Source organism: Gaetbulibacter jejuensis (assembly GCF_039524015.1).
GTDB classification, from domain to species: Bacteria; Bacteroidota; Bacteroidia; order Flavobacteriales; family Flavobacteriaceae; genus Gaetbulibacter_B; species Gaetbulibacter_B jejuensis.
This window is the reverse complement of sequence record NZ_BAAAGF010000001.1, coordinates 230,686-288,356: the sequence shown is the minus strand read 5'-3', so window position 1 is coordinate 288,356 and position 57,671 is coordinate 230,686. Positions and strand designations below refer to the sequence as shown.

Here is a 57,671-nt window from a genome sequence, read left to right as displayed (position 1 = left end):
AAAAGTTTAACAGAATATCATAACATGCTTGGGCTTGCGTTTTTGTTTGCTTATTTTTGAAAAAATGAAACGTTATTGTCTAGTTGAGCTTGTCGAATCTAAAGCTTTAATCTAATAGAAAAACAGTTAGATAAATTCAGCGTGACAGATAACTAAATATTAATAAGATTCCCATTTTCAAGGGAATAAAAAAATAAATTTTTCTTATGAAATATCACCCAATAGATAGCAAACTTTTTATAAAAAACCGTAAAAATTTTATGTCGCAAATGAAACCAAGTAGTTTGGCGGTTTTTAATAGCAACGACATCTATCCTATAAGTGCAGATAGCACGATGCCTTTTGAGCAACATAGAGATATTTTTTATTTAAGCGGAGTAGACCAGGAAGAAAGCATTTTAGTGCTTTTCCCTGATTGTCCAAATCCTAAGCATCGTGAAATGTTATTCTTAAAAGAAACCAACGCGCATATTGCAGTTTGGGAAGGTGAAAAACTAACTAAAGAAGCCGCTTTTACTACTAGCGGAATCAAAACCGTGTATTGGTTACAAGACTTAGAAAAAATTATGTTCGAAGTCATGACGCAATGCGATACGGTTTATATAAATACTAATGAACATTACAGAGCCAATGTAGAAACTGAAACACGCGAAGACCGTTTTACTAAATGGCTTAAAGACAAATATCCTGCACATTCAGTAGCTAAGAGTAATCCTATTTTACAGCGTTTACGCTCGGTAAAAGACCCAATAGAAATTGAACTCATGCAACAGGCTTGTAATATTACCGAAAAAGCGTTCAGAAGAGTATTAGGTTTCGTAAAACCTGGTGTTTGGGAGTTTGAGATTGAAGCTGAAATGATGCACGAATTTTTAAGAAATCGATCTAAAGGTTTTGCATACACGCCTATTATCGCTTCAGGGAATAATGCTAATGTGTTACATTATATTGAAAACAACCAACAATGTAAAGATGGTGATTTAATTTTGTTTGATACAGCTGCTGAGTATGCTAACTATTCAAGCGATTTAAGCCGAACCATTCCTGTAAATGGTAAGTATACCGAACGTCAAAAAGCAGTTTACAATGCTGTGTTGCGTGTAAAAAATGAAGCGACTAAACTATTGGTTCCTGGTACTATTTGGGCAGACTACCATGTGGAAGTTGGTAAACTTATGACCTCTGAATTATTAGGTCTTGGATTATTGAATAAAGCTGATGTGCAAAACGAAAATCCTGATTGGCCAGCGTACAAAAAATACTTTATGCATGGTACCAGTCACCATATTGGTTTAGATACGCACGATTATGGTTTACTACACGAACCAATGCAAGCCAACATGGTATTTACTGTTGAGCCTGGTATTTATATTCCAGATGAAGGGTTTGGTATTCGTTTGGAAGATGATGTAGTAATCCAAGAAAGAGGAGAACCTTTTAATTTAATGGGTAATATCCCAATTGAAGCAGAAGAGATTGAGGAGTTGATGAATTCATAAACAAAAAAACGGCAATTTGCCGTTTTTTTAATTTAATATCACTTCTGTTTCGAAAACATATCGATTTAACTTCCGTAAGGTTTCTTGTTTATCACTTGTATTAATCAACAGCGATATATTATTATTACTTCCACCATAGGCAATCATACGCACATTAACGTCTTGTAATATCTGGAACAGTTTAGGGGTATCAGGATGAAATACAATGTTATTACCTACTAAACAAACAATAGTTCTGTAGTCGTCTATTTCAACTGATGCAAATTTTTGTAATTCTTCTGAGATGTGTTGTAGGTGAGAGGTGTCGTCAATAGTTAAGGACACTGCAATTTCAGACGTGGTAATCATATCAATTGAAGTTTCATATTTTTCAAAAACCTCAAAGACTTTCTTCAAAAATCCGTGAGCTAACAACATACGAGCCGATTTAATCTTTATAGCAGTAATACCATCTTTAGCTGCTATGGCTTTTATACCTTCACCATGAATGGTATTTGTAATTAAAGTTCCATGAGCTTGTGGAGCCATAGTGTTTTTTAAACGCAACGGAATGTTTTGCTCTCTAATTGGCATAACCGTTTGCGGATGTAAGATTTTAGCACCAAAATAAGCCAACTCAGCAGCTTCGTCAAAAGACAAGTTTGAGATGGCTTGCGTGTCTTCAACATAACGTGGGTCGTTATTATGAAAACCGTCAATGTCTGTCCAAATTTGTACTTCTGTAGCATTAATTGCAGCTCCAATAATTGTTGCAGTATAATCACTTCCACCACGTTGTAGGTTGGCAACTCCACCTTCAGAATCCAAACAAATAAAACCTTGTGTAATGTAAATGTCTGCTTGTGGTAATTGCTCAATACAACGAGTTAAGTTTTGTTTGATGTAAAAATTATCTGGTTCATGGCTTTTATCGATACGCATAAAATCGAGTGCTGAAATCAACTGTGCATTAATACCTTCCTGTTGTAAAAATCTACTGAATAAAAAGGTAGATAAAAGTTCGCCTTGAGATACAATTCTGTTATACAATAACTCAGTATGAGTTTCTTTAGCCCAAAGACTCAAAGATTTAAAAACCGATTGAGTATAAGCTTGAGCTTCTTTATGCAATTGCGAATCTTGTAGTAAACCATTAACGACATCAACATATTTTAAACGTAAATTCTCAATAAGTTGAGGTGTTAGGTTGACGTTATTGTGTTTTATAGCTTCAGAAATCGCCACTAGCGCATTAGTTGTTCCAGACATTGCTGAAAGCACTACAATCTTTCTGTTGCCATTATTAATGATGTTTTTTACGTTGGTCATATTTTCAATAGACCCTACTGATGTTCCGCCAAATTTTAAAACTTGCATAGTCTTGTTCAATTAATTTTGAAGCAAAGCTATATTCAAAAGAGTTTAAACACATGAAATTTAAAAAATTAAACTAAATTTGCACACACTGTTAAATAATTAACAAAATGAAAACTATTGCAGCTTGTGTTGAAGAGCTTTTGGTAGCACAACCTTTTTTAGAAGAAGCCTTGTCTAGAAATATAATTAACTATTCCGCTTTGGCAGAAGAATTGGCAGATCCTGTTAGTGAAATGCTTAGAAAGCCTGTAAAAACTGGAGCGATAATGATGGCGTTAAGGCGTTATAGTCCGCCAAAAGATCTAGGAAATTCACCACGATTAAAACGCGTTATTGAAAGTTTGGGAGATATTACTGTAAGGTCTAATTTAAGTGATTTTACATTTCAAAATTCTAAAACACTTATACTAAGTCATTCTAAGGTTTTGCAACATATTGATGCGCAAAGTAATGTGTTTTATGCGTTTACTAGAGGAATTCTAGAGAGTAATATTATCATTTCGAGTTCACAAAATGCTTATATAAAAGAAAATTTTAAAGATGAAACCTTATTGGGACTCAAAGAGCATCTTTCAGCAATAAGCATTAGTCTTCCTGAGAACAATTCAAAAGTTACAGGATTGTATTACCAGATTTTTAAGCGATTAGCTTGGGAAGGTATCGCATTGTACGAAGTTGTATCTACCACTAATGAGTTTACTGTTTTGGTTGAAGACGAAGTGGTTGATAAAGCCTTTTCGGTAATCAAACGTCTAAAAAGTTAGTCGTACATCTTTTTAAGATCGTTTTCAAACAGTGTAAATTCATCGTTATAAAAGGCTTTAAAATTTTCTTCGCTTACTTGTCCAGGAAATGGTGCATAGTAATGTGTAGGACTGTTTTCGTCGTTTCTCCACACAAGTACATAAGACAGCTCCAAGTCGTTTTCTTTTAAAAGCTTTAGTAAGGTATCAGTCCACCAAGTCGTGTTAGGGATGGACTCTAATCCTGTTTCGGTAAAAGCAGCAAGTTTGTGTTTCTCTTTAGCGTAATCCGAAACAATTTTCAGTTTTTTGGCAGCAGTTTCCAAATCATATCTATCGCGACCTAAATCGGCATAGTTATCCATTCCAACCATATCTACCCATTCATCACCAGGATAACGTTCTAAAAATTCTTCTTCGGTAGTAAATCTGTTATCAGGAGAAAAGGCATAAATAAAATTATGAACACCCAACTCATCTCTCAAGTAACTAACGGTAAATTGCCATAAACTAATAAATTCTTCTTTTGAGCAGTAAGGTTTTCCCCACCAAAACCAATCGCCATCAAACTCATGGAAAGGTCTAAAAATAACAGGAACCGATTTTCCATCAGCTCCTTTCAGGTTGTTTGCCCAATACCCAATTCTTTTAAGGATATTTTTATACTCATGATGAGCTTCACCACCAGGAATTATATATTTTACAGCAGGTTTTGAGATAGAATCCTTCCAATAAAAACCACCTCCAGAAACAGGATTGTTAAAATGCCATGCAATTGTGGTAATGCCTCCTCTATTGTAAGTGTCTTCTACATTTTTTTTTAATTCATGCATTACTTGTTGTGTTCTACGTTCGCTAATCCCTGAAAAATTTATAAAATCAACACCTATAACTGCTGGATGAGAACCCACAACAGATTTTACATCACTTCGGTTCTTGTCATCTTTCCAGCCATGACCATATTCAGTGGCATGTTGGTGTCCAAAGAGAATGTGTTTTTTAGAAGTTTCTTTTAAATTATTAAAAAGATTTATGGTTTCGGCAGTAGCGTTTTTGTCTATTAAATGATTGGTTGAGGTTTTTGAACAACTAAACATTAATAAGGATAAAAGAACAAATAGCGAAAGTAATTTCATAATAAAATAAGGTATAGGTTCAAAATTAAAGGTTTTAAGTATTCTCCTATAACACTATCTTTGCATTTCTTTATAGAATAATGACAATAAAATATAAGAACATAAATTTATACTTTACTGATGAAGGTAAAGGCGAAGCAGTAGTCTTGTTACATGGTTTTTTAGAAAACTCTACTATGTGGACTAATTTAGGTCCTGAGATTTCCAAAAACCACAGAGTTGTAACCATAGATTTACTGGGTCATGGACAAACAGATAGTATTGGTTATATCCATACTATGGAAATGATGGCTGAAGCAGTAAAAGCTGTATTAGAACATTTACAGATTGAACAAGCAAATTTTATTGGCCATTCAATGGGTGGATATGTTGCTTTAGCTTATGCAGAAAACTACACTAGTGATGTTACAGGTTTGTGTTTAATGAATTCTACCGCTCAAGAAGATAGTGGCGAACGTAAGTTAAACAGAGACAGAGCTATAAAGGCTGTTAAACAAAATCATAGAGCCTTTGTGAGTATGTCTGTTGCCAATTTGTTTGCTCCCGAAAATCGAGAAACGTTAAAAGAAGCAATTGATTTTGTTAAAGAACAAGCTTTGGAGACTTCGCTTCAAGGTATTGTTGCAGCATTAGAAGGCATGAAAACGCGTAAAGACAGAACACGGTTTTTTAAAGCACTTCCTATAAAGAAAATGCTTATAGTTGGACGTAAAGATCCTGTTTTAGAGTTTAATACAACGGTATCTCATGTTGAACATTCTGATGTAAAAATTGTTGAATTTCCTGATGGACATATGAGTCATATTGAAAATACGAAAGAATTAACTTACAATATTTTACGTTTTATCGAAAAATAGAGCTTTTAAACAGTTTTTATTTTGTTTTTTTCTAAGTTAACAGTCCCAAATCTCGATAACATGAAAAAAACTACAACTAACCCAGCCTCTAAACTAATTTGTGATTTTTTTGGTCACAAATATGAAGTATCAAAAAAAGTAACTTCACACGTAAAAGAATACACTTGCAAATGTTGCAAAAAGCAACTTACTACAAATAGCAACGGAAATTTAACTGAGCTTACGCCTAAGTACAAAGAAATCAATATTATCCTTGAAGAGATTTACACAAGAAGGATGATACGTTTAAAGTCAAAAACACTCAGTTCATCGATATATTAACAATTGCTTGTAAGTTTTTACTTGATTTTCATATATTTAGAAATCCTCTAAAGTAATAACTAAAATAGCAAGTCAAGTGAAAAATCTCTACTGTTCTTTATTTGGTCATGAGTACAAAGTAGCTAAAAAAGTTACGTATCATGTCAAAGAGTACAAGTGCAAAAACTGTAATGCACAAACGACCATTAATGGTAAAGGAGAAATGATTCCTTTAACACCAAAATACAAAGAAATAAATTCGGTTTTAGAGCGTATACACAACCGAAGAGTTCACAACAAAAAACAAAAAGCGCTTATTCCTGATTATTAAGAGCGTTCCAACCCTTAGCAACTATTGGAATTTTAGCTTCTGCTCTAGTTACCAAATGCATTCCGCTGCTTTTTTCTGTAATAAATCCTATAACACTCAAATTTGGGTTTGCTTTAATTTTAGGGTAATCGTCTTGAGAAATCGTCATTAAAAGTTCATAATCTTCTCCACCATTTAAAGCTACAGTTGTACTGTCTATATCAAACTCTTCGCAAGTTGAAATTACTTGAGGGTCTAAAGGTATTTTGTTTTCATACAATTCAACACCAACATCGCTGTGTTTGCACAAATGAATAATTTCAGAAGACAAACCATCGCTTATATCAATCATAGATGTAGGTTTTACCTCCAAGTCTTTTAGAAGTTTTACTATGTCTTTTCTAGCTTCAGGTTTTAATTGACGTTCAATAATGTACGTGTACATGTCCAAGTCTGGTTGGTTTTGAGGGTTCACTTTAAACACTTCTTTTTCGCGTTCTAAAACTTGTAAACCCATGTATGCTCCACCTAAATCACCAGTAACAACAAGTAAGTCGTTAGGTTTTGCTCCTGATCTATAAACCACATCATCAGTTGCAACTTCACCAACAGCAGTAACCGAAATAATTAAACCAGTAGTTGAAGAGGTGGTGTCACCACCAATAACGTCAACACCATAAACAGCAGCAGCAGTTTGAATACCACTATACAACTCTTCGAGTGCTTCAACAGGGAAGCGGTTAGAAACAGCAATAGAAACCGTAATTTGTGTTGCATTGGCATTCATAGCATACACATCAGAAAGGTTGACCATTACACTTTTGTAACCTAAATGTTTTAAAGGCATGTAGCTAAGATCAAAATGCACATTTTCAACTAGCATATCGGTTGTAAGCACAATTTGTTTAGACTTAAAGTCTAGCACAGCAGCATCATCACCAATACCTTTAATGGTTGATTTGTGTTTAACCTCAAAGTGTTTTGTTAAATGATCTATAAGTCCAAATTCTCCTAATTCTGAAAGTGGAGTACGTTGTTGATTTTTATCTTCTATCATGCTGCAAATTTAAAGATTATGAAGTAAAAACTTATGCCATTTTATAAATTAATGAGCAAGCAGCTGTGTTATCTGTTTAGCTTATGCAACTATTTGCTAATATAATGTTAGGTTGTATGGTAAAACCCTTCTTATATTGTATATTTGCAGTCAATTTAGACGTAATTAAAACAATTATGATTAAAGTATCAGATACAGCTAAAAAGAAAGTTGTAGAGTTAATGACCGAAGATGGTTTCAACTCAGCAACAGACTTTGTTCGTGTAGGTGTTAAAAGTGGAGGTTGTTCTGGTTTATCGTACGATTTAAAGTTTGATAAAGCACAGAATGAAGAAGATAAGGTTTTCGAAGATAATGGTGTAAGAATAATTGTTGATAAAAAAAGCTTTTTATACCTTATAGGAACAACTCTTGAGTATTCAGGAGGTTTAAACGGAAGCGGATTTGTATTTAACAACCCTAATGCTAATAGAACATGTGGTTGTGGTGAATCATTTTCACTGTAATTTTTTGAAGCGAGATAACTAATGAGTAAGTATACCGAAGACGATTTAAGAGAAGAGTTAAAAACCAAGGAATATGAGTACGGATTTTATACAGATATAGAATCTGATACTTTTCCTGTAGGTTTAAACGAAGATGTTGTTCGTGCTATTTCTAAAAAGAAAGAAGAACCAGAGTGGATGACTGAATGGCGTTTAGAAGCCTTTAGAGTTTGGGAACAAATGGTTGAACCAGAATGGGCAAATGTAAACTACGAAAAACCAGATTTTCAAGCCATATCTTATTATTCAGCACCTAACAAAAAGCCTAAATATGAAAGCTTAGATGAGGTTGATCCTGAATTATTAGAAACGTTCAATAAGCTAGGGATTTCTTTGGATGAGCAAAAGAAACTTGCAGGAGTAGCAATGGATGTTGTTGTTGACTCAGTTTCTGTTGCAACAACCTTCAAAAAAACATTAGCAGAAAAAGGTATTATTTTCTGCTCAATTTCAGAAGCAATTAAAGAACATCCAGAACTTGTAAAAAAATACATAGGAACGGTTGTTCCAAAAACCGATAATTTTTACGCAGCATTAAACAGTGCAGTATTTAGTGATGGGTCGTTTTGTTACATTCCTAAAGGTGTACGTTGCCCAATGGAATTATCAACCTATTTCAGAATTAACCAAGCAGGAACAGGACAATTTGAAAGAACACTTGTGGTTGCAGACGAAGGCAGCTATGTAAGTTACCTAGAAGGCTGTACAGCTCCAAGTAGAGATGAAAACCAATTGCATGCAGCAGTTGTTGAGCTTATTGCTATGGAAGATGCTGAGATAAAGTATTCAACAGTTCAAAACTGGTTCCCAGGAAATGCCGAAGGTAAAGGAGGCGTTTACAATTTTGTAACCAAACGTGGATTGTGTGAGAAAAACTCAAAAATTTCTTGGACGCAAGTTGAAACAGGAAGTGCTGTTACTTGGAAATACCCAAGCTGTGTGTTAAAAGGAGATAACTCAGTAGGTGAGTTTTACTCTATTGCTGTAACTAATAATTTCCAGCAAGCAGATACAGGAACTAAAATGATTCATTTAGGAAAAAATACTAAGTCAACCATTATTTCAAAAGGTATTTCAGCAGGAAAATCTCAAAACTCTTACAGAGGTTTAGTTCAAATCAGTTCTCGTGCAGACAATGCTCGTAATTTTTCACAGTGTGATAGTTTGCTAATGGGTAATGAGTGTGGAGCGCACACATTCCCATATATTGAAGCTAAAAATAAATCGGCTCAAATAGAGCACGAAGCAACAACCAGTAAAATTGGTGAAGACCAGATATTTTACTGTAACCAACGTGGTATCGATACTGAAAAAGCAATCGCCTTAATCGTAAACGGTTTTAGCAAAGAAGTATTAAACAAGTTACCAATGGAGTTTGCTGTTGAAGCACAAAAGTTATTAGAAATAAGTTTAGAAGGCTCAGTTGGATAAACACTAAAAACAAACAGATGAAAAAAATCTTTTTAGCACTTTTAGTATCTGCAGTATTGTTTTCATGTAAAAACGATTCTAAGAGCGACACAAGTTCTACCGAAACAACTATCGAAAATGTTGATGGTAAAACAGCAAAGCAAAATGATGGATTGACACTTGTGGTTGGGGAGTTTGTATACTATGCTGATGCTGCTGTTATTCAAACCAATACTACAGTGTATGGAGTTGTTATCGATAAAAAAATGCATGAGCTAAACGATATGGCTCAACAATACAAAAAAGAAGCTACAGATTATGTGACTGTTGAGGTTAGAGGGGAAATAATTCCGAAACCGAAAAACGAAGAAGGTTGGGATTACAGAGTAGAAATTAAAGAAATACTAAAAGTTTCTGCTTCTAAAGCAGATGAGAATAACGTTATAAAATTAGGAACAAAATAAGATATGTTAAAGATAGATAACTTACACGCAAGTGTTGAGGACAAAGCAATACTAAAAGGAATTAACCTAGAGGTTAAAGCAGGAGAGGTACATGCTATTATGGGGCCAAATGGTTCAGGTAAAAGTACTTTGGCATCAGTAATTGCAGGAAGAGAAGACTATGAAGTTGAAGAAGGTGAAATCATTCTTGAAGGTGAAAATATCGATGAGTTAGCTGCTGAAGAGCGTGCACATAAAGGTATTTTCCTATCCTTTCAATATCCTGTTGAAATACCAGGTGTTTCGGTTACCAATTTTATGAAAACAGCCATCAACGAAACACGTAAAGCAAAAGGACTTGAAGAAATGCCAGCTAATGAAATGCTGAAATTAATTCGTGAAAAATCTGAGCTTTTAGAAATTGATCGCAAGTTCTTATCACGTTCATTAAATGAAGGTTTTTCAGGTGGAGAGAAAAAGCGTAATGAAATCTTCCAAATGGCAATGTTAGAACCAAAATTGGCTATTTTGGATGAAACCGATTCAGGTTTAGATATTGATGCTCTTCGTATTGTTGCAAATGGAGTAAACAAGTTAAAGAGTAAAGACAATGCTGTAATTGTTATTACGCATTACCAACGTTTATTGGACTATATCGTTCCAGATTATGTACATGTTTTACATAACGGGCGAATAGTAAAATCAGGACCAAAAGAATTAGCTCACGAGCTAGAAGAAAAAGGTTACGATTGGATTAAAGAAGAAGTTGGCGCATAAATGCCAGTAATCAGTTAACAGTAAGTGGTAGTTGATATCACAAACTGAAACTGCAAACTGTAAAAAATGGAATTAAAAGATAAATTAGTCTCATCGTTTTTTGCTTTTGAAGATCATTTAGAAGATGCTTCTCCAATTCATGATATAAGAAACGAAGCTATAAAAACATTTGAGCAAAAAGGATTTCCTACTAAAAAAGAAGAAGCTTGGAAATATACTTCTCTTAATAGTGTTTTAAAACACGATTACAGCCTTTTCCCAAAGACTGAAAATGCTATTGAGTATAAAGATATCAAGCCTTACCTAATTCATGATATTGATAGTTATAAAATTATTTTTATAGATGGTAAGTATTCTTCACACTTGTCTCAAACCACACACGATGGTATTGACGTTTGTTTAATGTCTGCTGCTTTGGCTAAGCCTAAATACAGATTAGTTATTGAAAACTATTTTAATAAAGCTGCAACAAAAGACAGTTTGCCATCATTAAATACAGCATTTTCTAGTGAAGGTGCATACATTCATATTCCTAAGAATAAGTTGGTTGAAAAACCAATTCAAATCGTGCATTTTTCAACAGGAAATGAAGCCGCTTTAATGTTGCAACCACGTAATTTAATTGTTGTTGACGAAAATTCTCATGTGCAAATCATAGAACGTCATCAAAGTCTTACAGATAACCCTGTATTGACCAATTCAGTAACTGAAATTTTTGCAAACAAGCGTGCTATTGCTGACTATTATAAAATACAAAACGATAATCAAAACGCTTCATTAATTGATAATACGTTTATCAAGCAAAAGCAAGAAAGTCATGTGTCTGTACATACGTTTTCATTTGGAGGAAAATTAACAAGAAACAATCTTAATTTTTACCAAAATGGTGAGCGTATAGATTCTACTTTAAAAGGCATCACAATTATTGGAGATAAGCAGCATGTAGACCATAATACTTTAGTACATCATATAGAACCAAATTGCGAAAGTCATCAAGATTACAAAGGTATTTTTGGAGATAGTGCTACAGGTGTGTTTAACGGTCAAGTTGTTGTTGAAAAAGAAGCACAAAAAACCAATGCTTACCAGTCTAACAACAATATTTTAGTTAGTGACAAAGCAACTATCAACTCTAAACCTCAATTGGAGATTTTTGCTGATGATGTAAAATGTTCACATGGTTGTACTATTGGTCAATTAGATGAAAGTGCTATGTTTTATATGCGTTCAAGAGGAATACCAGAAAAAGAAGCAAGAGCGCTTTTAATGTATGCATTTAGTAACAATGTATTGAATTCGGTAAAAATCCCAGAAATAAAACAACGCATTACTAAGCTTATCGCTAAAAAATTAGGCGTTAATATTGGGTTTGATTTATAACGGTTTATGTCTTTAAATGTAGCTGACATACGAAAAGACTTTCCAATACTTTCAAGAAAAGTCAATGGCAAACCATTAGTGTATTTTGATAATGCTGCAACTTCGCAAACACCACAACAGGTAATTGATTGTATTGTTGATTATTACAGTGGTTATAATGCTAATATACACAGAGGTGTTCATACACTAAGTCAGGAAGCAACTGACAAATACGAAGAAGCTAGACTGAAAATACAAGCGCATTTTAATGCCAAAAAATCTCACGAGATTATTTTTACTTCTGGTACTACGCATGGTATTAATTTAGTAGCTAATGGGTTTTCATCACTATTAAAAAAAGGTGACGAAATTATTGTTTCTGCCTTGGAGCACCACAGTAATATTGTGCCTTGGCAAATGTTGTGTGAACGCACAGGAGCAACGCTAAAAGTCATTCCAATGAACCAAGATGGTGAGTTGGTTATGTTAGAATTTGACAAGCTATTGTCTCAAAACACCAAATTGGTGTTCGTTAATCATATTTCAAATGCACTAGGGACCATTAACCCAATTGAGGCTATCATTGAAAAAGCGCATCAAGTAGATGCTGCGGTTTTAGTTGATGGAGCTCAAGCGTGTCCACATATTAAACCAGATGTTCAGGCTTTAGACGTTGATTTTTATGTCGCTTCTGCGCATAAAATGTGTGGTCCAACAGGAGTTGGTATACTTTACGGAAAAGAAAAATGGTTAAACCTGTTGCCTCCATATCAAGGTGGTGGCGAAATGATTGCTGAAGTTACTTTTGAAAAAACAACTTATGCCGATTTACCTCACAAATTCGAAGCAGGAACACCAAACATTTGTGGAGGCATTGCTTTTGGAGCTGCAATTGATTATATGAATGCAATAGGTTTTGATGCTATTGCAAACTATGAGCATGAGCTACTTGAGTATGCTACTGAAAAGTTGCTCGCTATCGATGGACTTAAAATTTACGGAACTTCTAAGCATAAAACATCAGTTGTTTCTTTTAATTTAGAAGGAATTCACCCTTATGATGTAGGAACTATTCTAGATAAACTAGGTATAGCTGTTCGTACAGGTCATCATTGTGCACAACCTATTATGGATTTCTACAAAATTCCTGGTACTGTTAGAGCTTCATTTGCATTTTATAATACTAAAGAAGAGATTGATGCTTTAGTAGAAGGTGTCAAAAAAGCACAAATGATGTTATCTTAATAACAATTCATTAATTATCAATTAATTAACATTGTTTTAACTCTTTTTTAACTAAAAGAGGGTGATGTGTTTTGTCGAAAAATTAAATATTTTTTATTAATTATGTTAAAAAATTGCTAAATAATTATATATTCGGCAATATTTTAAATTAAATACTACATAATTATGAAAAAAACACTTTTAGGTATGGCTGCTTTGGCTTTACTTTTTACGTCATGTAATGACGATCAAAATGAGGTTTCTAATACCGATCAATCCAAAGTTGATATGAGTGATTTTTATCTCTATACCGATGCTGATACTGATGAGGCTTCAAGAATAGCTGAAGGTAATTCAAAAGCATGTTATTCAATGGTGAATTTAAACAGGCTTTTAAATGAAAATCCTAATTTAGAGCAAAATATGTTCGATATCGAATTCAATTCCCGTAAGTTCATTGCTGGTAAAAAAGGTGGAAATGGAAACGGAAATGGAAACGGAGGAGGCTCTGGTGGAGATGGTGGAGATGGAGGCTCTGGTGATGATAACCTTGGAATAATTAACATTCCTGTTTATGTACATGTAGTTTATAGTAACTCAAACGAAAACATTAGTGATAATCAAATTAATTCTCAAATTGATGTTTTAAATGAAGATTTTAGAGCAACAAATAGCGATGCTAGTCAAGCACCAACAGAGTTTGCAGGTCTTGTTGCAGATTCTGAAATCACATTTTCATTAGCAGGCGTGTTTAGACATTCTAACTCAAGAACATCTTGGGGAACTAATGATTTAGTTAAAAGTACTTATCCTCCTATAACTCCTGAAACACATTTGAATATTTGGGTTTGTAACATAGGTGGAGGCATTTTAGGATACGCTCAATTTCCTGGTGGACCAACTGCTACCGATGGTGTTGTTGTAGGGCCTAATTTCTTCGGAACAACAGGATATCTTTCTGCTCCTTTTGATGAAGGAAGAACTACTACACATGAAGTAGGACATTACTTAAATTTACGTCATATTTGGGGAGATGGAAGATGTCGTCAAGACGATTTTGTATCTGATACTCCTTCTTCTGATGGTCCAAATTATGGATGTCCATCTTATCCAACGGTTAACTGTCGTTCAAATGACATGACAATGAATTATATGGATTATGTAGACGATGCATGTATGTATATGTTTACTGAAGGGCAAAAATCAAGAATGCGTTCAATTTTTGCATCTGGAGGACCAAGAAGTGCTATGGTAAACTAAACCTTTAAATTATATAATTTTTTAAAAGACGTCAATTTTGGCGTCTTTTTTGTATTATTAATTATCTAAACCAAAAATACGTAGAAGATGAAATTAATTTTACTCATATTAAACCTAGTACTATTGAACTCTTGTGGAGCATCAAAACAAGATTCGCTTACAAATAGTAATGAGAACGCTATGAATAGAGAAAAAGTGACGTTATCAGGAACTTATAAAATAGTAGTCATTGATGATAATGAGACATTACCTGACGATTTGACCATTTCCTTTGATAATAAGACAAATAAAGTATCAGGTTATTCTGGTTGTAATCAATTTATGGGAGATTATACGTTTGAAAATGATTCAATTACTTTTGGACCTCTAATGTCTACAAAACGATTTTGTATGGACAGTATTAATACAATTGAACGAAAAATGCTAAGTGCATTATCTAAAACCCAAACATTAGTTTTCGTAAATGAAGAGTTGAGTTTTATGAGTGGAGACACAGTGGTATTAAAAGCTTCTAAAACCGAAACAAAGTCTAATAAAGTTGCACAAGAAAGCGATTATATAATTGAGTACTCTGCAACTACAAGAGGATTTCATAATTCGTTAAAATTGCAAAATGGTATTATGACTACTCTAAAAGGAAGAGATTTAAAAGAAGCTAAAAAAACGTGTTCTGAAGAAGATTTAGCTACTTTAAATAAATTGATTCAAGAATTAGATTTAGAAAAATTAAATACACTAGAATCACCTTCAAAAGCTCATCAATATGATGGTGCTCCAATAGGTCGATTAATAATTGAATATAAAGGAAAAACCTATCAAACACCTGCGTTTGATGCTGGAAACCCTAATAAATATGTTGCGCCTTTAATTGAAAAATTATTGGCAACTGCCGAAATGGGTAAATAATTGAAAAGCTGTATAACTATTCGTATTTTTGCATAAAAGAAAGACTGTGACAATACAAGAGATACAAAACGAGATTATAGACGAATTTTCAATGTTTGATGATTGGGAAGAACGTTACCAATACATGATAGATTTAGGTAAAACACTTCCACTGATTGATGCACAATACAAAACCGACGATTTTATTATAAAAGGTTGCCAAAGTAAAGTTTGGGTACATGCCAATTTAGATACAGATAAAGTTGTTTTTACAGCAGATAGTGATGCTATTATTACCAAAGGCATTATCGCTATTTTAATTCGTGTATTCTCAAACCAACACCCGAAAGACATCATAGAAGCTAATACAAATTTTATTGATGAAATTGGACTAAAAGAACATTTATCACCTACTAGAGCTAATGGTTTAGTAAGTATGATAAAACAATTAAAAATGTATGCAGTTGCATACCAAACACAATTAAATTAATATGGAAACCACAATAGATACAAACGCTTTAGGTGAAAAAATAGTAAAGGTTTTAAAAACTATTTTTGATCCTGAAATTCCTGTAGACATCTACGAATTAGGTTTAATTTATGACGTTTTTGTTAACGAAGATTATGATGTGAAAATCTTAATGACTTTAACAACGCCTAATTGTCCTGTTGCTGAAACATTGCCTTTAGAGGTTGAAGAAAAGGTGAAATCAATAGACGAAGTAAAATCTGCTGAAGTAGAAATTACTTTTGATCCGCCTTGGAGTCAAGATTTAATGAGCGAAGAAGCCAAGTTAGAACTTGGTATGCTTTAATAAGGTTTTATAAATGCCAAGACGTACGCCTACTTCATTAAAAGACGATAAAAAACCTAATCTTAAGTCGTCTTTTAATGCGCTTGTTTACATTCCTAGGTTTTTTAGAGAAATCTGGAACGTAAACAAAAAACTTTTTTTACTTGCTGCCTTTTGCAGATTAATTGGTGCATTGCTTCCTGTTATTATTTTATGGGTTGGAAAACTCATTATAGATGAAATTATTCTTCAAACCTCATTAGAGGTTACAGATTACACCCAACTTTGGACCTATGTTGCTGTAGAATTTACCCTAGTTATTTTATCAGATTTGGTAAGTCGTGCTATTTCACTAACTGATGGTTTACTTGGCGATGAATATAATATTGCAACTTCGGTTACTATTATAAAAAAGACCAATCAAATTAACATTAGTCTGTTAGAGGATGCCGATTTTTACGATAAGCTAGAACGTGCCAGAACACAAACCACAGGTCGTGTTGGTCTTATGTCTAATGTGTTAGGACAAGCCCAAAGCGCTATTTCTATTGCAACACTTGTGGCAGGTTTAATTTATTTTGAACCGTATTTAATCATCTTGTTGGTATTGAGTATAATTCCGTCGTTTATTAACGAAGTTCGCTTTAGTCAACAACAATATTCATTGGCTAGAAGCTGGACAGCTGAACGCAGAGAATTAGATTACTTACGATTTATTGGTGCCAATGATAAAACAGCAAAAGAAATAAAGCTTTTTGGACTTACAGATTTTGTTGTAAATCGGTTTAAAAACCTTTCAGAAGAATACTATGAACTCAACAAAACCCTTGCTATAAAACGTTCAGCTTTAGGTTTTGTGTTTAACGTTTTGGGTTCATTAAGTTATTATGGTGCTTATGTGTTTATCATTTATCGTGTGCTTTCTGGCGCTATTACACTAGGTGAACTTACGTTTCTTTCTGGGTCTTTCAATAGGCTTATGAAAAACCTTCAAGACTTTTTTTCAAAATTCACACGTATTTCTGAAAGTGCTTTATATCTTAAAGATTATTTTGATTTTGTTGATATTTCTGTGGCTTCAAAAACCAAAGAAGATGTACCATTACCAAAACAGATTAAACAAGGTTTTGAGTTTAAAGACGTGCGTTTTTCGTATCCAGGTTCTGAAGTTGAAATATTAAAAGGCATTTCGTTTACATTACAAGCTGGTGAAAAACTAGCATTTGTCGGTCAAAATGGTGCAGGAAAAACCACATTAACCAAACTGTTATTACGCTTTTACGAACCAACTTCTGGAGAAATTTTATTAGATGGTATTAATATAAATCGCTTTAATAAAGCCGAATATCAAGAGTTTTTTGGAGTGATTTTTCAAGATTTCTTTAAGTATGAATTTACTGTAAAAGAAAACATTGCTATTGGAGACATTGACGAACTGAACAATCAAGAAAAAATTGAAAATGCTGCTGAATTAAGTTTAGCAAATGATGTGATTTCAGAGCTAAAACACGGTTACAACCAACAATTAGGAAAACGTTTTGTAAACGGCATGGAACTTTCTGGTGGACAATGGCAAAAAGTAGCTTTAGCAAGAGCGTATATGAAAAACGCCGAAGTAATGATTCTAGACGAACCTACATCAGCACTTGATGCCAAAGCTGAAAGTGATGTATTCACAAGGTTTATTGGACTTACCGAAGGAAAAACAAGCATTATTATTTCGCATAGATTTAGTACAGTTAGACAAGCCGATAGAATTTTGGTTCTAGAAGAAGGTCGTGTTCTTGAAATAGGAACTCACGAAGCGTTAATGGCAAACAAATCGTTATATGCTGAATTATTTACACTTCAGGCCGAAGGTTATCAATAGCTTTCAACATATTAAACACTCGATTTTCGAGTAAAACAATTTATCTTTGTAGTATGGCAGAAGAAATTATAAACAGAGTCGCAAATAGTAAACTTGTTACTATAGATTTGGAAGACTACTATCCAAAAGGGCAACGCGTGTTATTTGATATAAAAGACTGGCTGTTTCAAGAACTTATTTTAAAAGAATCTGATTTTAGAGCTTTTGTTAAAGAGCACGATTGGTCACAATATCAAGATGCTTATTTAGCATTAACGTGTTCGGTAGATGCCATAATTCCATCTTGGGCATATTTACTTATTACATCGCATGTTTCGGCTTATGCCAAAAAAATTGTAGTTGGTGATTTGGTGACTTTAGAAACAGCAATTTATCAAGATATTATATCGCAATTAGATGTTTCAGACTATTCTGAAAAACCTCTTATTATAAAAGGATGTGCCAACAAACCTATCCCTGAATCTGCTTATACCTTGCTTGTTTCAAAATTACAACCTATAGCAAAATCTATTATGTATGGTGAAGCTTGCTCAACTGTACCTTTATATAAGAAAGGTAAAATGTGACTTTTGTAATAAAGTTGAGTCTAAGAAAAAGACTATTTTTGTACAGTAAAAATTTGATTTAAAAAGAAGTATAATGAAGAAACTATTATTTACAATTGCTTTAATTACAGTAGCGTTTACAACTAACGCTCAAACAATGGAAGAACTAAAGGCTGAACAAGCAGCAAAAAAGGATTCGATTGCAGCTATACAAGGTAGAGTTAATGCTCTACAAGCTCAAATTGATGCGCTTCCAGGATGGAGAGTAGGTGCTTTTGGTACAATTGGAGGAAGCATTTCTAACTTTAACAACTGGTATGCACAAGGAACACCAAATAACTCATCAGGTAGTATAGGTGTATCTTTTAACGGTTATGCTAATTTAATTCAAGAAAAATATTTCTGGAGAAATGCTTTAACAGCAAACCTTAACTGGATTAAACTTGATGATAAGGATACTGATTTAGATGATGATGATTTTAACCCAACAACAGATGTGTTTAACTTATCATCTTTATATGGTAGAAATATCACCAACAAATTAGCAGCTTCTGCATTATTAGAATACAGAACGACACTTTTAAACAACTTTAACGATCCAGGATATTTAGATGTGGGTGTTGGTTTTACTTGGACTCCTGTTGATAATTTAATAGTTGTTGTTCATCCTTTAAACTACAACTTTGTATTTGCTGATAATGATGCAATTTTTGATTCATCTCTTGGTGCTAAAATTGTAGCAGACTATACAAGACAAATAGGAGCTGTAAGCTTTAAATCTAACTTATCAATGTTCCAAAGCTACAAGAGCTCAGACCTTTCTAACTGGACATGGACAAATTCTTTTGGTTACACACTTTGGAAAATGATTGGTGTTGGTTTTGACTTTGGTTTAAGAAGTAACAAACAAGAAGCGTTAAACTATGCTTTAGGTAATTTTGATCCTTTATCTGGAGATGACGAGCCTTCTTTTGGTAATGTAGATAATGATTTACAAACCTATTGGACATTAGGATTAAGCTATAAATTCTAATTGAAATTGAATATAAAATTAAAAAGCACGCTAACTAGCGTGCTTTTTTTATGATTCGAAATCTTCTTTGGAATAATCTGGATACAAAAAGTGATTGTAAGGGAAGCGTGTGATATGAATTTTTCTAACTTCATCATAAACACGTTTTCTAAAGTCTTCTAGGTTCTCTTTATTCAATGCAGAAATAAACAAAGCATAATCACCTATTTTATTCATCCAAGTGGTTCTCCACTCTTCAAGAGAGTAATGTGCTTTGGTACGTTCTTCCATTAAATCGTCTTCATCAAATGGTTCGGCTTCATAGGCATCAATTTTATTAAACACCATTATAGTAGGTTTGTCAGAGCTATGAATTTCATCTAATATTTTATTAACCGATTCAATATGCTCTTCAAAATTAGGATGCGAAATATCGACCACATGAAGTAATAAATCAGCTTCTCGAACTTCATCTAAAGTACTTTTAAAACTTTCAACTAATTGAGTTGGTAGTTTTCTAATGAATCCTACTGTGTCTGTCATTAAAAACGGAAGGTTTTGAATAACTACTTTTCTTACAGTAGTGTCTAGCGTTGCAAACAGTTTATTTTCGGCAAATACTTCACTTTTACTTACAACATTCATTAAGGTAGATTTTCCAACATTGGTGTAACCTACAAGTGCAACTCTAACCATTTGACCTCTGTTGCCACGTTGCACAGACATTTGTTTGTCAATGGTTTTTATTTTGGCTTTAAGCAATGCAATTTTATCACGTACAATACGTCGGTCAGTTTCTATTTCGGTTTCACCAGGACCACGCATACCAATTCCTCCTTTTTGTCGCTCAAGGTGAGTCCACATTCCTTTAAGTCTAGGTAGCAAATATTCGCATTGAGCAAGCTCAACCTGTGTTCTTGCATAACTGGTTTGTGCACGTTGTGCAAAAATATCGAGAATTAAATTGGTTCTGTCCAAGACTTTGCAGTTAAGTATTTTACTTATGTTGCGCTCTTGGGCTGGAGATAATTCGTCATCAAAAATTGCGGTACCAATTTCATTTTCATTAATAAATTCTTGTACGTCATTCATTTTACCAGACCCAATAAAAGTTTTTGGGTTTGGCATATCCATTTTTTGGGTAAAACGTTTTACCACTTCGCCACCAGCAGTATAGGTTAAAAACTCAAGCTCATCGAGATACTCTTTGGATTTCGATTCGTCTTGTTCTTTAGTAATTACACCTATTAAAACTGCTTTTTCTAACGTTATGTCCTTTTTTTCTAGCATATATTAATTTAAAGCACAAAGTTACACAATTGTTTGCAGTTTAATTTTCTTATTTTTAGAGCTTCCTTTAGTCTATTCTTTTAAGCAAAACTACATTCAATGCAATACACGATAGCGTTTTATAATATTGAAAATTTATTCGACATTCATAATGATCCATTTACTAATGATGATGATTTTTTACCAACTTCGGATAAAAGATGGACTCAAAAAAAATACGATAGGAAAATTTACAAAATTGGATCGGTAATTTCACAGATTGGAACTGATGAGAATACTACACCTCCAGCAATTATTGGTTTAGCTGAGGTTGAAAATAAGCGTGTATTAAAAGATTTGCTTGCGAGTAAAGATTTGCAATCCATTAATTACGATTATGTGCATTATAATTCACTTGATGAACGAGGAATAGATGTTGCTCTTATATATAATAAGGATGTATTTACAGTAAATTCTTCTGAAACCTTCAATATTTTCATCACAGATGAAGATGGTGAAATAGATTTCACTAGAGATGTTCTTTTGGTTTCTGGTATGTTGGGAGGAGAAGAAATACATATTATAGTTAACCATTGGCCATCAAGAAGAGAAGGTGAAGAAGCATCATCATATAAAAGAGTGTTGGCTGCTCAAAAGAATATTGAAGTTGTTAACCGTTTAAAACAAGAGAATCCTAATTCAAAAATTATTGTTATGGGCGATTTTAATGATAACCCAGATGACGATAGTGTTGAAGAGTTAGTGGCAGGTGCAAACCTTTATAATCCAATGCAAAATTTAAGAAGCATTGACAAAGGAAGTCTTAATCATGATTTTAATTGGAATGTTTTTGACCAAATAATGGTATCAATAAATTTTCTTGAGACTAAACCAAATACATTAAAATTTTCTGACGCCAATATTTTTGACTCAAAATTTTTAACACAATATAATGGTAAGTATAAAGGTCAGCCTTACAGAACTTTTGTTGGAAAAAAATACAAAGGCGGATTTAGTGATCATTTTCCAGTATTTATTGAGTTAAGAAAAACAGATTAAAAAAGTGCTTAATCATTTTATCGGAGATAAATGCATTTAATCTATTATCATAATGTTAATGGGTTGTTAAGATACTTTTTTTTTATCTTCGGTAGCTTATCAGGTATTGCTTAAATACTATGATTGTTTATAACCCCAGATTAATTTTTATAAACATAGTATTAAGGTATTAACAATCAATATCTTGAGATTATATAAAATAATTTGTTCAATTATTAACTGCTAAAACCAAATGAAAAAAATTACTATTTGGCTAAGTTTAAGCTTTTTGTTGGCATTTTGCCAAACATCAATAGCGCAATTTAGCTGCGATTCCCCTATTATGATAACCGATGGTTATACAGCTGACGGGATAACTACACCAGGAACAGCTGGAATTGAAGATTGGAATGACCCAAATCCAGATTCATGTACTTCAAATGCATTCTATTGGGATGACGACGTGTACCTTTTTGGGTATACCGCTGGAGCTAACGATGAAGAAATATCTATGACTATTTTTACCAGAAATGGTTGGAACGGTATTGGTATCTTTTCTGATTGTAACGGTACTGCTCTAGAAGGGTGTTTAGCATCTGCAAGTTCAACAACAGGTAATGTGTCTCAGACAGTTTTAGCAAATGTTGGAGCAGGTGAAACCGTTTACATTGCAATTGGGCAATGGGGATCACCAAATGACTTAGATTTTGACGTTACAGCGTTTAATGCTGTAGAATTAGTAGACCCTCCATCTTGTTCTACTTTTACCACTCCAGTTGACGATTCGATTGATGTACTTGAAGATACAGCTATCAATTGGACTCAAGCTACTGGTGGAGCAACAGGATATAGAATTTCCATTGGAACATCTACAGGAGGTGTCGATATTGTAAATGACCTAGATTTAGGAAACGTGTTAACTTATACACCAAGCACTCCGTTAGCTTATAGTACTGAGTATTTTGTTAATGTAACACCATATAATTCTAATGGAGATGCTCAAGGATGTGCTGAGTTAAGTTTTACAACTAGAGAAGAGCCACCAGCAGGTTCTATTTGTAGCAACCCAATAATGGTAGCCACACCATTACCTTATGTAACAACAGATGATACTTCTAATTATGGAGATGATTACACTGGAGGACCAGGAGCTAACTGTGGTTCAACTTCAGGATATTTAGGAGGAGACGATGTTGTGTATTCATATACACCAGCAGTTGATACTTCAATTGATATTGCATTATCAGGTGTAGGTACTTATACAGGTATCTTTGTATATACAGATTGTGCTAACATAGGTTCGCAATGTGAAACAGGAGCTGTAAATGGATTTGCCGGAGGAGATATGCTGATAGATAATTACACTGTTACAAGTGGAACAACCTATTATATAGTAATTTCAACATGGCCATCGCCTCAAAGTACACCTTATACATTAACAATTACTGAAAACACTTGTGTAGACGCTGAGGCAATATTTTCAACGGTTAGCGATTGTGCTAATGGTGATCAATTTTTAGTAGAAGTTGATTTAACTAGTTTAGGTTCAGCAGGGACAATTACAATTAGTGACGACCAAGGTAGTACACCACAAACAGTTGATGCTGTAGGAGTTTATACTTTTGGTCCATATGCACACGGTACACCAGTTATCATGACAGCAGCAAACGATGATGATTCAAACTGTACATTGGTAAGTGCCAGTTTAACAGAGAACTATTGTTTAGACAATATCGTAGATTGTGCTGTAGGACCAGTAAATACAACATTCTGTTACTTTAATAATATAGACGACGATCCATCAGTAGCAACTTTTAGTTATACAAGTACAGATGGTAGCCAATTGAACCTGACTATAAACGCAGGTCAAATGGAAGGTTGTTGTGATGAATTAGTTGTAATAGATTCAGATGGAACAATATTATACAACCAAAACACACCAAACCCAGCAGGATTGACATTCCAATCTTCTGGAGATACAATATCATGGTACATTAACTCAGATGGTTCAGTAAGTTGTGAGAACAATGGTTACACACCATTTGATGTAACAGTTGCTTGTGCAACTTGTGAAAATCCAGAAGCTACTTTTTCAACGGTTAGCGATTGTGCTAATGGAAATCAATTTTTAGTAGAAGTTGATTTAACTAGTTTAGGTTCAGCAGGAACAATTACAATTAGTGACGATCAAGGTAGTACACCACAAACAGTTGATGCTTTAGGAGTTTATACTTTTGGTCCATATGCGCATGGTACACCAGTTATTATGACAGCAGCAAATGATGATGATTCAAACTGTACATTGGTAAGTGCTAGTTTAACTGAGAACTATTGTTTAGACAATATAGTAGATTGTGCAGTAGGACCAGTAAATACAACATTCTGTTACTTTAATAATATTGACGACGATCCATCAGTAGCAACTTTTAGTTATACAAGTACAGATGGTAGCCAATTGAACCTAACTATAAACGCAGGTCAAATGGAAGGTTGTTGTGATGAATTAGTTGTAATAGATTCAGATGGAACAATACTATACAACCAAAATACACCAAACCCAGCAGGATTGACATTCCAATCTTCTGGAGATACAATATCATGGTACATTAACTCAGATGGTTCAGTAAGTTGTGAGAACAATGGTTACACACCATTTGATGTAACAGTTGCTTGTGCAACTTGTGAGAATGCAGAAGCTACTTTTTCAACGGTTAGCGATTGTACTAATGGAAATCAATTTTTAGTAGAAGTTGATTTAACTAGTTTAGGTTCAGCAGGAACAATTACAATTAGTGACGACCAAGGTGGTACGCCACAAACAGTTGATGCAGTAGGAGTTTATACTTTTGGTCCATATGCGCATAGTACACCAGTTATTATGACAGTTGCAAACGATGATGATGCAAATTGTACATTAGTAAGTAACAGTTTAACAGAAGAATATTGTTTAGATAATATTGTTGACTGTGACTTAGGACCAGTAAACACAACATTCTGTTACTTTAATGACATAGATGACGACCCGTCAGTAGCAACATTTACCTATACAAGTTCAAATGGTTTGCCTCTTAACATTACATTTAATGATGGTCAAATGGAAGGTTGTTGTGACGAATTAGTTGTAATAGATTCAGATGGAACAATACTATACAACCAAAATACACCAAACCCAGCAGGATTGACATTCCAATCTTCTGGAGATACAATATCATGGTACATTAATTCTGATTTTTCAGTAAGTTGTGAGAACAATGGTTACACACCATTTGATGTAACAGTTGCTTGTGCAACATGTATCAATCCTCAAGCAACCTATCAAGTAGTTGATGATTGTGATAATGGTGATCAGTTTTTAATTGATGTTAACGTAACATCTTTAGGAGACGCTAACTCGTTAACTATTAGTAATAACATTGATGCAACAACTGTTTCAGTACCTTCAGAAGGAATTTACCAAATTGGACCATTCCCTTTCTTAGTTGATGTTGTGGTAACTGTAAGTAGTGATGATGATGTTAATTGTGTAATTAATAGCTCACCAATTCAGTTATTGGCTTGTCCGCCTGAAAACGACAACCCATGTAATGCTATAGTGGCTAGTGTGAATGAGGACAATTCATGTGATTTAGTAACAGCAGGAACTATAATAGAAGCAACACCTTCTGGAGTTCCAGATGGCGAATGTGGTGGTGACCCAGACGATGATGTTTGGTTCCAATTTACAGCATTAAACGAAGTTCAGCTGATTTCAATTACAAATATCACAGGAGGAACTACAAACTTAGATCATGGACTTTATGAAGGAACATGTGACGGTTTAACCGAGTTATATTGTTCAGCAGACACAGCAAGTGTAACACCTGAATTAGTTGTAGGAAACACATACTATATTAGAGTATTCTCAGGAGGTTCTGTAGGAGAAACAAGTACTTTCGATTTATGTATTAAAGATGCACCAACAAATATAATCTGTGAAAATGCTGAAAACTTCTGTCAAGAAGGAGGAGCATTAGTAACTTCAAATATTATAGGAATTCCAGACCCTAACGATATTGCATGTTTAGGATCTGCACCAAACCCTACATGGAACATCATTCAAATTGGAGATCCAGGATTAATAGAAATTGAAATTTCTCAAGTAGATGATAATGGTAATGGTATTGATGTAGACTTTGTACTTTGGGGACCATTTGAATCAGTTGCAGATTCTTGTACTGAAATAGCTTTTGAAGATTGTCCTTCTTGCCCAAACAATACAAGTAACCCTGACTTTTACCCATTTGGTAATATAGTTGATTGTAGTTACTCTTTTGTTTCAGTAGAAAACTTAACAATTGATAATGCTCAAACAGGAGAAATATACATATTACTAGTTACTAATTTCTCTGACGATCCAGGAACAATCTCAATTAGTCAAACTAATGGAGGAGATGATGGAGACGGTAACGTAACAGCTGAAATAGAAGTAGATTTAGGACCAGATCAAAGTTTCTGTGGTTTCCCTTCTTACGATTTAGTTGCAGACTCTCCATTTGCTGATAGATATGAGTGGTATTGTGATGGATTCATAATAGAGGGAGAAGAATCTTCTGTTTTAACAGTTACTGAGTCTTGTACTTATACTGTTATTGCTTATGATGACCAATGTGATGCACAAGCTCAAGATCAAGTAACCGTTATTTTCGGATTAGAGCCTGTTGCTAACCCTGTAGATGATATTGTAACATGTGATGATGCTTCAGGAGACGAAATCGAAGACTTTGATTTAGAAATGCAAACTGCAGGAATATTAGGAGCTCAAGATCCTAGTTTATTTAATGTAACGTATCACTTGACGCTTACTGATGCTCAAACTGATACAGGCGCTTTAACATCTCCATACACTAACATATCTAACCCGCAAACTATTTATGTAAGAGTAGAAGATGCAAATCCAGATGCTTCTTTCTGTTTTGCGACAACAAGTTTTGATTTAATAATATCAGGACCAACACCAACAGCAACAAGTATAGATATAGAAGCATGTGATGATAATTCAGGTGATGGTATTGAGGATTTCGATTTAGCAGCTTATGATGCTGATATATTAAATGGTCAAGACCCAACGGAGTTTACAGTTACTTATCATGAAACTGAAGCAGATGCTGAAGCAGGTCAAAATGCTATAGATACTTCTTCACTTTACACAAGTGACTCTCAAACTATTTATGTAAGAGTTGAAAGCAATTCAGCATTTGACTGCTACTCTACTACTAGTGTAAATTTAATTGTGCTTCCTATTCCTGTTGCAACATTTAACACGGCAGATGTTGATTATGAGGTTTGCCCTAACGCAACAGTTCCAATAGAAATAGCATTAATCCCTCAAGGGTATTCTGAGTCAGATGTTACTGTTGAATGGTATCAAGATGGAGGTCTTATTAGTGGCGAAACAGGATTAACCTTACCTGTTTTAACACAAGGTCTTTATACAGCAATTATTACTTATAACGATTCTAGTTGTACTTACGAAGTATCAGAAACAGTTATAGAATTAGAGAGTTGTGTAATACCGGAGGGTATTTCCCCAGGAGTAAGTCCAGGACAGAACGACACATTTGATTTAAGTAGTTATGGTGTAACACGATTAGAGATATTCAACCGTAATGGTGTATTAGTATATTCTAAAGATAACTACACAAATGAGTGGTATGGACAGAGCAATAGTGGAGATGAGTTACCAGTAGGTACTTACTTCTATACGATGATCTATGAGAATGGAGCAAAGAAGCGTAGTGCTTGGGTATACATCAACAAATAAGACTAACCGAAATTAATCTAAGAACATGAAAAGACTCACAATACTAATACTAACGCTCATAGGCTTTCAGGTCTTTGGGCAGCAGGATCCACAGTACACACAGTACATGTATAATATGAACGTCATTAACCCAGCTTATGCAGGCTCAAGGGAGAATCTAAGTTTTGGTTTACTGTATCGTACGCAGTGGACAGGATTAGAAGGAGCACCAAAGACAGGAACATTCTTTGGTCACCTTCCCGTAGGCGAGAAAGTAGGATTAGGGTTATCGATTATATCAGATAACATAGGACCAGTAAACGAGACCAATGCTTATGCGGATTTCTCGTATACACTTCGATTAGGAGGCGAACACCGCTTGGCGTTTGGTGTTAAGGCAGGCGCAACGTTTCATGATATAGGACTCACAGGTCTTGATGTAGTGGATCCCAACGATCCTTTCTTCTCGGAGAACATCAACAGTGTGACACCAAACATAGGCGCAGGAGCATTTTATTATACAGACCATTACTATTTGGCAGTATCTGTACCGAATATTTTAAATTCGGTACACCTTGATGCCAATGGTTTTGAGTTAGGCTCAGAAGTTAGCCATTACTTCATAACAGGAGGATATGTGTTTGACTTATCACAAAATACCAAGTTGAAGCCATCGTTTTTGGTGAAGTCAGCCTTTGATGCACCAACCTCTTTTGATGTAAACTTAAATGCGTTGTTTTATGATAAGTTCGAGATAGGAGCCTCTTATAGGCTTGATGATTCATTTTCAGGGCTTATCAATTTTGCGATTACCCCATCGCTACGTATAGGTTATGCTTATGATAGTGTTACTTCAGATATAAAGAGGTATGCACCAGCATCGCATGAGTTTATGTTATTGTTTGACCTTAACTTCCCTAAGAAGGTATCACGATCACCAAGATATTTCTAACCATTCAAGCCAAACCAAAGATGAAAAACATACAAAAATATTTATTGATAACCTTGCTGAGTGGATTAAGTGTAACAGCTCAGAACAAGGACACCAAGAGAGCAGACAAGCACTTCAACAGGTTTGAGTTTGTTGAGGCAGCAGAAGAATATTCAAAGTTAGTAGAAGACGGAAAAGGCGACAGTTATGTATACGGTCAATTAGCCGAGTCTTATTACAATGTATTCAATACAGAGGAAGCAGAACGCTGGTACGCCAAGGCACTGGAGAGCAGTGACAACCCAGAGATGATTTTTAAGTATTCTCAAATGCTTAAGGCCAATGGGAAGTACGAAGCGTCCAATGTACAAATGGCTAGATTTGCAGAGATGCGTCCAAGTGATGATAGAGCCATTGCTTATAAGAAAAATCCAGACTATCTACCAAAGATATTAGAAAAAGGCAAGAAGTTCAATATCCAAAATATGGGCTTTAACAGCAAGTATTCTGACTTTGGAGGAACGCTACAAGATGGTAAGCTGTACATTACATCAGCAAGAAACACCTCACGTAGAACCTATGGATGGAACGAAGAACCATTTTTAGATATTTATGAAATGTCAAAGAATGCAGATGGAACTTATCTAGCAGCAGCATTAGTAGAAGATAAAGTAAACACAAAGTATCATGAAGGAGTAGTATCATTTTCACCAGATGGAAACACGATGTACTTTTCAAGAGAAAGTTTCTTTGAGAAGATGTACGAGAAAGATTCTATCACCAAAAACAGATACAGTGTACTGCAATTGTTCAAAGCAACTAAAGAAGGGGATAAGTGGAGCAATGTAGAAGGCTTTGCAATCAACAGTGAGAACTACTCGGTAAAAAACCCATCAGTAAGCGCAGACGGAAAGACATTATACTTTGCATCTAATATGCCAGGTGGCTATGGTCTTTTTGATATCTACAAGGCAAGCATCAACGATGATGGTACATTAGGAGAAGCAGAGAACCTAGGACAGAAGGTAAACACGCAAGGACAAGAGATGTTTCCTTATATAAGCAGTAATGGAACGCTGTACTTCTCATCAAACGGTCACTTGGGCTTAGGAAACCTAGATGTATTCCATACCAAGGAGATAGACGGTAAGATGGCACCAGTTAGAAACATAGGAGTGCCAATCAATAGTAATGCTGATGACTTTGCATTTAGATTAGATGAAGAAAGCGGAGAAGGCTTTGTCTCATCAAACAGAGAAGGCGGAGTAGGAAGCGATGATATTTATGCTATTAAGAAACTACAACCATTATGTGATGTACTTATCACAGGAACAGTAACCGATTCAAAGACAGGTAACCCAATTAACGCAGCATCAGTAACGATGTATGATAGTAAGGGGAATAAAGTATTGTCAAAAGTAACCGATTCGGACGGTACTGTAGAGTTCATTGTAGAGTGCGGAGAAGGTTCAGCCCTTGAGGTGTCTATGGACGGATATGAGAGTAAAAGAGTAACAGTAGAAGGCTCAGAGGAAGAAGAAGTAGCAGTAGCTATAGCACTGGATCCAATAGAAGAGATAGTGGCAGTGGACAGAGTAAACTTAGACCCAATTTATTTTGATTTTGACAAGTCTAACATTACCTCACAAGCAGCATTTGAGTTGGATAAGTTGGTACAGGTGATGCAAAAGTATCCAGAGATGGTTATCTCAGTATCGTCACATACAGACAGTAGAGGATCAGCATCATACAACATGGCCTTATCGGACAGGAGAGCAAAGACAACAGTATCTTATGTAGTCTCTAAAGGGATAGACAGATCAAGAATAACAGGATCAGGAAAAGGAGAGAGTGAGCCTAAGGAAGACTGTGGTTCAGGATGTACAGAGGAACAACACCAGATGAACAGAAGGTCGGACTTCATCATCGTTAGTGGTGGACCTATGTAATATTGCTTTGAAAAATAAAGCTTAACTAATATAAAACACTAGCCTAATGAGAAAAATTACATTATTTGTTTCGTTTTTCATTATTTGCTTGTCAATGCAGTCGCAGACTTATTTGCAAGAAAATTTTGATACAGAAATACCAGCAACCTGGACAATTACAGATGGAGGAGCTGCAACAGGAGATTCTTGGGTATCTGGATTACAGGGAGGTTTTAACAGTTTAGATGGTTCAAATGGAGCTATTGTAGACAGTGATGCTAACGGAAATGGAACGTTGCTTCAAGAGACATTGACCTCACCTGTTTTTGATAGTTCAGCAGCAACAGGACTGTTTTTAGATTTCCAGCAGTACTTTAATAGTATTGGTGGAGATGCTGCTATTGTAGAAGTTTATGACGGTTCTGCATGGGTAGAAGTATTAAACCAAACAGCAGACGTAGGAACTTTTGCTACACCAGATGAACAACATATAGATATTACAGCCTATGCAAATGCTAATATGCAAATTAGGTTTTACTATGATGATGGAGATGTTTGGGCTTGGTATTGGATGATAGATAATGTACATGTTTATAATTCTACATGTAATAATCCTTCAGGTTTAGATGCATTAGTTAATGCAACAACAGTTGATTTAAGTTGGATTGAAGGAGGAACCGAAGATGCATGGGAAGTTATTAATCAAGTTGCAGGAGGACCAGTGCCAACTGAAGCCGATTCAGGAGTTTCTGTAGGGACTAACAGTTTACAAATAACAGATTTAACCGAAGGTACTGATTATGAGTTTTATGTTAGGGCAGATTGTGGTGCAGATGGGTTTAGTATCTGGGCAGGACCATTTGTTTATAGAATTAGTGGACCTGGAGAAACATGTAGTAATCCAATAATGGTAACCACTCCATTACCTTATGTAACAACAGATGACACTTCTAATTATGGAGATGATTATACTGGAGGACCTGGAGACGATTGTGGTGTAGGTTTTGGTTATTTAGGAGGAGATGATGTAGTATATTCATATACACCAGCAGTTGATACTTCAATTGATATTGAATTGTCAGGAATTGGTACGTATACAGGTATTTTTGTATATACAGATTGTGCCAACATAGGAACACAATGTGAAACAGGAGCTGTAAATGGATTTGCCGGAGGAGATATGTTAATTGATAACTTCTCTGTTACTGGAGGAACAACCTATTATATAGTAATTTCAACATGGCCATCACCTCAAAGTACTCCTTACACATTAACAATTACAGAAAACACTTGTGTAGATCCAGTGGCGACTTATGAAGTAGTTAGTGATTGTATTAATGGACCACAATTTTTTGTTGATGTAAATTTAACCGATTTAGGATCGGCAGGAACAATTACAATAAGTGATAACCAAGGTAGCACACCTCAAAATGTTGATGCCACAGGTATATATACTTTTGGACCATTTGCTAATAACACAGGAGTTGAAATTTCTGTTGTTAATGACGATGATGCCAATTGTGCTCTTTTAAGCCCAAGTTTAACCCAAGAAATTTGCTTGGATTATGTAGTAGACTGTACAGCTGGTCCAGTAAACTTTGTGTATTGTTATGAAAATAACGATACCAACGTATTTACTTTTACTAGTAGTGACGGAACACCGCTTAATTTTGTAATTAACTCAGGACAAGTAGAAAATGGTTGGGATGAATTACATATTTATGATACTGATGGAACCGAGTTAACACCACCAGATTTTTATGGAAATAATGGGGATGTTTCTGGAGTAAACTATCAATCTTTAGGAGATACAATATCATTTACAGTAACTGCTGATGGTGTATTTAGTTGTGAAACTGAAGGTTACACACCACTTGATATAACTGTTAGTTGTGCTACATGTATTAATCCGCAAGCTACGTATGCTATAGTTGATGATTGTGATAATGGAGATCAGTTTTTAATTGATGTAAATGTTACCTCTATGGGTGATGCAACATCATTAACAATATCAAACAATATAAATGCTGATACAGTTCCAGCTAATGCTGAAGGAACCTATCAAATTGGACCATTCCCTTTCTTACAAGATGTAATAGTAACAATAAGTAACGATCAAGATGGGAACTGTGTAATTAATAGTCCTGCAATACAGCAATTAGCTTGTCCACCAGACAATGACAATCCATGTAATGCAACAGTTGCTTCAGTTAATACAGATGATTCCTGCACATTAGTTACACCAGGTACAGTACTAGCAGCAACAGATTCTGGCGTGCCATCTGGAACATGTGCTGGAAACCCACATGATGATGTATGGTTTGAGTTTACTGCTAATAGTGAAGCACAAATTATTTCTCTAGCAAACATCGCTGGAGGAACATTCAATTTAGATTTTGGTGTTTACGAAGGAACATGTGATAATTTAACTGAATTATATTGTACAACTGAAACTGCTGGAGCGGTAACAAACTTAGTTGTTGGTAATACATATTATGTAAGAGTATTCTCGTTTGATGGAGAAGATAATACAACAACTTTTGATCTATGTATAAGACCTTCCCCAGGTAATATAGTAGTTGACCAAACAACTTATACTATTGAAGAATTAGTTCTTGATATTTTAATTGATAGCCCTTGTGCTCAAGTATCAAACATTACATATTCAACGGGAACTGATTTCGGTCAAACAAATGGTATCGGATACTTCTATAGAGAAAGTGATGGATTCCCATTTGAAAACGGAATTTTATTAACATCTGGAGATGCTAGTAAAGCTAGAGGACCTAATGATAATGCTATGAGTGATGGTACTAATGCTTGGTTAGGAGATGCTGATTTAAATGATACAGTAGGAATTACTTCTAATAATGCGTCTATTATAGAATTTGATTTCGTGCCTCTAAACGATGAAATTAGTTTTGATTTCATTATGGCATCCGAAGAATATAATGGAAGCACAGGAGGAACCTTTGAGTGTACATATTCAGATGCATTTGCCTTCTTATTAACTGATGAGAATGGAATTACTACTAACCTAGCTGTATTACCAGGAACTAATACACCTATTTTAGTAACTAATATTCACCCAGAAAATCCTGGTTGTCCAGCTATTAACGAACAGTATTTTGGAGGATACACACCTAATAACTTACCACCAATATCTTTTGATGGTAGAACAAACGTATTTACTGCTCAGTCTGCAGTTAATATTGGTGAAACCTACCATATTAAACTTGTTATTGCTGACGCAACTGATTCTGCTTTAGATTCTGGAGTATTCCTTAAAGCAGGTAGTTTTGATATTGGAGAAGTAGACTTAGGTGTTGATATAACAATTGATGCTGGAACTGCAGTTTGTGATGGGCAGCCTGTTGTTTTAGACACTCAAGCACCTCAAGTAGATCACGTTTGGTATAAAGACGGATTTTTAATTGAAGGAGCAACAACTTCTATATTAGAGGTAACTGAAGCTGGAGAATATACAACTCAAATTATTTTCTCCCCTCAATGTATCATTTCTGATACAATTGTAATCGAGTTTTTACCAAACCCTGAAGTTGAAAGTACTCCTTCCGATTTAATTGCTTGTGATGAATCAGGTTTTGGAGAGTTTTATTTATATGAAGCTGATACTGAAGTTTTAGCTGAAGGTCAAAACCCAGATGATTTTACAATATCTTATCATTTAACTGAACAAGATGCTATTGATAATGTAGGTGAGTTAACAAGTCCTTATACTAATGTGTCAGACCCGCAAACAGTTTATGTGAGAGTAACAAATAATACAACACAGTGTTACTCTACTACTAGTCTTAATTTAGTTGTTGAAGATCCATTATTTACATCTTTCCCAACAGATGTTAATTATGAGGTTTGCCCTAACGCAACAATACCAATTGAAATAACAGCAATTCCTGAAAACTATCAAGAATCTGAAGTAACAATTAATTGGTATCAAGATGGAGGTCTTATTGATGGTGAAAACGGATTAACTATACCAGTATTGATTGCTGGATATTATGAGATTGAAGTTATTAATAATACAACAACATGTAGTTATATAGCAGGTATTGATATCGTTGAATTAGAGAGTTGTGTAATACCAGAGGGTATTTCCCCAGGAGTAAGTCCAGGACAGAATGACACATTTGATTTAAGTAGTTATGGTGTAACACGATTAGAGATATTCAACCGTAATGGTGTATTAGTATATTCTAAAGATAACTACACAAATGAGTGGTATGGACAGAGCAATAGTGGAGATGAGTTACCAGTAGGTACTTACTTCTATACGATGATCTATGAGAATGGAGCAAAGAAGCGTAGTGCTTGGGTATACATCAACAAATAAGACTAACCGAAATTAATCTAAGAACATGAAAAGACTCACAATACTAATACTAACGCTCGTAGGCTTTCAGGTCTTCGGGCAGCAGGATCCACAGTACACACAGTACATGTATAATATGAATGTCATTAACCCAGCTTATGCAGGCTCAAGGGAGAATCTAAGTTTTGGTTTACTGTACCGTACGCAGTGGACAGGATTAGAAGGAGCACCAAAGACAGGAACATTCTTTGGTCACCTTCCCGTAGGCGAGAAAGTAGGATTAGGGTTATCGATTATATCAGATAACATAGGACCAGTAAACGAGACCAATGCTTATGCGGATTTCTCGTATACACTTCGATTAGGAGGCGAACACCGCTTGGCGTTTGGTGTTAAGGCAGGCGCAACGTTTCATGATATAGGACTCACAGGTCTTGATGTAGTGGATCCCAACGATCCTTTCTTCTCGGAGAACATCAACAGTGTGACACCAAACATAGGCGCAGGAGCATTTTATTATACAGACCATTACTATTTGGCAGTATCTGTACCGAATATTTTAAATTCGGTACACCTTGATGCCAATGGTTTTGAGTTAGGCTCAGAAGTTAGCCATTACTTCATAACAGGAGGATATGTGTTTGACTTATCACAAAATACCAAGTTGAAGCCATCGTTTTTGGTGAAGTCAGCCTTTGATGCACCAACCTCTTTTGATGTAAACTTAAATGCGTTGTTTTATGATAAGTTCGAGATAGGAGCCTCTTATAGGCTTGATGATTCATTTTCAGGGCTTATCAATTTTGCGATTACCCCATCGCTACGTATAGGTTATGCTTATGATAGTGTTACTTCAGATATAAAGAGGTATGCACCAGCATCGCATGAGTTTATGTTATTGTTTGACCTTAACTTCCCTAAGAAGGTATCACGATCACCAAGATATTTCTAACCATTCAAGCCAAACCAAAGATGAAAAACATACAAAAATATTTATTGATAACCTTGCTGAGTGGATTAAGTGTAACAGCTCAGAACAAGGACACCAAGAGAGCAGACAAGCACTTCAACAGGTTTGAGTTTGTTGAGGCAGCAGAAGAATATTCAAAGTTAGTAGAAGACGGAAAAGGCGACAGTTATGTATACGGTCAATTAGCCGAGTCTTATTACAATGTATTCAATACAGAGGAAGCAGAACGCTGGTACGCCAAGGCACTGGAGAGCAGTGACAACCCAGAGATGATTTTTAAGTATTCTCAAATGCTTAAGGCCAATGGGAAGTACGAAGCGTCCAATGTACAAATGGCTAGATTTGCAGAGATGCGTCCAAGTGATGATAGAGCCATTGCTTATAAGAAAAATCCAGACTATCTACCAAAGATATTAGAAAAAGGCAAGAAGTTCAATATCCAAAATATGGGCTTTAACAGCAAGTATTCTGACTTTGGAGGAACGCTACAAGATGGTAAGCTGTACATTACATCAGCAAGAAACACCTCACGTAGAACCTATGGATGGAACGAAGAACCATTTTTAGATATTTATGAAATGTCAAAGAATGCAGATGGAACTTATCTAGCAGCAGCATTAGTAGAAGATAAAGTAAACACAAAGTATCATGAAGGAGTAGTATCATTTTCACCAGATGGAAACACGATGTACTTTTCAAGAGAAAGTTTCTTTGAGAAGATGTACGAGAAAGATTCTATCACCAAAAACAGATACAGTGTACTGCAATTGTTCAAAGCAACTAAAGAAGGGGATAAGTGGAGCAATGTAGAAGGCTTTGCAATCAACAGTGAGAACTACTCGGTAAAAAACCCATCAGTAAGCGCAGACGGAAAGACATTATACTTTGCATCTAATATGCCAGGTGGCTATGGTCTTTTTGATATCTACAAGGCAAGCATCAACGATGATGGTACATTAGGAGAAGCAGAGAACCTAGGACAGAAGGTAAACACGCAAGGACAAGAGATGTTTCCTTATATAAGCAGTAATGGAACGCTGTACTTCTCATCAAACGGTCACTTGGGCTTAGGAAACCTAGATGTATTCCATACCAAGGAGATAGACGGTAAGATGGCACCAGTTAGAAACATAGGAGTGCCAATCAATAGTAATGCTGATGACTTTGCATTTAGATTAGATGAAGAAAGCGGAGAAGGCTTTGTCTCATCAAACAGAGAAGGCGGAGTAGGAAGCGATGATATTTATGCTATTAAGAAACTACAACCATTATGTGATGTACTTATCACAGGAACAGTAACCGATTCAAAGACAGGTAACCCAATTAACGCAGCATCAGTAACGATGTATGATAGTAAGGGGAATAAAGTATTGTCAAAAGTAACCGATTCGGACGGTACTGTAGAGTTCATTGTAGAGTGCGGAGAAGGTTCAGCCCTTGAGGTGTCTATGGACGGATATGAGAGTAAAAGAGTAACAGTAGAAGGCTCAGAGGAAGAAGAAGTAGCAGTAGCTATAGCACTGGATCCAATAGAAGAGATAGTGGCAGTGGACAGAGTAAACTTAGACCCAATTTATTTTGATTTTGACAAGTCTAACATTACCTCACAAGCAGCATTTGAGTTGGATAAGTTGGTACAGGTGATGCAAAAGTATCCAGAGATGGTTATCTCAGTATCGTCACATACAGACAGTAGAGGATCAGCATCATACAACATGGCCTTATCGGACAGGAGAGCAAAGACAACAGTATCTTATGTAGTCTCTAAAGGGATAGACAGATCAAGAATAACAGGATCAGGAAAAGGAGAGAGTGAGCCTAAGGAAGACTGTGGTTCAGGATGTACAGAGGAACAACACCAGATGAACAGAAGGTCGGACTTCATCATCGTTAGTGGTGGACCTATGTAATATTGCTTTAAGTAAAAAATAAAAAAAGCTCTATCGTAAAAGATAGAGCTTTTTTTATGAGATTTTTACCAGAAATAGTATGGCAATAGCTATGGTTACAATTGGTAAAAGTATTAAAGAGACAATACTATATTGAGGATTGTTACTCTTTGTTTTAGTATTAAGAATTTTTCGTTTTTTACCACTATAGTACATCCAATTTCTAAAATAAAGTGCTATTGAAACTAAGATAAAAAGTGTCCAAGCTTTAGAGGATGACATAGTATTTACTTTCATTTGAGCTAAGAATTCAGAAAAGAAAATACCTAAAAGCAATACTAATGAACATTGTACTAAAGAAATGTAGGCAACACTAATTGTGTTTGAACGCTGTTTATACCTTTTTTTTATTTGATTAAAAAAGGAAAAGAATAAAGTATCAAAGGTTGTCATTTATTAAATATAAAAAAACCTGCTAAATAATTTTAGCAGGTTTTTAATAAGTTATCTAGCTTAATTAATCTACAGATATTTTTACATTATCAACATGTAATGTCATGTTTTGGTTTGATGTATCACTTCCTGTATATCTAAACGCTATATAAGCTGTTCCTGTATAAGAAGAAAGATCTACAGAACCAGAGCTTACCCAAGTAAACCATGTATCAAAATCTACAATATAACTTTTGTTTACTGTTAAAGTTGTCCAAGTTGCAGTTGTTACTCCATCTTCAGTACCATCAAAATCAGTTGAGATTAGTACTTCTAAAGGGTCATGACCTGCATCAGGATAAGCATGCTCAGTTGCAAAAGTAAATGTTTCACCTGTTTGAGCATCCATATCAATCCCTGGAGTGATTAACCAAGCAATATTAGAAGAGTCTCCAGAGTTATAAGGATTAAGCTCAGCATAACCGTTTCCAGAATATACTTGCTCAGTCCAAACTACACTACCAGCTTCAGCATAGTTAATCCAACCATCAATATTAAGTTCAGTATTATCGATTGCCGAACCAAATCCTTCTTCAAAAACAGGATCGCAACGTTGATCGTTAAAGTCAATATCACTAGTATCATTAAGGCTTAATACTATTTCATCTCCTCCGTAAGTTTGGTAAACAACTCCTGATATAGTTCCTCTGAATTCAGTTGGAACAGGTAAGTCAGAAAAACTTGCAAATGAGCTAGTAAATACATCAAATTCATAACCTGATTCACAACTAGACATTGCTCTTTGTGTATCAAAATCATCATAAGGATCAACAAATGGTCTACCTTCTAAATCACTTAAAAACTGCATGTTTTCTAACGACACAAACATTCCTAAGTGTGAAGAGTTAATGTCTGAAGGATCTACAACTAAAGGAACAATGGTTTCAGTAACATCAGATCTAAAAACATAGTCAGGTACCATAGCAGCTGTTATTTCAGTTACTTCATCACCATCTTCTAATCCAATACTTAAAAGTTCGTTAGAGTTTTCTCCAATGTATAATCCATTTAAAGAAACATAAACTTCTCTACCCTTATTAAATTGATTGTATGAATCAACTTGATTTAAAAGTATACCTATTGCTGCTGTAGGGTTTTCAGGTGCATCTTGCATGTAAAACTCTTTATAGAAATTTCCTGTTAAATCTGAAGAAGATACATAACCTTTAACAACAATATTAGATTCTATTGCAGTAGGTGCTCCATTATATAAGTTTTTTACATCTGCAATACTCATCATTGACCAGTTGTCTGACATAGCTACAGAATCTAAAATACGTTGAAGACCTAAGTTTTCTTCAGTTCCTAAATTACTAGGAATAGTAAAGTCGTCATCTTCTACACATGAAGTAATAGTAAATAATACCATTAAGCTTAATGCGTACGTTAATAATTTGTTTGTTTTCATAATTTGTTAATTAATTTTATTTAATTTTTCTTTTTCTAGAATCTAAAATACACATTTACAAAGTAGTTAGTACCACGACCGTACCAATATTTTGGTCCAAACACTCTTTTTGGGTTTGCAGTGTCGTCTCTAAGCTCTCTATAATTAGCGTTTCTACCTTGTTCAAAACCTCCAGTTTTGTACTCTTTGTCCAATAGGTTACCTACACTTGCAAAGAAACCAATGTAGTAATCGTCAATTTTCCAAGATTTTCCTCCTATAAGGTTAACTACCATATAATCGTCAAATTCTTCTTGTTTTAATAACTCAGTAGCAATAGCTTCATCATAGTCATTAAATGGTAATCCATCAGCATCTAAATAGAAATTTTCAGTTCTTGTTAATGGATTAATATCTAAGTATGCGTTTGAGAAAAAGTTTGCTGTTGCACCAAACCACCAGTAGTCTGGATCACGATATTCAAAACCAATTGAAGCAGCACGTTGTGGTCCTCCAGCAATTTTATAATCTTTTAAGTTAGCTTCTCCGTAAGAGATTGAACCATCTTCTGAAGTGAAACTAGCTGATGTTAAGTATAAATTAGGATTGTTATCGTATGTGTATTGTCCTACTGAAGCAGCACCTTTTAACTTAATTGTAGGTGTTACTTGCGCTTCAATACCAAACTCTGCTCCTATATGTCTTTTATCTATACCTTGTAATACTTCTTGAACAAAAGCAGAAGTTTCGTTATCCTGAATATCAAAACCACTTAAACCATCAGCATAGTAAAAAGATACTTCGTTAGCATCTTCTATTTTTGAATAGAAACCTGTAAGTCTAGCTTTTACAATTGGAGATCTAAAAATATAGCTTGCATCAACTGAGGTTACTTTTTCTTCTTCAATACCTCTTACGATATTGTGGTTTTCTCTTGAGTTAGAGTACGTGTTTCTTAAAGAAGGTGCTCTTGTAATGTAACCAGCGTTAACATCAAATAAGTGTTTACCTGTAATTTTATAAGTAAATCCACCTTTAGCACCAAAACCAGTAAATGATAGTTTTTCACCTTTACCGTATGAACCGTCTCCAGCAAATCTACTGTGTTCCCAAAGACCTTCTCTTTGGTATTGTGTGCTTGTTAAGCTACCAGCAACATAAAAATCAACTTTGTTGTATTTAAATTGTGCTTGAGCATAACCTGAAACGATATCGGCATGTAAGTTATAGTTATATCTAAACTTGTCTCCTTCACCTACACTTCGGTCAGGGTTTTGAGCATCAAATTGATAACCATCAAAAGCATCTACGTTTAAAGCTCCAACAGTAGAACCTAAAACATCAATGATTTCACCAAAATTTTCTGATTTTAATTTTCTGTAATTAACAGAAGCATTTAATAATATATTTTGAGAAAGCTCAGAGCTTAAAATAGTATTAGCTGTAATCTGCTTGTCGTCACTTCTGTCTTCATATAAAACATAAGCAGCATTATCACCATTAATATTATTGGTAAGGTTGGCGTCTATAATTCTGTTCCAGTCTAACTGACCATCGTTAATAAATTCTTGTTCAGCTGTATAAGCACCTGCATAATCAGGACCATCATTATCTGCTAAAAAGTAACTTGGTAGTTTTTGGTAATAAGCAGGACTTGGGTTAGCTCCACCTGAGAAATCTAATCTACTATTTCCTAATTTACCAAATTGGTAAGCAACATTTGTGTTTAAAGATGTTTTGCTGCTAATATCCCAATAGTGGTTTAACATTAAAATTGGTTCTTCAACTTCTTTTACACGAGAGTTACGCTTTTCACCATCTAAATAACCCCAATATTCATTATACTTAATTCCTTTTAAGTCATAAATTTCTTGTGTGTTAGGAGAAGATTTTCCTCTTCTGTTAGGCGCATAAATTGAAGTAAAGTTTATGCTGTGCTTGTCATTTATTTTTTTCTCTATAGAAGCAAAAAATGAATTAGCATCATATAGTGTTGCATCTTGGAAACCTTCATTTCCCCAACGTCTTCCTACCATAAAAGTGTAAGCCCAACCACCTTTTACTAAACCAGAAGCATAACTAGCCATTAAACGGTTAGTATAACTTCTATTTGAAGATGAATATGTAATACGAGCACCTTTTCTGTAGCTAGAAGCTCTTAAATTAATATTAGTAGTTCCTAAAACACCACCAAAGTTGTAAGCAGAAGGTGTTAAACCAGTAGTTAATTCTTGGTTACGTAACACGTCATTAAGTCCACCCCAATTACTCCATTGTGGTCTTCCGTCAAAAACTTTGTTCATTTCAATTCCATTAAGTAATATGGAACCGTTTTCAGAATCTAAACCTCTTACTCTAAAGAAAGAAGAACTAAATTCAAAGGCAGCAGTACGCTGAAAGATGTCTTGCGATGATTGTAAAAGACCAGAAATGTTGTCGGCAGCACTGGTATCATCGTTTAACTCATCGTCAGAAAGAGTGATAGTAAATAAATCAACAGAGTCAGAGACATCAATATCTAATGTCATGTCTGTAATATTTACTGTTCTTCCTTCATTTACTACAATAGGATATCTTTTAGTAGTATATCCATTTTTTGAAATTCTTAAAACTTGCTCACCTAGTGGCACGTTTGAAGAAAATGTAAACTCACCAAGAGCATCTGTAGTAGTTGTTTGTTGTGTTTCTTCTATTGTAATCGTTACACCAGGAATTGGTTCAGATGTTACTGCATCTTTAACACTACCTTTTACAATTGTGCTTTGAGCATACATTGTAAGAGATGAAAAAATTCCAAATAGAAAAATTAATAAACTTTTTTTCATACTAAATTTTAAGTTAATTGTCTTGTCTACATTAAATAATTATTATTTAAGGCGTGCAAATTTACATTATTTATAATAAATATATACTTTTGGCCTGAGTTTTGTACTCATATTAATGATAACATAACATAGCTATAAATGAAATACTTGAAAATTTGTGCTGCATTACTACTTGTAGCATCTTTTTTTACCGCTAATGCGCAAGAGAAAAAGAAATTTAAAATTCACACAGTTGCTTTTTACAATTTAGAAAATTTATTCGATACCATTAATGACCCATTAAAGTTTGACGAGGCGAGTCCAATTATGGAAATGAGCGCTAACAGACAAGAGGTTTATGAGAAAAAGGTTAAAAATATGGCGAGAGTAATTTCTGAAATTGGTGCAGATGTTACAGGAAACGCTCCAGCTATTATTGGTGTTTCTGAAATTGAAAACAGAGATGTACTTGAAGATGTTGTTAACGATCCTCAATTATTAGATAAAGACTATGGTATTATTCATTACCATTCACCAGATGCTAGAGGAATTGACGTTGCTTTATTGTATCAAAAAAAGTTATTCAGACCAATAAGCACAAGTTCTCACGAGTTGAAACTCTATGATGATATTAGTAGAAAGCGTGTGTATACTAGAGATCAACTTTTAGTGAGTGGAGAATTAGATGGAGAGTTAGTGCATGTTGTGGTTAATCACTGGCCTTCTCGTAGTGGTGGAGAAGCACGTAGTAGACCAAAGCGTGTTGCAGCAGCTAAACTTAGTAAGCGTATTGTAGATTCGCTTCAGTCTATCGATCCTTATGCTAAAATATTCATCATGGGCGATTTAAATGACGATCCTACCAATGAAAGTGTAAAAAAGGTTCTTAAGGCTGAAAACAATAAAGACAAAGTAAAACTTAAAGGAATTTATAACCCTTATGAAGATTTTTTCAAGAAAGATGGCTTAGGAACAACAGCATATAGAGATGCATGGAGTTTATTTGACCAAATTTTGGTTACTAAACCTTTAATTGAAAAAGATTACGATTCATTTAGAATGTACAAAGCAGGTATTTTTAACAAAAACTACTTAACTAATAAATATGGACGTTATAAAGGATATCCATTAAGAAGTTTTGCAGATGGTGGATTTACCGATGGCTTTAGTGACCACTTTCCAGTATATGTTTATGTCATTAAAGAAGTAAAAGAATAAGAAGAATTTTCTTCAAATAAAAAAAGCGCAAATATTTATTTGCGCTTTTTTTATTTAAGCTATACCCAACCAAATTTTCCATGGTATCATATACAATACAAATGCTAACGCAATAGTATAAAATATAGCCAAAAGTTTAAACTTAGGTTTAGAAGTTAATTTCTTTTTATGTTTGGAATAGCCAATTGTAATAAGTACAACAGCAATAATCATCGCAAAAGGATGCTCAATAATTTTAGAACGTAAATCATCATTTCCCATGATACTATTCATTCCCATATCACTAATCAAAGCCATATAATCAGATACAAAAAAGAATATTAACCCTAATAAGAGCTGTATATGAGAAGTAATAAGAGTGAATAATGAAACTCTAAAATCAAAGGCTTGAAATTCTTTGTTGCCAAAAAACTTAACAAGAGCATTAACAGTAGCAATGATTAAAACCAAAAGCACCAAGTAAGCCCAATAGGAATGTAAAAATTTAATAGTATCGTACATAGTTAGTATATAAAATGTTTGTAAAACAAAAATAGCGATTTTATGGCATCAATAAGCATAAGCTTATTCTGAAATTGTAAAATGTCGCTTCGCTTCATTACCAAATTCATCTACCACAGTAATTAAGTGCTTACCTTGTTTAGGGATAATGGCGAGTTCGTGGATGTCTTTCGTGCTTCCCATATAAATATCATCAACATACCAAAACACAGTAGTTTCAGGTTTTGAATGGGCGATTTGGAGCACTAAATCGTTGGTTGAACCGTCAAAATCTTTTGGCAGAAAAATACTGTTGTTTTCCTTCGGATAAATAAATGCCATTGAAATACTGTTTTCACCCAAACAATCACTTCTAAATTTGGGCAAAGGCTTGTAAAACGGGTTTTTGGTTTTGTAATAATACCCCATCAAAGGTGGCAGCACAAACCACGATTTATGTATAATATTGCTTGTGCTTTCGCAGGAAGAATTCACTTGAAAGGTTTCGCTTTTATCCAAATGCACCAACACATGATATGGACAAGGTTTGGTTTTCAATCCGCTAATTTGAATGAATTTATTTTCGGTATCATCACAATTTGGCGATGCTCTATGACCACTTTTTTTACAGATAGTAACCTCTTGCATTTCATCAAAAGGTTTTGCAAACCATGGGCTGTTGGGTAACACATCAAACACATCAAATAAAATAGGAGCTGCAGCTTGTACTCCAACCAAACCTGGTCTGCCTTCTCCATCGGCATTTCCAACCCAAACACCAACCACGTAATCTGTTGTAGTGCCAATAGCCCAAGCGTCACGAAAGCCAAAACTGGTGCCTGTTTTCCAAGCAATTTGTTTAGAACCATCAAAAAACTCCCAGTTTTCATCACCTTCTGGTCGGTTTACTTCTTTTAAACTTTCGTAAGTGAGATAAATGGAGCCTGCATCAAACAGTGTTTTTTCACTGGTTTTTTTTCCGAAGTCAACCGTTTCCGAAGCTAAAAATGTAGGTTCACAAAACTCGTTGGAATAATATTCGCTCGACGTTTCAGAAAAGTGATTTAAGGTTGAAGATAATGCTGCGTAGCTTTTGCATAAATCCCAAAGATTGCTTTCGGCACCACCAAGAATAAGCGATAAACCGTAATGATTAGCATTGTATTTTAAATCTTTAAGCCGAAGTGTTTTTAGGTAATGATGAAATCGATCTAACCCAAACTCCTGAAGCATCCTCACCGAAGGCACATTCAGTGAACGCGACAAAGCTCTACTTGCTGGTATGGCACCATCGTATGTTTTGTTGTAATTTTCGGGATTGTAACTCCCAAATTGGGTCGGTACATCGGCCACTAAAGTGTTGGGTAAAATATCACCAGCATCAAGCATTGCAGCATATAAAAACGGTTTTAAAATACTACCTGTACTTCTGGGTTTATCAATAATATCCACATCTTTTTGATGGGATTTATCTGTAGGCGTGTTGCCAACGTAAGCCAAAACCTGTCTGGTTTTTACATCTAAAACCAAAACTGCTGCATTGTAAATTTCATTCTGACTTAATTGATTGTAATGTCTTTTTACAATGCGATTAACCTGTTGCTGTAATGGTGTGTTGATGGTTGTTTTTACGTGTTTACCAGAATAATTTTGAGCCACTTTTTGCAACAAATGAGGTGCCATTTGTGGCAACGGATACGGTTTTTGTGGCAAACTTTCAGCAATAGATAAATTATAGGTTAACGAATCAATGATTTGGTTTTGAAGTAGTTTTGCTAAAAGACGGTTGCGTTTTTTAAGTAAGCGTTCCTGATTTTTCCCAGGATAAATTAAACTAGGAGCATTAGGTAAAACAGCTAAAGTGGCACTTTCAGCCCAAGAAAGTTCATTCGAATTTCTGTTAAAATAGCGCCACGAAGCAGCATCTAAACCAACGACATTGCCTCCAAAAGGTGCATTGCTGCTGTAGTAAGAGAGAATTTTATCTTTTGAAGTTCGCAACTCCAAGCGTGTTGCTAGAATGATTTCAATGGCTTTTTCAAAATAGGTTCGGTTTTTACCTTTTCTGGATAAGCGAATTACTTGCTGCGTAATGGTGCTTCCACCACGTTTTATACCATCAGATTTTAGATTTTCGCGTAAAGCTTTAAAAATGGAAACCGGATTAAAACCAGGATGTTTGTAGAAATATTCGTCCTCAAACTGAATAATACAAGTTTTGAATTTCTCTGGAATACTATCGTTATGCGGAAATCGCCATTGACCGTCTTTTGCAATTTGAGCACCTAATAATTCGTCGTTTTTACTAGTGATAACCGTTGCAGTTGGGTCTTTGAAAAGTTGTTTTGGCAAACAGAAATAATAGGCAATCAGCAATACAAAAAGTACTACTGACTTTATTTTGTTGTTTTTTATGTAGGTTGTTATTTTCTTCACAAATTAAACTCATACACACGTTCTACTTTGCAAATTTTCACATTGTACCAACTGTACCAATCTTGTCTGCCTTTTTGTTGCGCTACTAGATGATCGGTGTGCTGTTTCCAGTTTTTTATAGCTTCCAGACTTTCCCAATAGCTCACTGTAATTCCAACTTCGTTTCTTGCGCTATCCATACCTAAAAAGCCGTCTTGAGTTTTGGCAAGTGCTTCCATTTGGTTTGCCATTTCTGCATAACCTTCAATATGCTCTTTTTGAGTTGAAGTGAAAATGACTGCATAATATGGTTTAAAATCTTTCTTCATAATATGAGCTTTCTTTTGTCCCAAGTTAAAACTTGAACTCCTTTAGAGTAGTGTATTCTATCAGGTTTGTTATTAATTAAGTGATTGAATTTAGTGTAATCTAGTTCTAACTTTTTTATAGAAATAGATTCCATTGGCCATTCTACGTGATGCACATCGTACTCAATAATATGGTTTTTATAATCCTGAAAAACCGCATAACGTTCGGTTAGCCAAATATCGGTTTCATCTTTTATAATCTGTTTGTTGTCAAAACGATATTCAGTATAAAATGAATTATTGTAATTGTTGTTTTTGGAAGCGAAGCTAAAATCTGTTCGTTCCATTTTAGAATAATAATAGGGAAATTTAGACATTGCTTTTAAGACCTTGCACGATGAACGTTTACCACCTTCCATACTTAAAAAATAAACACTGGGTTTGCCATTGCAAGTAATATAAACGCGTATGTTTATCTCATGAAAATCTGATATGTGTGGGACTTTCGGTAAACTTCTTACACCAATATTATTCATATTAAAAGCCACTAAACTCACCCAAGTTTTCCCGTGAATCGTATCTACCGATATACCTTTAGGTAGAAAAGGTAGTATTTGTTCTGGAGAAACTTTCCAATGCAAAAAAATGGCTTTGTTCCATTCTTGATAAAATTTCCAAGAGCGTGAAGGAATTTCAAAAGGTCTGTGTTTGGTATGTTTTATAACTTCTTTTGCTTTCATTTATTTCTCAACAGTTACCCACTGGCCTTTAGTTCTCACTAAATACTCATTATCATACATCGCTTCGGCTTGAATTCCTGGTAAATAATAGGTTCCTAAATAGGAAGCGTTCAACATCACGTTAAAGGTTTTGGTACCATGTTTTCCTTTTTTACTTAAATCGAAATAGAAATTCACGCGGTCGTCTCTTATGTCGGTATAACGTGCTTGACTTGTTGTTGTATCGCCAAAATCGGTAAAACGTGTATTGACGATTTCCCAACCTGAAGGGAAAATTTGCGTTAACGCCACATCGTTCACGTTTTCATTTTTAAGATTACTTACGCTAACGGTTGCTACAAAATCCTGACCTTGTTGCAGTTTGGAAACATCTATTTTGTTACCTTTTAAATCTTTGTATTGCACCGAAACACTCAATCCGCGTTGTTCTGCAATTTCTTCACCTAAAGGTAATTTTCCTGAATTTAGCACACGCACATACACCACATTATCAATGTTATTGGTAAACGAAAGTGCATTATTGCCGTCAATAACGTTGAGTTCTCGCTGCGCAATGGCACTTTTGGTGTTTATGCTTTCGGTTTTGCCATTGTTGGTGTAGCTTATGTTCAAGGCTTTTCCGCCATTGGCTTCCACCATTTTCGCCATAGCCAACAAGCTGTAGGCTGTGGTTTGGGTACTCATCCAACGATTTCCAGACAACTCTTTGGCAATGTATTGCGCCAATTCGCGCTGTTTTGGGTTTTTGGTCAAGACCATAGTTTCCAATGCCATGGCTCTATTCCTATCTATCGAACCGTAAGTATAGTAGTTGTATCTAGGCGGTTGAAAATTAATATTGGCACGTTGTAAAATGCTTTCACTCGCTTCTTTTTGTCCTGCCAATGCGTATGCTGCTGCCAAGCGCCATTTGGCTTCGTTGGAAATTTCCGAAAACTCACGCAAACGGTTCATGCTTGCTAAATCGGGTTCGCCAGCTAACGCCAAAGTGTATAATCGGTAGGCTTGCGCTAAATCGGAATTGTAGGTTCTGTAACTCGGTCTCCAATCGCGAGCAGCTTGTTTTTGATAGCTTAACCAATTGTTTTTGAAGGTTAGCGGCAATACAAAACCTTTCTTTTCGGCTTCCAACATAAAATGTCCTGCATAACTTGTGCTCCAATCGTTGGCGGTATTTTCTCCCATCCAATAACTCATTCCGCCATTTGGCTGCTGAAAATGGGCTAGTTTTTTAATACCATTTTCAATGTTAGATTGAATGTTTTGCTTTTTATCATAAGTTAAATCGAAAATATCACTCAAGAATAACTGCGGAAATACTGCCGAAGTAGTTTGCTCCAAACAACCGTGAGGATATTGAATTAAATACTGTAATCTTCGAGTGAAATCCATTGGAGGCAAGGTTGAAAATTCTACCGTTGCACTGTTGCTTCCTACAACGCCAAAGGTTGAAAAATCCAATGTACCTGTGGCTTTAGCTTCTAAAGTTTTGTCGATAGCTTTTGAAGTAATTGGATTCGGATTCACCACATCCAATTCGACTTTGTAAGTCGATTTTTCGTCATTTCCGGAAGCAATCACTTCAATAATATTGATGCCTTTTGCTTTACTGACATCCAATTCAAAATACGCCATTTGCTCATCCGGTTTTGCAAAACTCAAGTTTTGGGTTTGCGCACCAACTACGGAAATACCATCGCTTAATTTCAAGCTAATATTGACGTTTTTCACTTTGTTTTCCATCGCAAAAACAGTCACTGGAAGGATTACTTTTTCGCCAGGGCTTAATTTCCGTGGAAGCGAAGCCAACACCATCAACGGTTTTTTCACTTGTACGGTTTTGTCGGTACTTCCGTAAGCTTCTTTGGTATTGTCTCCGGCAACCACCATAGTGCGAACCGAACCAATGTAGTTTGGCAGTTTGATGCTGTGCGTGTTGTTTTCACCAGCTTTTAAATTAAAAGGTCCTAAATAGGTGACCACAGGTTTAAAACGGTTGGCTTTTTTGTTTTTTCCAGCCAATGCGCTACCGTCACCACCAATGGCAAATACTTGGTCGATGCTACCAGAATATGCGCCAATAACATCGTCGAAAATATCCCAAGTTTTTACGCCCAAAGCTTGCCGCTTGTAAAATTCGTCCCAAGCATTTGGTGTTTTAAAACGCGTTAAATCGAGCAAACCTTCTTCGACCATCGCAATAGTGTAAGTCATAGGTTTGTTGTTTTTTTCTGAAACCGAAACCTTAAATTCTTGTTCTGGTTTTAACACATCTGGCATTTTTAGTTGAGGTTCCAACTTGGTATTTGGGTCTTCCACCATAAGTGGAATGACGCCATACAAACGGATGGGTAAATCGTTTGCCGAAATAGCGTGCGGTTGCAACAACGAAATATTTACGAATACATTTGGCGCCATTACATTGGTTATTGGAACATCAACAACCGTTTCGCCTTGCTGGGTTTTTACCCATCTGTAATCGAGCACTTCGGTGCCATTTTCTATACTTACCAAAGCACGACCTTCGTTACCGGAATTAAAAGTGATTTTTGCCGTTTCGCCAACATTATACTGTTCTTTATCGGCTGAAAACACTAACATTTTAGCCGCTTCTTTATCGTTTGAAGGTGCTTTTTGCCACCAGTTTTTATAGAAATAAGCGGTTCGTCCTGTGGCGTGACCACTTTTTGGGTCAACCACTCTAATGAGATAACGACCACGTTCGTTATCTGGAATTTTTATGCTGAATGACCCTTTTCCGTTGGCATCGGTATTCACTTTGGTGTCTAAATACGGCCTGTGGTAGGTGCTCGATACGTAACTCGACAGGTTGTCGTAAGAGGAATTCCACCACCAACGCCATTCAATTTTATAGACTTTTACTTCAAGATTGTTGCGTTTAATTGGTTTACCATCTTTATCGACCACAACCACATCAAAGGTTTGGTTTTCATCTGTGTAAAATGAGCCGTAGGCGTTTCCTTTAGGAGATTTCAACCCAACAAACGACTGGTAAGGTGCATATTGTTTGGTAAAAGCATCCATTGAGAAATCGCCACCATTTTCAAAAGTGCGAACCAAAAATTGTACGTTCAACATACCTGGAGCATTTTTGCCGACTTCCAACTTTTTGTTGATGCTTGCTAAACCATCAGCATTTACATTACCTTCAAACACGTTGATTTCTTCGGTGTTGAATTCGCGTGTTGGGTCGTTAAAAACGTAATTGGTATAATTTTTAAATCCTGAATACGATGTACTGAATTTCGCTTTCACTTCAGCTTTTAGGTTTTTTCCAGCAGCTCCGTGAAGCCATTTTACGTCCAAAGTTCCGTTTAATGGTTCGTTGCTGGTTAAAATCTCTTTTTCAAAATCGACTTTAAGTTTTAATCGGTTTGGTTTTACGGTTTCAATTTTCAATCCTTTATTAAAGGTTGCGCCTCCAACCGAAACTTTGGCGTTGTAATTTCCGGTTTTATCTTCAGTAGAAGTCGGTACAGTGAACGTATAAAAATTGTTGAGGTTGTCTGCAGTAATATTTTTGTAAACTAACTTGCCGTTAGGGTCTGTAATTTCCAGTTTTACGGGATGTCCTTTTGGGAGTTTGTTGGCAACATCATTTAGCATAAAAGTTAAATACAGCGTGTCTCCAGGTCGCCACACACCACGTTCGCCAAAAATATAGCCTTTAAGTCCGCGTTGTAATTTATTTCCTGAAACATCAAATTTACTTAACGACAACGAATTGCCATCAGCTAATTTCACATAAGTTTTGTTAGAGCCTTTGGTGACAATGGCAAACGACGCGTGTTTTTCGGCATCAATAGTTACGAGTCCGTCTTTGTCGGTAAATAAAGAAGCGATTTCTTGTTGCTGAAAGTTATAAATTTTAACCGACGCATTGGCTTCAGGATTGGTTGTTAAAATATCAGTTACCGCAAAATAATAGGAATTGTTGGTGCTTTTTTTAGCAATCACGCCCAAGTTTGAACCCAATAGATTTTGAGATACGATACGGTTTTCGTTGTAATACGCTTCGTGACAAGGGTTATCGCGTTCACGCCAATTGTAAGTGTAGTTTCGGTATCTGTACGTGAGGTTGTCCCAATATTCTTCTTCTTTTAATTCTTCGTCTTCGGTAAAAGTCTCATTGTAATCGCCTTCGTAATAATAGTCTTCTTCGTAGTAATAATCGTCGTATTCATCATCTTCTGCATTGGTGACAGAGGTGTTTGCAGAGCAATCGTACAACGAATAATTTTTGTTGAAACTCAATTCCACACGATACATTGCGCCAGCATCAGCCTTAAAATAATGGGATAAATCAATGCTGTAGGCTTTCCATTTTCCAGTGTTTTCGGCAGCAGTTTGTAGTTGAATGGTTTGTTTGGCAATACGACGACCAACTTTTTTAATGTTGTATTCGTTGTTACTGTTGAGGTTGTTATCTTGTAGAAATTGTAAAATATTATCTTCAAAAATCTTGATGATGCGTACATCAACAGCACTTAAATTTACCGCTTCAAAGTTGAATTTTAGTTCCTGTGAATTTGGTAAAATGGTACCATTGCTGATTAATCGAACTTGTGGTTTTAATTCTTCAAAAGCAATGCTTTCAGAAAACGGTTTTTTGAGTTTAAAGCCTTCATCGTTGGAAATGCCTTGAAACACATCAACCAGAATATTACCAACCAGTTTGCTGTCTGGATACACTTTTAGCACGTTGCCATCAACAACATATTTTGGGTTTTTTACATTTTGAATAGTGACCAATCCGTCGAAATTTTGCTGCTTCTTTAATGGGTCGGAAAAGTTTATGGAAAGGTATTGTTCAGGTGATTGAATAACATCTACATCAATAATAGTGAAGTTGTTAATACCTGGAATGACTACTTTGTTTTCGCCAGAATTATCTGCTTTTATAGCTTTTCCATTCCATTTTACGAGAATTTCGCTATCCTCAATTTTTCGGTTGATGCTATCAATTCTAAATTCAAAAACTTTTGAACGCGTGTTGTTTTCATTAAAAACAATGGACAAATTTTTTCCGTCTTGAGAGGCTTCAACCAATTTTTTAGCATCTTCTAAATTAATCACATCTGCCGAACGTAAAATAGACTCTAGATACTGCCAGTTTTTGCTGTAGGATTGTAGGTTGTTGGTAACGATACTGAAATTTGGCGTGATAGTTTTAAACTGAAAGGTGTAATCTTCAAACCCTTTCGGAATGTTGTCGTAAATCTTGTTCAGTTTTACTGTAACTGTGTATTCTGTTGCAGGTTCTAGAGGTTCATCTGGAGTAAAAATTAATGTGTGCTTGTTAGCTACTGTTAGTTTTCCTTCGGAATGTGGTGAGATAGACACTATTTTATCAGCAATTTCTTGTCCCATTTCCCAACCCTCGACATCGTTTGCCAAATTAATTTGAATAGGATCAACCACCGAAACCAACCCTGAAGAGGTGTAACTTATATAGTCTCTAAATTTAAAAATGTTGTCGGTTTCTACTTCTTTCTTTTTGCAGGATGCGACTAGCGTAAGCACAGCTACGATAGCCAAAAATTTTCTTAATGGCATAGATTGATGGTTTTAAAAAATTGAACTTAATAAAAAGAAGTGTAGGTAATTCCTTATAAAATAATTACGCTCAATTTTTAAGTTTTAGTCTTTGGGTTACTGTTAAATAAGTCTTAAATTTTTAATTAAACTTAAAGTTTTAAAGTTACGTTTTTTAAAAATGAACTCTCAAGTTAAAACGACAATTTATTAGTATCTTCGCATAAAAATTTAATAATTCATAAAAAAACGACAAATATGGATGCAATCGCTACCGATTTCGGAATAAAAGAAGCGTTACAACAATTAGGAGTTAAAGATATAAATGAAGGTACATCTACAGGTGTAAATAACTTCTCTAATGGAGATGTTATTGAAAGTTATTCTCCTGTTGATGGAAAATTGATAGCCAAAGTAAAGGCGACAACAAAAGACGATTATGAAAAAGTGATGCAAGCAGCTACTTCAGCATTTAAAACTTGGAGAGTAATGCCTGCGCCACAACGTGGAGAAATAGTACGTCAGTTTGGAGATAAATTAAGAGAAAAGAAAGAAGCTCTTGGTAAATTGGTGTCTTATGAAATGGGTAAATCTTACCAAGAAGGTTTAGGTGAAGTTCAGGAGATGATTGATATCTGTGATTTTGCTGTAGGGTTATCTCGTCAGCTTCATGGTTTAACGATGCACTCTGAAAGACCAGGACATAGAATGTATGAGCAATATCATCCGCTTGGTGTTGTTGGGATTATTTCTGCATTTAATTTCCCTGTAGCTGTTTGGTCATGGAATACAGCTTTAGCTTGGATTTGTGGTGATGTATGTGTTTGGAAACCTAGTGAGAAAGCTCCAATTTGTGGAGTAGCTTGTCAAAACATTGCAGCTGAAGTTTTTAAAGCCAATAATTTACCAGAAGGGATTTCTTGTTTAATAAATGGAGATTATAGAGTTGGTGAAATGATGACTAAAGATACACGTGTACCTTTAGTATCTGCAACCGGATCAACAAGAATGGGTAAAATTGTAGCTCAAGAAGTTGCAGGGCGTTTAGGCAAAAGCTTACTGGAATTGGGAGGAAACAATGCAATCATTGTTACACCTGATGCTGATATTAAAATGACTGTTATAGGAGCAGTGTTTGGAGCTGTAGGAACTGCAGGACAACGTTGTACTTCTACAAGACGTTTAATTATTCACGATTCAATATACGATAAAGTAAAAGACGCTGTAGTAGATGCCTATAAGCAATTACGAATTGGTAATCCATTAGATGAAAACAATCATGTTGGACCATTAATTGATACTGATGCAGTAAAAATGTACCAAAATGCATTAACACAAGTTGTTGAAGAAGGAGGAAATATTGTTGTTGAAGGAGGAGTGCTTTCAGGTGAAGGTTATGAAAGCGGTTGCTATGTAAAACCAGCAATTGCTGAAGCCAGAAATGATATGAAAATTGTACAGCATGAAACTTTTGCTCCAGTGTTATATTTATTAAAATACTCTGGTGATGTAGAAAATGCTATTGAGATGCAAAACGGTGTAGCTCAAGGGTTGTCTTCAGCGATTATGACTAATAACTTACGCGAGGCAGAGCGTTTCTTATCTCATGCAGGAAGCGATTGTGGAATTGCTAATGTAAATATAGGAACGTCAGGAGCTGAAATTGGTGGAGCCTTTGGAGGTGAAAAAGAAACTGGAGGAGGACGCGAGTCTGGTAGTGATGCTTGGAAAGTGTATATGCGTCGCCAAACAAACACTATAAATTATACTACTGAGTTGCCATTAGCGCAAGGAATTAAGTTTGATTTATAAACTGTTTTTTTAAATAAATTAAAGCCACATCAAACGATGTGGCTTTTTTAGTTTTAACAAACTTTTAGTGTTGTTTTTAAAATTTTTGGAACTGTTTTTGAGTTATTGTTTTAAACGTTTCAGGTTTATGTAAGTCAAACATATATGAATCAAAAGCACATTCAACACTTATATTGGAGAGCAGGTTTTGGTATTACACCAAAGCAAATAGAGCAACTTATTGGTAAAACCAAAATACAGGTAGTTGATACGCTCTTTAAACAATCTTCAAAGACTACTCCTTTAGTAATTGACTTAATAGAGCTCGAAAGTTTTTCTGTTGATTGGCTTAAAAAGAGTAAATCCATTAGAAAAGATTTTATGAAAATGAGTCGAGAAAAAATACTTGAATTTAATGGTGCTTGGATGCAAAGACTCACTGATACTAATGAGTTACTACGAGAAAAAATGACTTTGTTTTGGGCAAATCATTTTGTTGTACAAGACAGCAACGCACTATTTGTTCAGCAATATAACAATGTTTTAAGACAACATGCTTTGGGTAATTTTGGCGATTTTGTAAAAGCCATATCCAAAGAGCCTGCAATGATAAAATACCTCAACACCAAACAGAACCGAAAACAAAGCCCTAACGAGAATTTTGCAAGAGAATTAATGGAGCTTTTTACTTTAGGAACAGGCCATTACACTGAGCAAGATATTAAGCAGAGTGCAAAAGCATTTACAGGATATAATCATGACTTTGAAGGTGATTTCAATCTTAGACAAAGACAGCATGACACAGGGTTTAAATACTTTTTTGGTAAGGCAGGAAAGTATGATGGGGATGATATAATTGACATTATTTTAGAACAAAAACAATGCGCCAAGTTTATATGTGAAAAGGTGTACAAGTATTTTGTGAATGATAGCGTAAATTCAGTTCATATTGAACAGATGGTGAATCAATTTTATCCTAACTATAACATTGAAAAGTTAATGCGTTTTGTTTTTTCAAGTGATTGGTTTTATGCTGAAGAACATATTGGTTCAAAAATAAAATCACCAGTTGAATTAATTATTGGGATAAATAATACTGTGCCATTTAAGCTGAAAAATGAGCGCGATTCTTTAAAAATTCAACGCATTTTGGGTCAAGTATTACTTTCTCCTCCTAATGTTGCTGGCTGGAAAGGTGGAAGAAGTTGGATAGACAGTAACACAATTATGATTAGGCTAAGATTAGCTTCGGTTTTATTGAATAATGCGTTTATATCTAGTAAAGAAGATGGTGATTTTGTTGATGCTTATAAACAGCGATTATTGAAAAGAAATAAAAACAAGCTACCTTTTCAAACAGATGCTAAATGGTCGGTTTTTGAGTCTAATTTCAGTAAAACAAAGATCAATGACCTTAAAGAGTATATTATTCAACAACCTTTAAACAATGGTACGCTGTCTTATCTTAATAATTTAAACAAATCTTCAAAACAAGATGTATGTATTCAACTTATGTCGTTGCCAGAATATCAAATGTGTTAAGTTATGGATAGAAGAAAATTTATAAAAAACTCAACCTTAGCAAGCAGTTTGTTTTTTGTTCCAAGCTTTGTAAAAGCCTTTGAAACAGTAGCAAGTTCTAAACTAGGCTTTAAACGATTGGTCATTATTCAATTGTCAGGAGGAAATGATGGATTAAATACTGTTGTTCCTTTTAGAGATGATTTGTACCATAACGCAAGACCAACAATAGCATTAGGAAAAGACGATGTTTTAAAGTTGAACGATGATATAGGATTACACTCTAGCTTGGGTCCTTTAAAACGATTGTATGATCAAGGTTACTTGTCTATAATAAACAATGTTGGGTACCCAAACCCTAATCGGTCACATTTTAGAGCTACTGACATTTGGCAAACCGCAAGCGGCTCTGAAGAGTATAAACAGAGTGGTTGGATAGGTCGTTTTTTGGATAATTATGGCGAACATCCTTACAATGCCATTGAAATAGATGACAGTCTTTCATTGGCTCTAAAAGGTGAAGAGTTTAATGGTATTGCAACTAAAAACCCTGAAGTATTATTTAAAACCGCAAACGACCCATATTTTAGAGGAGTACTTAATCACTATAATGATGAGCACTTAAGTGAACACAATTTGGGCTATTTGTATAAAAGTATGATAGCTGCAGAGTCATCAGCAAAGTACATTTATGAAACTACAAAAACGATTAGTTCAACTCAAGAATATCCTAATAACCAATTTGGAGTGCAGCTAAAAACAATGGCTAAATTTATTAATTCAGGTATTGATACTAAAGTGTTTTATTCCTCTTTAGGAGGTTTTGATACTCATGCAAACCAAAAAGGCACACATAGTAGGTTATTAGAAATTTATGCAGAAAGTATTGAGGCTTTTGTAAAAGATTTGAAACAGCAAAACACCTTTAAAGACACGCTCATTTTAACGTTTTCTGAATTTGGGCGACGCGTAAAACAAAATGCAGGACATGGTACAGATCATGGTTCAGCAAACAATCTATTTATTGTTGGTGAAAACCTAAAGCGACAAGGACTTTACAATGATATGGCTAGCTTATCTAACTTGGATGCTAATGGTGATATAAAATTTGAAATCGATTTTAGGTCTATTTATGCTACAGTATTAAACAAATGGTTAATGGTAGATGATACTAAAATTTTGAACAAAAACTTTATGAACCTAAAGTTTATATAAAACAAAAACCTTACTTCAATGCCGAACTTTTATCGGGAGAAATAAGGTTGATTTGTAATTGATTAATAGCACTGCTAAAATCATAAAAATTAAATATATAGGTAAAAAAATACTATGAGATGCAGAAAAAAATGTATGAACGGTAAATTCAATAAAAAACTAGCTGTATTTCACTTTTCTTAAAATTCTCATCGTGTCTTTATAAAGCGAATACACGTTGCTTTT

Annotated in this window: 42 protein-coding genes (1 of these 42 running past the window's edge); 29 read left to right on the top strand and 13 right to left on the bottom strand. The window is 35.0% G+C overall.

Annotated elements, in window-relative coordinates; genetic code table 11:
* Window positions 1-206: 206 nt before the first annotated feature.
* Window positions 207-1,499, top strand: a complete 1,293-nt coding sequence (locus ABD011_RS01235) for an aminopeptidase P N-terminal domain-containing protein (protein WP_343795170.1) — start codon at window positions 207-209, stop codon at window positions 1,497-1,499.
* Window positions 1,500-1,526: 27 nt separating this feature from the next.
* Here ABD011_RS01235 and ABD011_RS01230 read toward each other — a convergent pair whose 3' ends face one another.
* Complete coding sequence (locus tag ABD011_RS01230) at window positions 1,527-2,855, bottom strand: aspartate kinase (RefSeq protein ID WP_343795169.1); 1,329 nt, start codon at window positions 2,853-2,855, stop codon at window positions 1,527-1,529.
* 107 nt (window positions 2,856-2,962) lie between these two features.
* On the opposite strand from ABD011_RS01230, the gene ABD011_RS01225 reads away from it, so the two are divergent.
* Entirely contained in the window at window positions 2,963-3,619 is a 657-nt protein-coding gene (locus tag ABD011_RS01225) for a hypothetical protein (protein WP_129759917.1), read from the top strand.
* On the opposite strand, the gene ABD011_RS01220 is transcribed toward ABD011_RS01225, so the two are convergent.
* On the bottom strand, window positions 3,616-4,734 hold the full coding sequence (locus ABD011_RS01220; protein ID WP_343795168.1) for a glycoside hydrolase family 26 protein: 1,119 nt from the start codon (window positions 4,732-4,734) through the stop codon (window positions 3,616-3,618). The genes ABD011_RS01225 and ABD011_RS01220 overlap by 4 nt on opposite strands.
* Before the next feature lie 80 nt (window positions 4,735-4,814).
* On the opposite strand from ABD011_RS01220, the gene ABD011_RS01215 reads away from it, so the two are divergent.
* From ABD011_RS01215 to ABD011_RS01205, 3 genes are all read left to right on the top strand, one after another.
* Window positions 4,815-5,591 carry an alpha/beta fold hydrolase gene (locus ABD011_RS01215; RefSeq protein WP_343795167.1) on the top strand — a complete coding sequence of 259 codons (777 nt, stop codon included), beginning with the start codon at window positions 4,815-4,817 and terminating at the stop codon, window positions 5,589-5,591.
* Between the two features lie 60 nt (window positions 5,592-5,651).
* Window positions 5,652-5,912: a hypothetical protein gene (locus ABD011_RS01210; RefSeq protein WP_129759920.1), complete on the top strand. Its 261-nt coding sequence runs from the start codon at window positions 5,652-5,654 to the stop codon at window positions 5,910-5,912.
* Window positions 5,913-5,988: 76 nt separating this feature from the next.
* Window positions 5,989-6,222 (top strand): hypothetical protein, encoded by a 234-nt coding sequence (locus tag ABD011_RS01205; protein ID WP_129759921.1) that lies wholly within the window; start codon window positions 5,989-5,991, stop codon window positions 6,220-6,222.
* Here ABD011_RS01205 and thiL read toward each other — a convergent pair.
* Window positions 6,206-7,258, bottom strand: coding sequence for a thiamine-phosphate kinase (thiL, locus tag ABD011_RS01200; RefSeq protein ID WP_343795166.1), 1,053 nt, complete (start codon window positions 7,256-7,258; stop codon window positions 6,206-6,208). The genes ABD011_RS01205 and thiL overlap by 17 nt on opposite strands.
* Window positions 7,259-7,434: 176 nt before the next feature.
* Here thiL and ABD011_RS01195 point away from each other — a divergent pair, with 176 nt between their 5' ends.
* The 13 genes from ABD011_RS01195 to ABD011_RS01135 all read left to right on the top strand — a co-directional run bounded on the left by ABD011_RS01195 (window position 7,435) and on the right by ABD011_RS01135 (window position 19,403).
* A complete protein-coding gene (locus tag ABD011_RS01195; protein WP_129759923.1) occupies window positions 7,435-7,764 on the top strand; it encodes a HesB/IscA family protein in 330 nt (109 codons plus the stop codon).
* Between the two features lie 21 nt (window positions 7,765-7,785).
* Window positions 7,786-9,234, top strand: a complete 1,449-nt coding sequence (sufB, locus tag ABD011_RS01190; protein WP_343795165.1) for a Fe-S cluster assembly protein SufB — start codon at window positions 7,786-7,788, stop codon at window positions 9,232-9,234.
* A gap of 17 nt (window positions 9,235-9,251) precedes the next feature.
* The gene (locus tag ABD011_RS01185; protein ID WP_343795164.1) at window positions 9,252-9,677 is read left to right on the top strand and encodes a hypothetical protein; all 426 of its coding nucleotides are present in this window, start codon (window positions 9,252-9,254) and stop codon (window positions 9,675-9,677) included.
* Window positions 9,678-9,680: 3 nt separating this feature from the next.
* Window positions 9,681-10,433, top strand: a complete 753-nt coding sequence (gene sufC, locus ABD011_RS01180; RefSeq protein WP_129759926.1) for a Fe-S cluster assembly ATPase SufC — start codon at window positions 9,681-9,683, stop codon at window positions 10,431-10,433.
* 66 nt (window positions 10,434-10,499) lie between these two features.
* Window positions 10,500-11,813: a Fe-S cluster assembly protein SufD gene (sufD, locus tag ABD011_RS01175; RefSeq protein ID WP_134198237.1), complete on the top strand. Its 1,314-nt coding sequence runs from the start codon at window positions 10,500-10,502 to the stop codon at window positions 11,811-11,813.
* Window positions 11,814-11,819: 6 nt separating this feature from the next.
* The gene (locus tag ABD011_RS01170; protein WP_343795163.1) at window positions 11,820-13,037 is read left to right on the top strand and encodes an aminotransferase class V-fold PLP-dependent enzyme; all 1,218 of its coding nucleotides are present in this window, start codon (window positions 11,820-11,822) and stop codon (window positions 13,035-13,037) included.
* Window positions 13,038-13,202: 165 nt separating this feature from the next.
* Window positions 13,203-14,276, top strand: a complete 1,074-nt coding sequence (locus ABD011_RS01165) for a zinc metalloprotease (protein ID WP_343795162.1) — start codon at window positions 13,203-13,205, stop codon at window positions 14,274-14,276.
* Between the two features lie 87 nt (window positions 14,277-14,363).
* On the top strand, window positions 14,364-15,182 hold the full coding sequence (locus tag ABD011_RS01160) for an META domain-containing protein (RefSeq protein ID WP_343795161.1): 819 nt from the start codon (window positions 14,364-14,366) through the stop codon (window positions 15,180-15,182).
* Window positions 15,183-15,228: 46 nt separating this feature from the next.
* On the top strand, window positions 15,229-15,651 hold the full coding sequence (locus ABD011_RS01155) for a SufE family protein (protein ID WP_343795160.1): 423 nt from the start codon (window positions 15,229-15,231) through the stop codon (window positions 15,649-15,651).
* 1 nt (window position 15,652) lies between these two features.
* Window positions 15,653-15,976 carry a DUF59 domain-containing protein gene (locus tag ABD011_RS01150; RefSeq protein ID WP_343795159.1) on the top strand — a complete coding sequence of 108 codons (324 nt, stop codon included), beginning with the start codon at window positions 15,653-15,655 and terminating at the stop codon, window positions 15,974-15,976.
* Window positions 15,977-15,989: 13 nt separating this feature from the next.
* A complete protein-coding gene (locus ABD011_RS01145) occupies window positions 15,990-17,825 on the top strand; it encodes an ABC transporter ATP-binding protein (protein WP_343795158.1) in 1,836 nt (611 codons plus the stop codon).
* A gap of 53 nt (window positions 17,826-17,878) precedes the next feature.
* Window positions 17,879-18,391, top strand: coding sequence for a DUF2480 family protein (locus ABD011_RS01140; RefSeq protein ID WP_343795157.1), 513 nt, complete (start codon window positions 17,879-17,881; stop codon window positions 18,389-18,391).
* A 73-nt stretch (window positions 18,392-18,464) separates the two neighbouring features.
* Window positions 18,465-19,403, top strand: coding sequence for a DUF3078 domain-containing protein (locus tag ABD011_RS01135; protein WP_343795156.1), 939 nt, complete (start codon window positions 18,465-18,467; stop codon window positions 19,401-19,403).
* A gap of 48 nt (window positions 19,404-19,451) precedes the next feature.
* On the opposite strand, the gene hflX is transcribed toward ABD011_RS01135, so the two are convergent.
* Window positions 19,452-20,672: a GTPase HflX gene (gene hflX / locus ABD011_RS01130; RefSeq protein ID WP_343795155.1), complete on the bottom strand. Its 1,221-nt coding sequence runs from the start codon at window positions 20,670-20,672 to the stop codon at window positions 19,452-19,454.
* A 99-nt stretch (window positions 20,673-20,771) separates the two neighbouring features.
* On the opposite strand from hflX, the gene ABD011_RS01125 reads away from it, so the two are divergent.
* The 7 genes from ABD011_RS01125 (at window position 20,772) to ABD011_RS01095 (ending at window position 37,540) form a co-directional block, all read left to right on the top strand.
* Window positions 20,772-21,710: an endonuclease/exonuclease/phosphatase family protein gene (locus tag ABD011_RS01125; RefSeq protein WP_343795154.1), complete on the top strand. Its 939-nt coding sequence runs from the start codon at window positions 20,772-20,774 to the stop codon at window positions 21,708-21,710.
* A gap of 232 nt (window positions 21,711-21,942) precedes the next feature.
* Window positions 21,943-27,489: a T9SS type B sorting domain-containing protein gene (locus tag ABD011_RS01120; RefSeq protein WP_343795153.1), complete on the top strand. Its 5,547-nt coding sequence runs from the start codon at window positions 21,943-21,945 to the stop codon at window positions 27,487-27,489.
* 25 nt (window positions 27,490-27,514) lie between these two features.
* On the top strand, window positions 27,515-28,420 hold the full coding sequence (locus ABD011_RS01115; RefSeq protein WP_343795152.1) for a PorP/SprF family type IX secretion system membrane protein: 906 nt from the start codon (window positions 27,515-27,517) through the stop codon (window positions 28,418-28,420).
* 20 nt (window positions 28,421-28,440) lie between these two features.
* On the top strand, window positions 28,441-30,348 hold the full coding sequence (locus ABD011_RS01110) for an OmpA family protein (protein WP_262733578.1): 1,908 nt from the start codon (window positions 28,441-28,443) through the stop codon (window positions 30,346-30,348).
* Between the two features lie 46 nt (window positions 30,349-30,394).
* Complete coding sequence (locus tag ABD011_RS01105; protein WP_343795151.1) at window positions 30,395-34,681, top strand: choice-of-anchor L domain-containing protein; 4,287 nt, start codon at window positions 30,395-30,397, stop codon at window positions 34,679-34,681.
* A gap of 25 nt (window positions 34,682-34,706) precedes the next feature.
* Window positions 34,707-35,612, top strand: a complete 906-nt coding sequence (locus tag ABD011_RS01100) for a PorP/SprF family type IX secretion system membrane protein (protein WP_131506506.1) — start codon at window positions 34,707-34,709, stop codon at window positions 35,610-35,612.
* 20 nt (window positions 35,613-35,632) lie between these two features.
* Window positions 35,633-37,540 carry an OmpA family protein gene (locus ABD011_RS01095; protein ID WP_262733578.1) on the top strand — a complete coding sequence of 636 codons (1,908 nt, stop codon included), beginning with the start codon at window positions 35,633-35,635 and terminating at the stop codon, window positions 37,538-37,540.
* A gap of 54 nt (window positions 37,541-37,594) precedes the next feature.
* Here ABD011_RS01095 and ABD011_RS01090 read toward each other — a convergent pair whose 3' ends face one another.
* The 3 genes from ABD011_RS01090 to ABD011_RS01080 all read right to left on the bottom strand — a co-directional run bounded on the left by ABD011_RS01090 (window position 37,595) and on the right by ABD011_RS01080 (window position 42,223).
* Complete coding sequence (locus ABD011_RS01090) at window positions 37,595-37,972, bottom strand: hypothetical protein (protein ID WP_129760806.1); 378 nt, start codon at window positions 37,970-37,972, stop codon at window positions 37,595-37,597.
* A 64-nt stretch (window positions 37,973-38,036) separates the two neighbouring features.
* On the bottom strand, window positions 38,037-39,419 hold the full coding sequence (locus ABD011_RS01085) for a DUF5689 domain-containing protein (protein ID WP_134200499.1): 1,383 nt from the start codon (window positions 39,417-39,419) through the stop codon (window positions 38,037-38,039).
* Between the two features lie 35 nt (window positions 39,420-39,454).
* A complete protein-coding gene (locus ABD011_RS01080; protein WP_129760808.1) occupies window positions 39,455-42,223 on the bottom strand; it encodes a carboxypeptidase regulatory-like domain-containing protein in 2,769 nt (922 codons plus the stop codon).
* Between the two features lie 138 nt (window positions 42,224-42,361).
* On the opposite strand from ABD011_RS01080, the gene ABD011_RS01075 reads away from it, so the two are divergent.
* A complete protein-coding gene (locus ABD011_RS01075) occupies window positions 42,362-43,420 on the top strand; it encodes an endonuclease/exonuclease/phosphatase family protein (RefSeq protein ID WP_134200503.1) in 1,059 nt (352 codons plus the stop codon).
* A gap of 54 nt (window positions 43,421-43,474) precedes the next feature.
* Here ABD011_RS01075 and ABD011_RS01070 read toward each other — a convergent pair whose 3' ends face one another.
* From ABD011_RS01070 to ABD011_RS01050, 5 genes are all read right to left on the bottom strand, one after another.
* Entirely contained in the window at window positions 43,475-43,921 is a 447-nt protein-coding gene (locus tag ABD011_RS01070; protein WP_131508624.1) for a hypothetical protein, read from the bottom strand.
* A 63-nt stretch (window positions 43,922-43,984) separates the two neighbouring features.
* Window positions 43,985-46,336 (bottom strand): penicillin-binding protein 1C, encoded by a 2,352-nt coding sequence (gene pbpC / locus ABD011_RS01065; protein ID WP_343795149.1) that lies wholly within the window; start codon window positions 46,334-46,336, stop codon window positions 43,985-43,987.
* Window positions 46,333-46,644, bottom strand: a complete 312-nt coding sequence (locus tag ABD011_RS01060; protein ID WP_343795148.1) for an antibiotic biosynthesis monooxygenase family protein — start codon at window positions 46,642-46,644, stop codon at window positions 46,333-46,335. Before ABD011_RS01060 ends, pbpC begins: the two co-directional genes overlap by 4 nt.
* The gene (locus ABD011_RS01055; RefSeq protein ID WP_343795147.1) at window positions 46,641-47,363 is read right to left on the bottom strand and encodes a YqjF family protein; all 723 of its coding nucleotides are present in this window, start codon (window positions 47,361-47,363) and stop codon (window positions 46,641-46,643) included. The genes ABD011_RS01060 and ABD011_RS01055 overlap by 4 nt, the downstream gene beginning before the upstream one ends.
* Window positions 47,364-52,940: an alpha-2-macroglobulin family protein gene (locus ABD011_RS01050; RefSeq protein WP_343795146.1), complete on the bottom strand. Its 5,577-nt coding sequence runs from the start codon at window positions 52,938-52,940 to the stop codon at window positions 47,364-47,366.
* 237 nt (window positions 52,941-53,177) lie between these two features.
* Between ABD011_RS01050 and amaB the strand changes: the two genes are divergently transcribed.
* The 3 genes from amaB to ABD011_RS01035 all read left to right on the top strand — a co-directional run bounded on the left by amaB (window position 53,178) and on the right by ABD011_RS01035 (window position 57,446).
* Window positions 53,178-54,731, top strand: a complete 1,554-nt coding sequence (amaB, locus tag ABD011_RS01045) for an L-piperidine-6-carboxylate dehydrogenase (protein ID WP_343795145.1) — start codon at window positions 53,178-53,180, stop codon at window positions 54,729-54,731.
* 144 nt (window positions 54,732-54,875) lie between these two features.
* Window positions 54,876-56,252 (top strand): DUF1800 domain-containing protein, encoded by a 1,377-nt coding sequence (locus tag ABD011_RS01040; RefSeq protein WP_343795144.1) that lies wholly within the window; start codon window positions 54,876-54,878, stop codon window positions 56,250-56,252.
* A 3-nt stretch (window positions 56,253-56,255) separates the two neighbouring features.
* The gene (locus tag ABD011_RS01035; RefSeq protein ID WP_343795143.1) at window positions 56,256-57,446 is read left to right on the top strand and encodes a DUF1501 domain-containing protein; all 1,191 of its coding nucleotides are present in this window, start codon (window positions 56,256-56,258) and stop codon (window positions 57,444-57,446) included.
* Between the two features lie 159 nt (window positions 57,447-57,605).
* Here ABD011_RS01035 and ABD011_RS01030 read toward each other — a convergent pair whose 3' ends face one another.
* Window positions 57,606-57,671, bottom strand: partial view of an ATP-binding protein gene (locus ABD011_RS01030; protein ID WP_262733591.1) — the 3' portion only. Its footprint extends 1,068 nt past the window's final position; only the last 66 of its 1,134 coding nucleotides appear in the window; the start codon falls outside the window, past its right edge; it ends in the stop codon at window positions 57,606-57,608.

What these genes read in the sequence shown, in the direction of transcription:
- ABD011_RS01235 (WP_343795170.1), top strand. Translation starts at nt 207, where the DNA reads ATGAAATATCACCCAATAGATAGCAAACTTTTTATAAAAAACCGTAAA.
- ABD011_RS01230 (WP_343795169.1), bottom strand. Translation starts at nt 2,855, where the DNA reads ATGCAAGTTTTAAAATTTGGCGGAACATCAGTAGGGTCTATTGAAAAT.
- ABD011_RS01225 (WP_129759917.1), top strand. Translation starts at nt 2,963, where the DNA reads ATGAAAACTATTGCAGCTTGTGTTGAAGAGCTTTTGGTAGCACAACCT.
- ABD011_RS01220 (WP_343795168.1), bottom strand. Translation starts at nt 4,734, where the DNA reads ATGAAATTACTTTCGCTATTTGTTCTTTTATCCTTATTAATGTTTAGT.
- ABD011_RS01215 (WP_343795167.1), top strand. Translation starts at nt 4,815, where the DNA reads ATGACAATAAAATATAAGAACATAAATTTATACTTTACTGATGAAGGT.
- ABD011_RS01210 (WP_129759920.1), top strand. Translation starts at nt 5,652, where the DNA reads ATGAAAAAAACTACAACTAACCCAGCCTCTAAACTAATTTGTGATTTT.
- thiL (WP_343795166.1), bottom strand. Translation starts at nt 7,258, where the DNA reads ATGATAGAAGATAAAAATCAACAACGTACTCCACTTTCAGAATTAGGA.
- ABD011_RS01195 (WP_129759923.1), top strand. Translation starts at nt 7,435, where the DNA reads ATGATTAAAGTATCAGATACAGCTAAAAAGAAAGTTGTAGAGTTAATG.
- sufB (WP_343795165.1), top strand. Translation starts at nt 7,786, where the DNA reads ATGAGTAAGTATACCGAAGACGATTTAAGAGAAGAGTTAAAAACCAAG.
- ABD011_RS01185 (WP_343795164.1), top strand. Translation starts at nt 9,252, where the DNA reads ATGAAAAAAATCTTTTTAGCACTTTTAGTATCTGCAGTATTGTTTTCA.
- sufC (WP_129759926.1), top strand. Translation starts at nt 9,681, where the DNA reads ATGTTAAAGATAGATAACTTACACGCAAGTGTTGAGGACAAAGCAATA.
- sufD (WP_134198237.1), top strand. Translation starts at nt 10,500, where the DNA reads ATGGAATTAAAAGATAAATTAGTCTCATCGTTTTTTGCTTTTGAAGAT.
- ABD011_RS01170 (WP_343795163.1), top strand. Translation starts at nt 11,820, where the DNA reads ATGTCTTTAAATGTAGCTGACATACGAAAAGACTTTCCAATACTTTCA.
- ABD011_RS01165 (WP_343795162.1), top strand. Translation starts at nt 13,203, where the DNA reads ATGAAAAAAACACTTTTAGGTATGGCTGCTTTGGCTTTACTTTTTACG.
- ABD011_RS01160 (WP_343795161.1), top strand. Translation starts at nt 14,364, where the DNA reads ATGAAATTAATTTTACTCATATTAAACCTAGTACTATTGAACTCTTGT.
- ABD011_RS01150 (WP_343795159.1), top strand. Translation starts at nt 15,653, where the DNA reads ATGGAAACCACAATAGATACAAACGCTTTAGGTGAAAAAATAGTAAAG.
- ABD011_RS01145 (WP_343795158.1), top strand. Translation starts at nt 15,990, where the DNA reads ATGCCAAGACGTACGCCTACTTCATTAAAAGACGATAAAAAACCTAAT.
- ABD011_RS01140 (WP_343795157.1), top strand. Translation starts at nt 17,879, where the DNA reads ATGGCAGAAGAAATTATAAACAGAGTCGCAAATAGTAAACTTGTTACT.
- ABD011_RS01135 (WP_343795156.1), top strand. Translation starts at nt 18,465, where the DNA reads ATGAAGAAACTATTATTTACAATTGCTTTAATTACAGTAGCGTTTACA.
- hflX (WP_343795155.1), bottom strand. Translation starts at nt 20,672, where the DNA reads ATGCTAGAAAAAAAGGACATAACGTTAGAAAAAGCAGTTTTAATAGGT.
- ABD011_RS01125 (WP_343795154.1), top strand. Translation starts at nt 20,772, where the DNA reads ATGCAATACACGATAGCGTTTTATAATATTGAAAATTTATTCGACATT.
- ABD011_RS01120 (WP_343795153.1), top strand. Translation starts at nt 21,943, where the DNA reads ATGAAAAAAATTACTATTTGGCTAAGTTTAAGCTTTTTGTTGGCATTT.
- ABD011_RS01115 (WP_343795152.1), top strand. Translation starts at nt 27,515, where the DNA reads ATGAAAAGACTCACAATACTAATACTAACGCTCATAGGCTTTCAGGTC.
- ABD011_RS01110 (WP_262733578.1), top strand. Translation starts at nt 28,441, where the DNA reads ATGAAAAACATACAAAAATATTTATTGATAACCTTGCTGAGTGGATTA.
- ABD011_RS01105 (WP_343795151.1), top strand. Translation starts at nt 30,395, where the DNA reads ATGAGAAAAATTACATTATTTGTTTCGTTTTTCATTATTTGCTTGTCA.
- ABD011_RS01100 (WP_131506506.1), top strand. Translation starts at nt 34,707, where the DNA reads ATGAAAAGACTCACAATACTAATACTAACGCTCGTAGGCTTTCAGGTC.
- ABD011_RS01095 (WP_262733578.1), top strand. Translation starts at nt 35,633, where the DNA reads ATGAAAAACATACAAAAATATTTATTGATAACCTTGCTGAGTGGATTA.
- ABD011_RS01090 (WP_129760806.1), bottom strand. Translation starts at nt 37,972, where the DNA reads ATGACAACCTTTGATACTTTATTCTTTTCCTTTTTTAATCAAATAAAA.
- ABD011_RS01085 (WP_134200499.1), bottom strand. Translation starts at nt 39,419, where the DNA reads ATGAAAACAAACAAATTATTAACGTACGCATTAAGCTTAATGGTATTA.
- ABD011_RS01080 (WP_129760808.1), bottom strand. Translation starts at nt 42,223, where the DNA reads ATGAAAAAAAGTTTATTAATTTTTCTATTTGGAATTTTTTCATCTCTT.
- ABD011_RS01075 (WP_134200503.1), top strand. Translation starts at nt 42,362, where the DNA reads ATGAAATACTTGAAAATTTGTGCTGCATTACTACTTGTAGCATCTTTT.
- ABD011_RS01070 (WP_131508624.1), bottom strand. Translation starts at nt 43,921, where the DNA reads ATGTACGATACTATTAAATTTTTACATTCCTATTGGGCTTACTTGGTG.
- ABD011_RS01060 (WP_343795148.1), bottom strand. Translation starts at nt 46,644, where the DNA reads ATGAAGAAAGATTTTAAACCATATTATGCAGTCATTTTCACTTCAACT.
- ABD011_RS01055 (WP_343795147.1), bottom strand. Translation starts at nt 47,363, where the DNA reads ATGAAAGCAAAAGAAGTTATAAAACATACCAAACACAGACCTTTTGAA.
- ABD011_RS01050 (WP_343795146.1), bottom strand. Translation starts at nt 52,940, where the DNA reads ATGCCATTAAGAAAATTTTTGGCTATCGTAGCTGTGCTTACGCTAGTC.
- amaB (WP_343795145.1), top strand. Translation starts at nt 53,178, where the DNA reads ATGGATGCAATCGCTACCGATTTCGGAATAAAAGAAGCGTTACAACAA.
- ABD011_RS01040 (WP_343795144.1), top strand. Translation starts at nt 54,876, where the DNA reads ATGAATCAAAAGCACATTCAACACTTATATTGGAGAGCAGGTTTTGGT.
- ABD011_RS01035 (WP_343795143.1), top strand. Translation starts at nt 56,256, where the DNA reads ATGGATAGAAGAAAATTTATAAAAAACTCAACCTTAGCAAGCAGTTTG.